The 55,026-nt window shown below is 67.1% G+C and carries 44 protein-coding genes; 20 read left to right on the plus strand and 24 right to left on the minus strand.

The window, feature by feature from the left end; genetic code table 11:
• The 8 genes from NP4_RS36570 to NP4_RS36605 all read left to right on the plus strand — a co-directional run.
• Positions 1 to 1,792: alpha/beta hydrolase-fold protein (locus NP4_RS36570; RefSeq protein WP_068008123.1), on the plus strand; the 1,792-nt coding region annotated here is incomplete at its 5' end.
• Positions 1,793 to 1,938: 146 nt separating this feature from the next.
• Positions 1,939 to 2,430 carry a DUF732 domain-containing protein gene (locus NP4_RS36575; protein WP_245998633.1) on the plus strand — a complete coding sequence of 164 codons (492 nt, stop codon included), beginning with the start codon at positions 1,939 to 1,941 and terminating at the stop codon, positions 2,428 to 2,430.
• Positions 2,427 to 3,422 carry a cutinase family protein gene (locus NP4_RS36580; protein WP_082876543.1) on the plus strand — a complete coding sequence of 332 codons (996 nt, stop codon included), beginning with the start codon at positions 2,427 to 2,429 and terminating at the stop codon, positions 3,420 to 3,422. The genes NP4_RS36575 and NP4_RS36580 overlap by 4 nt, the downstream gene beginning before the upstream one ends.
• Before the next feature lie 137 nt (positions 3,423 to 3,559).
• A complete protein-coding gene (locus tag NP4_RS36585) occupies positions 3,560 to 4,579 on the plus strand; it encodes an LLM class F420-dependent oxidoreductase (protein WP_068008131.1) in 1,020 nt (339 codons plus the stop codon).
• Between the two features lie 291 nt (positions 4,580 to 4,870).
• Positions 4,871 to 6,790 (plus strand): long-chain-fatty-acid--AMP ligase FadD32, encoded by a 1,920-nt coding sequence (fadD32, locus tag NP4_RS36590; RefSeq protein WP_068008136.1) that lies wholly within the window; start codon positions 4,871 to 4,873, stop codon positions 6,788 to 6,790.
• A gap of 66 nt (positions 6,791 to 6,856) precedes the next feature.
• Positions 6,857 to 11,968 carry a polyketide synthase Pks13 gene (gene pks13 / locus NP4_RS36595; RefSeq protein WP_068008139.1) on the plus strand — a complete coding sequence of 1,704 codons (5,112 nt, stop codon included), beginning with the start codon at positions 6,857 to 6,859 and terminating at the stop codon, positions 11,966 to 11,968.
• Positions 11,965 to 13,509, plus strand: a complete 1,545-nt coding sequence (locus NP4_RS36600) for an acyl-CoA carboxylase subunit beta (RefSeq protein ID WP_068008143.1) — start codon at positions 11,965 to 11,967, stop codon at positions 13,507 to 13,509. Before pks13 ends, NP4_RS36600 begins: the two co-directional genes overlap by 4 nt.
• Positions 13,510 to 13,567: 58 nt before the next feature.
• Positions 13,568 to 13,768, plus strand: coding sequence for a DUF5988 family protein (locus NP4_RS36605; protein ID WP_062503241.1), 201 nt, complete (start codon positions 13,568 to 13,570; stop codon positions 13,766 to 13,768).
• Between the two features lie 13 nt (positions 13,769 to 13,781).
• On the opposite strand, the gene NP4_RS36610 is transcribed toward NP4_RS36605, so the two are convergent.
• The 5 genes from NP4_RS36610 to NP4_RS36630 all read right to left on the minus strand — a co-directional run bounded on the left by NP4_RS36610 (position 13,782) and on the right by NP4_RS36630 (position 25,321).
• Positions 13,782 to 14,540, minus strand: coding sequence for an alpha/beta fold hydrolase (locus NP4_RS36610; protein ID WP_068008219.1), 759 nt, complete (start codon positions 14,538 to 14,540; stop codon positions 13,782 to 13,784).
• A 21-nt stretch (positions 14,541 to 14,561) separates the two neighbouring features.
• The gene (locus tag NP4_RS36615) at positions 14,562 to 17,873 is read right to left on the minus strand and encodes an arabinosyltransferase domain-containing protein (protein ID WP_068008146.1); all 3,312 of its coding nucleotides are present in this window, start codon (positions 17,871 to 17,873) and stop codon (positions 14,562 to 14,564) included.
• Positions 17,874 to 18,060: 187 nt separating this feature from the next.
• Positions 18,061 to 21,324, minus strand: coding sequence for an arabinosyltransferase domain-containing protein (locus tag NP4_RS36620; RefSeq protein ID WP_068008149.1), 3,264 nt, complete (start codon positions 21,322 to 21,324; stop codon positions 18,061 to 18,063).
• A gap of 36 nt (positions 21,325 to 21,360) precedes the next feature.
• Complete coding sequence (locus tag NP4_RS36625) at positions 21,361 to 23,205, minus strand: glycosyl transferase (protein WP_068008152.1); 1,845 nt, start codon at positions 23,203 to 23,205, stop codon at positions 21,361 to 21,363.
• Positions 23,206 to 23,359: 154 nt separating this feature from the next.
• Positions 23,360 to 25,321, minus strand: a complete 1,962-nt coding sequence (locus NP4_RS36630) for an arabinofuranosyltransferase (protein ID WP_068008155.1) — start codon at positions 25,319 to 25,321, stop codon at positions 23,360 to 23,362.
• Between the two features lie 136 nt (positions 25,322 to 25,457).
• Here NP4_RS36630 and NP4_RS36635 point away from each other — a divergent pair, with 136 nt between their 5' ends.
• Positions 25,458 to 25,700: a hypothetical protein gene (locus NP4_RS36635; RefSeq protein WP_068008158.1), complete on the plus strand. Its 243-nt coding sequence runs from the start codon at positions 25,458 to 25,460 to the stop codon at positions 25,698 to 25,700.
• 47 nt (positions 25,701 to 25,747) lie between these two features.
• Complete coding sequence (locus tag NP4_RS36640) at positions 25,748 to 26,014, plus strand: hypothetical protein (protein ID WP_068008161.1); 267 nt, start codon at positions 25,748 to 25,750, stop codon at positions 26,012 to 26,014.
• Between the two features lie 41 nt (positions 26,015 to 26,055).
• On the opposite strand, the gene dprE2 is transcribed toward NP4_RS36640, so the two are convergent.
• On the minus strand, positions 26,056 to 26,817 hold the full coding sequence (gene dprE2 / locus NP4_RS36645) for a decaprenylphospho-beta-D-erythro-pentofuranosid-2-ulose 2-reductase (protein WP_068008165.1): 762 nt from the start codon (positions 26,815 to 26,817) through the stop codon (positions 26,056 to 26,058).
• On the minus strand, positions 26,817 to 28,277 hold the full coding sequence (gene dprE1, locus NP4_RS36650; protein ID WP_373863897.1) for a decaprenylphosphoryl-beta-D-ribose oxidase: 1,461 nt from the start codon (positions 28,275 to 28,277) through the stop codon (positions 26,817 to 26,819). The genes dprE2 and dprE1 overlap by 1 nt, the downstream gene beginning before the upstream one ends.
• 90 nt (positions 28,278 to 28,367) lie before the next feature.
• Here dprE1 and NP4_RS36655 point away from each other — a divergent pair, with 90 nt between their 5' ends.
• The gene (locus NP4_RS36655; protein WP_114755888.1) at positions 28,368 to 28,829 is read left to right on the plus strand and encodes a GtrA family protein; all 462 of its coding nucleotides are present in this window, start codon (positions 28,368 to 28,370) and stop codon (positions 28,827 to 28,829) included.
• On the opposite strand, the gene NP4_RS36660 is transcribed toward NP4_RS36655, so the two are convergent.
• From NP4_RS36660 to NP4_RS36670, 3 genes are all read right to left on the minus strand, one after another.
• Entirely contained in the window at positions 28,816 to 29,430 is a 615-nt protein-coding gene (locus NP4_RS36660; RefSeq protein ID WP_068008168.1) for a pyridoxamine 5'-phosphate oxidase family protein, read from the minus strand. The genes NP4_RS36655 and NP4_RS36660 overlap by 14 nt on opposite strands.
• 444 nt (positions 29,431 to 29,874) lie before the next feature.
• Positions 29,875 to 32,061: a molybdopterin-dependent oxidoreductase gene (locus NP4_RS36665; RefSeq protein WP_068008225.1), complete on the minus strand. Its 2,187-nt coding sequence runs from the start codon at positions 32,059 to 32,061 to the stop codon at positions 29,875 to 29,877.
• Positions 32,062 to 32,183: 122 nt separating this feature from the next.
• On the minus strand, positions 32,184 to 32,678 hold the full coding sequence (locus NP4_RS36670; RefSeq protein WP_174556218.1) for a hypothetical protein: 495 nt from the start codon (positions 32,676 to 32,678) through the stop codon (positions 32,184 to 32,186).
• Between the two features lie 301 nt (positions 32,679 to 32,979).
• Here NP4_RS36670 and NP4_RS36675 point away from each other — a divergent pair, with 301 nt between their 5' ends.
• Positions 32,980 to 33,549 (plus strand): DUF4282 domain-containing protein, encoded by a 570-nt coding sequence (locus NP4_RS36675; RefSeq protein WP_068008170.1) that lies wholly within the window; start codon positions 32,980 to 32,982, stop codon positions 33,547 to 33,549.
• A gap of 218 nt (positions 33,550 to 33,767) precedes the next feature.
• Positions 33,768 to 34,607 carry a helix-turn-helix domain-containing protein gene (locus NP4_RS36680; RefSeq protein ID WP_245998635.1) on the plus strand — a complete coding sequence of 280 codons (840 nt, stop codon included), beginning with the start codon at positions 33,768 to 33,770 and terminating at the stop codon, positions 34,605 to 34,607.
• Positions 34,608 to 34,611: 4 nt separating this feature from the next.
• On the opposite strand, the gene NP4_RS36685 is transcribed toward NP4_RS36680, so the two are convergent.
• On the minus strand, positions 34,612 to 35,031 hold the full coding sequence (locus NP4_RS36685) for a MarR family winged helix-turn-helix transcriptional regulator (RefSeq protein WP_068008173.1): 420 nt from the start codon (positions 35,029 to 35,031) through the stop codon (positions 34,612 to 34,614).
• Positions 35,032 to 35,117: 86 nt separating this feature from the next.
• Here NP4_RS36685 and NP4_RS36690 point away from each other — a divergent pair, with 86 nt between their 5' ends.
• The gene (locus NP4_RS36690) at positions 35,118 to 36,584 is read left to right on the plus strand and encodes an MFS transporter (RefSeq protein WP_245998636.1); all 1,467 of its coding nucleotides are present in this window, start codon (positions 35,118 to 35,120) and stop codon (positions 36,582 to 36,584) included.
• Between the two features lie 49 nt (positions 36,585 to 36,633).
• Here the strand turns inward: NP4_RS36690 and NP4_RS36695 are convergent, their stop codons facing one another.
• Together NP4_RS36695 and rfbA are read right to left on the minus strand one after the other, a co-directional pair.
• On the minus strand, positions 36,634 to 37,194 hold the full coding sequence (locus NP4_RS36695) for a dTDP-4-dehydrorhamnose 3,5-epimerase family protein (RefSeq protein ID WP_062503268.1): 561 nt from the start codon (positions 37,192 to 37,194) through the stop codon (positions 36,634 to 36,636).
• 2 nt (positions 37,195 to 37,196) lie between these two features.
• Positions 37,197 to 38,069 carry a glucose-1-phosphate thymidylyltransferase RfbA gene (gene rfbA, locus NP4_RS36700; protein ID WP_068008237.1) on the minus strand — a complete coding sequence of 291 codons (873 nt, stop codon included), beginning with the start codon at positions 38,067 to 38,069 and terminating at the stop codon, positions 37,197 to 37,199.
• 179 nt (positions 38,070 to 38,248) lie between these two features.
• On the opposite strand from rfbA, the gene NP4_RS36705 reads away from it, so the two are divergent.
• Entirely contained in the window at positions 38,249 to 39,259 is a 1,011-nt protein-coding gene (locus tag NP4_RS36705; RefSeq protein ID WP_082876544.1) for an alpha/beta hydrolase, read from the plus strand.
• A 157-nt stretch (positions 39,260 to 39,416) separates the two neighbouring features.
• Here the strand turns inward: NP4_RS36705 and NP4_RS36710 are convergent, their stop codons facing one another.
• The gene (locus tag NP4_RS36710) at positions 39,417 to 40,121 is read right to left on the minus strand and encodes a DUF8020 domain-containing protein (protein ID WP_068008176.1); all 705 of its coding nucleotides are present in this window, start codon (positions 40,119 to 40,121) and stop codon (positions 39,417 to 39,419) included.
• A gap of 268 nt (positions 40,122 to 40,389) precedes the next feature.
• Here NP4_RS36710 and rfbB point away from each other — a divergent pair, with 268 nt between their 5' ends.
• Positions 40,390 to 41,391: a dTDP-glucose 4,6-dehydratase gene (gene rfbB / locus NP4_RS36715; RefSeq protein ID WP_068008179.1), complete on the plus strand. Its 1,002-nt coding sequence runs from the start codon at positions 40,390 to 40,392 to the stop codon at positions 41,389 to 41,391.
• Here rfbB and NP4_RS36720 read toward each other — a convergent pair.
• Complete coding sequence (locus NP4_RS36720) at positions 41,388 to 42,923, minus strand: DUF2142 domain-containing protein (RefSeq protein ID WP_068008182.1); 1,536 nt, start codon at positions 42,921 to 42,923, stop codon at positions 41,388 to 41,390. The two genes, rfbB and NP4_RS36720, sit on opposite strands and share 4 nt — an antisense overlap.
• On the minus strand, positions 42,923 to 43,888 hold the full coding sequence (locus tag NP4_RS36725; protein WP_068008185.1) for a glycosyltransferase: 966 nt from the start codon (positions 43,886 to 43,888) through the stop codon (positions 42,923 to 42,925). The genes NP4_RS36720 and NP4_RS36725 overlap by 1 nt, the downstream gene beginning before the upstream one ends.
• 169 nt (positions 43,889 to 44,057) lie before the next feature.
• Between NP4_RS36725 and NP4_RS36730 the strand changes: the two genes are divergently transcribed.
• Positions 44,058 to 44,561 carry a GtrA family protein gene (locus tag NP4_RS36730; RefSeq protein ID WP_245998638.1) on the plus strand — a complete coding sequence of 168 codons (504 nt, stop codon included), beginning with the start codon at positions 44,058 to 44,060 and terminating at the stop codon, positions 44,559 to 44,561.
• An 87-nt stretch (positions 44,562 to 44,648) separates the two neighbouring features.
• Complete coding sequence (locus NP4_RS36735) at positions 44,649 to 46,553, plus strand: glycosyltransferase (protein WP_068008190.1); 1,905 nt, start codon at positions 44,649 to 44,651, stop codon at positions 46,551 to 46,553.
• A 2-nt stretch (positions 46,554 to 46,555) separates the two neighbouring features.
• On the opposite strand, the gene NP4_RS36740 is transcribed toward NP4_RS36735, so the two are convergent.
• Positions 46,556 to 47,146 carry a TetR/AcrR family transcriptional regulator gene (locus NP4_RS36740; protein ID WP_068008192.1) on the minus strand — a complete coding sequence of 197 codons (591 nt, stop codon included), beginning with the start codon at positions 47,144 to 47,146 and terminating at the stop codon, positions 46,556 to 46,558.
• 21 nt (positions 47,147 to 47,167) lie between these two features.
• Here NP4_RS36740 and NP4_RS36745 point away from each other — a divergent pair, with 21 nt between their 5' ends.
• Positions 47,168 to 47,530, plus strand: coding sequence for a hypothetical protein (locus NP4_RS36745; protein WP_068008195.1), 363 nt, complete (start codon positions 47,168 to 47,170; stop codon positions 47,528 to 47,530).
• Positions 47,531 to 47,540: 10 nt separating this feature from the next.
• Here NP4_RS36745 and NP4_RS36750 read toward each other — a convergent pair whose 3' ends face one another.
• From NP4_RS36750 to NP4_RS36780, 7 genes are all read right to left on the minus strand, one after another.
• Complete coding sequence (locus NP4_RS36750; protein WP_147288086.1) at positions 47,541 to 48,017, minus strand: hypothetical protein; 477 nt, start codon at positions 48,015 to 48,017, stop codon at positions 47,541 to 47,543.
• 73 nt (positions 48,018 to 48,090) lie between these two features.
• Positions 48,091 to 48,939, minus strand: coding sequence for an SDR family oxidoreductase (locus tag NP4_RS36755; RefSeq protein ID WP_068008202.1), 849 nt, complete (start codon positions 48,937 to 48,939; stop codon positions 48,091 to 48,093).
• A 94-nt stretch (positions 48,940 to 49,033) separates the two neighbouring features.
• Complete coding sequence (gene rsgA / locus NP4_RS36760; protein ID WP_068008207.1) at positions 49,034 to 50,083, minus strand: ribosome small subunit-dependent GTPase A; 1,050 nt, start codon at positions 50,081 to 50,083, stop codon at positions 49,034 to 49,036.
• 241 nt (positions 50,084 to 50,324) lie between these two features.
• Positions 50,325 to 51,239 (minus strand): galactofuranosyltransferase GlfT1, encoded by a 915-nt coding sequence (gene glfT1 / locus NP4_RS36765; protein ID WP_068008210.1) that lies wholly within the window; start codon positions 51,237 to 51,239, stop codon positions 50,325 to 50,327.
• Positions 51,236 to 52,057 (minus strand): galactan export ABC transporter ATP-binding subunit Wzt/RfbE, encoded by an 822-nt coding sequence (gene wzt / locus NP4_RS36770; protein ID WP_062503306.1) that lies wholly within the window; start codon positions 52,055 to 52,057, stop codon positions 51,236 to 51,238. Before wzt ends, glfT1 begins: the two co-directional genes overlap by 4 nt.
• Positions 52,058 to 52,064: 7 nt before the next feature.
• Complete coding sequence (wzm, locus tag NP4_RS36775) at positions 52,065 to 52,931, minus strand: galactan export ABC transporter permease subunit Wzm/RfbD (RefSeq protein ID WP_245998643.1); 867 nt, start codon at positions 52,929 to 52,931, stop codon at positions 52,065 to 52,067.
• Between the two features lie 50 nt (positions 52,932 to 52,981).
• Complete coding sequence (locus NP4_RS36780; RefSeq protein ID WP_245998644.1) at positions 52,982 to 53,458, minus strand: bacterial proteasome activator family protein; 477 nt, start codon at positions 53,456 to 53,458, stop codon at positions 52,982 to 52,984.
• A gap of 364 nt (positions 53,459 to 53,822) precedes the next feature.
• Here NP4_RS36780 and NP4_RS36785 point away from each other — a divergent pair, with 364 nt between their 5' ends.
• On the plus strand, positions 53,823 to 55,025 hold the full coding sequence (locus NP4_RS36785; protein ID WP_068008213.1) for a cysteine desulfurase-like protein: 1,203 nt from the start codon (positions 53,823 to 53,825) through the stop codon (positions 55,023 to 55,025).
• Position 55,026: the final 1 nt, after the last annotated feature.

Genomic DNA, 55,026 nt, shown 5'->3' on the forward strand with positions numbered 1-55,026 from the left:
GGCCCCGGCGGCCCCGCCCGCGAGCGCTCCCGCTCCGGCGGCGAACGCCCCCGCTCCCGCCCCCGCCGCCACTCCGGACGGCGGCGCGACCGTGCAGAAGGTCGTCTGGCTGACCGATCGCCGCGTCGCGGTCTGGGTCAACTCGCCCAGTATGGCCACGCCGATCCAGGTGCAACTGCTGCTGGCCCGGGACTGGAACCTGCATCCGGAGGCCCGTTTTCCGGTGCTGTTCATGCTCGACGGCCTGCGCGCCCAGGACGATGAGAGCGGCTGGACCAAGGATGCGGGCGCGGTGGACTTCTACGCCGACAAGAATGTGACCGTGGTGCTGCCGATCGGCGGCCAGTCCAGCTTCTACTCCGACTGGTTGCAGCCCGACAACGGCAAGACCTACAAGTGGGAGACCTTCCTCACCAAGGAGCTGCCGCCGCTGCTGGAGAATCAGTGGCGCGCCACCAACAACCGTGGCGTCGAGGGACTTTCGATGGGCGGGACGGCCGCGATGTTCCTGGCGGGGCGCAATCCCGGCTGGGTGAAGCACGCCGCCTCGTATTCGGGCGTGCTCACGACCACGACACTGGGCATGCCGCAGGCCATCACGTACGCGATGCGCGATGCGGGCGGCTTCGACGCCAATCTCATGTGGGGCCCGCCGACCAGTCCCGAATGGGCGGCGCACGATCCCTATGCCCTGGCCGACAAGCTCAAGGGGATGAGCCTGTACGTCTCGGCGGGCAGCGGCACCACCGGCACGTTCGACAAACCCTCCGACATCCCCGGTATCAGTACCAATTACGCCGGTATGGGCCTGGAGATACTGGCCCGGCTGACCAGTCAGAACTTCGTCGACAAGTTGAACAAGCTGGCCATTCCGGCCACGGTGAACTTCCGCCCGTCCGGCACGCACTCCTGGCCGTACTGGGATTTCGAGATGCGCCAGTCCTGGGCGCAGGCCGCGAGTTCGCTCGGCGTCGATCCGCAGGCGCCGCAGTGCCAGGCGGGCGGCGCGATCGGGGCCGTCGCACAGGGTAATTCGTGGCTCGGCGGCTGTGTGACCCCGGAATATCCGGTAACCGGCGGCACCGCACAGGATTTCCACGGCGGGCGGGTGCTCTGGTCGGCGACGACCGGCGCGCACGCGATCGGCGGCATGATCGGCGGCAGCTACACCGGCACGATGGGCTCGGGCGGGCCGCTGGGCCTGCCGACCGGCGACGAGCAGCTGCTGCCCGACGGTCGCGGTCGCTTCCAGACCTTCCAGGGCGGCGCGGTGTACTGGACCGCGCAGACCGGCGCCCAGGTACTGCGCGGCGCGATCCTGGATGCCTGGGGCCGTGAGGGTTACGAGCGCGGGCCCGCGGGCTATCCGACCGGGCCCGAGCTGAAGACGCCCCAGCGTGACGGCGTGGTCCAGGGTTTCGAGAACGGGCCGATGTACTTCAGCGCCAAGACCGGCGCGCATCGGGTGCAGGGTCTGATCCTCGGCAAGTACGCGCAATTGGGTTTCGAGAACAGTCCGCTGGGCTTCCCGGCCGGTGACGAGACGCCCGCGCGCGACGCGGGCCGGTACTCGAAGTTCGAGGGCGGCACGATCTATTGGAGTCCGCTGTCGGGCGCGTGGGCGGTGCGCAACGGCCCGATCATGGACGCCTGGGCCCAACAGGGTTATGAGAACGGCAAGCTCGGCTATCCGATCAGCGACGAGTTCCCGGTGCCCGGCGGCGTGCAGCAGAACTTCCAGACCGGCTTCATCGTCATCCGCGACGGCAAGCCCGAGGTGCACGGCATGTGAAGGCCCACCTTGAGAAGTACATGAGGTTTCCGGCGGCCATGCCCCACGATCCCGGGCAGCCGTTAGCCTGGACGGCGACCGCTGACCCTTGTGAACGAGATCGAGGAAACGAATACATGCTTCGGACCCGTGGAAAGGTGGCCGGTGTGCTTGTTACGTTCGCGGCCGCCGGTTTGCTCGCCGCCTGCGGAAACAACGACTCGACCGCGTCGAGCACGCCCACGCTGAAGACCTCGACCAGCGCCGCGGCCCCGACCCAGACGCTTCCGCCGGTCCAGGTCCCCACCGGCGAGGCGACCTCGCCGCAGCCCGCACCCGAGACCGGCGCGCCCGAGCGGCCCGAGCCGGTGACCCCGTCGCCCGGTCCGTCCGACACCACCCCGGTGACCGGTAAGGATCAGGTGTTCCTGGACGCGCTGCGCAAGAAGGGCATCACGCCGTCCAGCCCGGATATCGCGCTGACCGCGGCCAACTATGTCTGCCAGGGTAAGGCGAGCGGCGCCTCCGATCAGGAGATCGCGACCTACGTCAACGCCATGGCCGGATCCGATCCGGCGTTCGATCCGCAGAAGATGTCGGTCGAACAGGCCGGGAAAATCTACATCGACGTCGCGTCGACGACCTACTGCAACAAGTGATTCGGCGACGGGCGGGATATTCGGGAGGCGCCGGCGGCCGTCGGCGCCGGCCCGGCTGTCTGCTGTTCCTGGCGATCGTCGCGGGCATCGTGGTCGTGGTGATCCTGCTGTGGTACCTGCTGGCCGGATTGCTGCATCTGCCCAAACCCCGCCCGCCCGCGGGTCCGCGCGAACCCACCTCGCAGCCCGCCGACTGTCCGGACGTGCAGCTGCTGTCGATTCCGGGCACCTGGGAGTCCAGTAGCACCGACGATCCGCACAATCCCACGGCCAATCCGAACTCGCTGATGCTGGGCGTGAGCAATCCGCTGCGCGAGCAGTTCCCCGAGGGCCGCCTCGACGTCTACACCGTCCCGTATGTCGCGCAGTTCTCCAATCCGATCGCGATCCCGCCGGACGGCCAGCAGTCCTACAACAATTCGCGCTCCGAGGGCACCAGGAACGCCACCGACGAGCTGGCGGCGCTGCATCAGAAATGCCCCTTGACGACCTATGTCATCGCGGGCTTCTCGCAGGGTGCGGTGATCGCCGGGGATATCGCGGCCCAGATCGGCGCTGGCAAGGGTCCCGTACCCGCGGACAAGGTGCTCGGCGTGACCCTGCTCGCCGACGGCCGTCGCGACCACGGCCCGGGTCAGGGCATCGAAATCGGTAAGGCCCCACCGGGAGTCGGCGCCGAGGTGGCGCTGCGCGGGCTGACCGTGCCGGGCATCACCATGACCGGACCGCGGCCGGGCGGCTTCGGGGCGCTGGCCGATCGCACCAACACCATCTGTGCGCCCGGCGATCTCATCTGCGACGCACCGGTTCAGGCGCTGAATCCGCTCAACATCATTCCCAGCCTGAACACCCTGGTCCGCGCGGTCGGCAATCCCGTGCACGCCCTCTACGCCAGCTTCCGGGTGGACGCGGACGGTGTCACCTCGACCGCCTGGACCGTGAATTGGGCCGCCGGACTGATCAATAACGCTCCACACCCTGCGCACTCCTGAGAAAGGGGCGGTCGCCCGACCAAGAGGACCGAGAGGTCCGCAGGCTGTAAAGTGCTGCGATGATCGCGACGCCGGAGCCGGTCCCCCGGACCGCCCCGGCGTCGCAGTAATTTCCGCACAGCCAGGAGCAGGAGTTCATGACGGGAGCCGCCGCACCAGCGCTTTCGGCGCTGGGAACGCCGCTGCGGCCGTTCCGTTTCGCTGCCGCCGGGGAGGGCAGTCAGGCCGAGGGCGGTGCGCGCAAGTTCGTCAAGCTCGCCCAGCGGGCCGAGGAGTACGGCTACGACTGTTTCGCCGTACCCGATCATCTGGGCCCGCAGGTCGGTCCGATCGCCGCGCTCGGCGCGCTGGCCGTGGCGACCGAGCGGATCCGACTCGCAACCTCGGTGCTGGCCAACGGCTTTCGGCATCCGGTGGTGCTGGCCAAGGATGCCGCCACCATCGATGTGCTGTCCCGGGGCCGGCTGGAACTGGGCGTGGGCGCGGGCTGGATCAAAAGGGAGTTCGAGGCGGCCGGTATCGCCTACGAATCACCCGGCGTGCGGTTGGAACGACTCGACGAGGCGCTGACCATCCTGGACGTGCTGCTGCGCGGCCAGGAATGCCACTTCGAGGGCAAGCACTATCAGGTTCGCGGCGTCAAGGGGACGCCACGCCCGCGTCAAGGCCCGCGACCGCCGTTGGTGACCGGCGGCGGTGGTCCGAGGATGCTGCGCCTGGCCGCCAAACACGCCGACATCATCTCCGTGGTTCCGCAGACGACCGAGTACGGCAAGGGTCTGCTGTCCGGGATCACACTCGACAAGACCATCCAGAAGGTACATCTGATCAAGGAGGCGGCCGGTGATCGTTTCACCGACATCGAGCTGAACTGGACCATTACCGCGATCCTCGTCACCGACGATCGCGAGCGGACCGCGCAGATGGCGTTGAACGCGATCGAGAAGGGACTGCATCCCGATCTCGAGGTCGACGTCCAACTGACCGTCGAGGACATTCTGACGTCGCCGTATGTGGCGATCGGCACATTCGAGGAGATCGCCGAGCAGATCCGTAACGTGCGCGCGCTGACCTCGATGTCCTATGTCGGAGTGTTTCCGACCCAGATGGACGCGTTCGCGCCGGTGATCCCGCTGCTGCGGGAGGTGCGGCCGTAGCGACGGGACCGGAGGCGGCAGCTTGCGTAACCACGGAGGGACCCGCGGAGGCCGCCATCGAGATTGCGCTAGGACGTGTTCGCCGCGCTCCGGGGACTGCTCCGGGGACTGCTCTGTAACATGTCTCTGGTTTGAGTACATCTAGCCGATAGGCGGTCACCGCGCAGACCGCCGGTAAAGCTGCAGGCATGCTCTCGCACCACAGAGCGCCCGCAGGCGATAGCGAGTCGGGGCCTCACAGGTAACAGCGGCCATGTCGCGCCGTGCTGCGTGTGCCTCGGAGGAGAAGGAATGACGGACGAGACTTTCGACGACTACCTGGACGAAACCGGGAACATCAGAATTCCCGAGGGTCGCACCCTGGTCGACTACGTCGAGAAGCACACTCGCAACGACGCGAACACCCTCGCGTACCGCTATATCGACTACTCCCGGGAGCGCGACGGCGAGTACCAGGACCTGACCTGGAAGGAGTTCGGGATCCGGCTGCGCGCGGTGGCCGCTCGCCTGCAGCAGGTGACCAAGCCCGGGGACCGGGTGGCGATTCTCGCGCCGCAGGGCCTGGACTACGTGATCTCCTTCTTCGCCGCCATCTACGCCGGGACCATCGCGGTGCCGCTGTTCGATCCGGACGAGCCGGGTCACACCGATCGCCTGCACGCAGTCCTCGGCGACTGCACCCCCTCGGCCATTCTCACGGCGAGCTCCTCCGCCGCGGGCGTGCGCCAGTTCTTCCGCCCGCTTCCCGCCGCGCAGCGCCCCCGCATCATCGCCGTCGACGCCGTACCGGACACCCTGGGCGAGGCCTGGGTTCGCCCGGAGCTGACGGTCGACGACATCGCCTACCTGCAGTACACCTCCGGCTCGACCCGCACCCCCGCCGGTGTGGAGATCACCCACCGCGCGGTCGGCACCAATCTGCTGCAGATGGTCAATGCCATCAACCTGGACTGGAACTCGCGCGGGGTCACCTGGCTGCCGCTGTTCCACGATATGGGCCTGCTGTGCGTGATCCTGCCCGCGATCGGCGGCAAATACATCACCATCATGTCGCCGAGTGCGTTCGTGCGCCGCCCGGGCCGCTGGATCAAGGAGCTGGCCGCGGTCTCCGACGGCGCCGGAACCTTCGCCGCCGCACCGAATTTCGCCTTCGAGCACGCGGCCGCGCGCGGTCTGCCCAAGAACGGCGAGAGCCTGGACCTGTCCAATGTCATCGGTCTGATCAACGGCTCCGAGCCGGTGACCACCTCGTCGATGAAGAAGTTCAACGAGGCGTTCGCCCCGTACGGCCTGCCCAAGACGGCCATCAAGCCGTGCTACGGCATGGCCGAGGCGACGCTGTTCGTCTCCGCGACCCGCCACGAGGACGAGGCCAAGGTCATCTACGTCGACCGCAACGAGCTCAACGCCGGCCGGGTGCTCAAGGTCGAACAGGGCACCCCGAATTCGATCGCCCAGGTCAGCTGCGGTTATGTCGCGCTGTCGCAGTGGGCCGCGATCGTCGATCCCGACACCATCGACAATCCGGGCGGCGCGCAGGAACTGCCCGACGGCCGGGTCGGCGAGATCTGGTTGCACGGCAACAACATCGGCATCGGCTACTGGGGTCGCGACGAGGAAACCCGCAAGACCTTCAAGAATGTGCTGACCCAGCGCCTGCCCGAGGACAGCAAGGCCGAGGGCACCCCCGCCGACGCGATCTGGATGCGCACCGGCGACTACGGCGTCTACATCGACGGCGAGCTCTACATCACCGGCCGCGTCAAGGATCTGGTGATCGTCGACGGCCGCAATCACTACCCGCAGGATCTCGAGTACTCGGCGCAGGAGGCCAGCAAGCTGCTACGCCCCGGCTTCGTCGCCGCGTTCTCGGTTCCGGCCAATCAGCTGCCGCCCGAGGTGTTCTCCGAGGGGCAGTCGGGTCTGAAGTTCGACCCGGACGACGCCTCCGAACAGCTGGTGATCGTCGCCGAGCGCGGACCCGGCGCGCACAAGGCCGATCCCGGTCCGATCGCCGACGCCGTGCGCGCGGCGCTGTCGCAGCGGCACGGTGTCACAGCGCGCGATGTGCTGCTGGTGCCGGCCGGTTCGATTCCGCGGACCTCCAGCGGCAAGATCGCCCGCCGCGCCTGCAAGGCCGAATACCTGGAAGGCACGCTGCGCGGTGGTCATCAGCAGCAGGCCTTCCCCGATGCACCCGACGAAGAGTGAGCACGGGAGACACTGGCTGTCAATCCCCGTCGCTCGACACCCGTACCCAGGTAGCTTGAGGAATTGATGGCTGACAACGAGGGCACCCAGACGAACGAGACCGCCGACGCTGTCGAGGCGGTCGCCGACAAACCGGGCACCGATATGTCCGTGGCCGAACTGCGGGAGTGGCTGCGCCGCTGGGTCGCCGAGGCGACCGGTCAGCCGATCGAGCAGATCACGGTGGACCGGCCGATGGAGGAGTTCGGACTGGCCTCGCGAGATGCCCTCGCGCTGGGTGGCGACATCGAGGATCTGACCGGTGTGGTGCTCAATGCCACCGTGGTTTACCAGCATCCGACGATCGCGTCGCTGTCCGAGCGAATCATCAACGGGGAACCCGAGATTGCCGAGGAATCGTCCGACGACGAGTTCTACACCGCCGGATACCGGCCGGGCGAGGCGCACGATGTGGCGATCGTGGGTCTGTCGACCCGACTGCCGGGTGCGGGTGATACGCCGGAGTCGACGTGGGAATTCCTGATCAATCGCGGTGACGGAATCCGGGAGCGGCCCGAGGGCCGCTGGTCGGAGTTCACCGCGGACCCGCAGGTGGCCGAGGTCGTCGACAAGGCCAACACCAAGGGCGGCTACCTCGATCAGGAGGTGCTGAAGAACTTCGACGCGGAGTTCTTCGCGATGTCCCCGATCGAGGTGGAGCGGATCGACCCGCAGCAGCGGCTCGTGCTGGAGCTCACCTGGGAGGCGTTGGAGCACGCCCGAATTCCCGCCAGCAGCCTGAAGGGCGAGCCGGTCGGCGTCTTCATCGGCTCGTCGACCAACGACTTCATGTTCCTCACCGCCATGGCGGCGGGCGCGCAGTCCGCCGATGCGAACATTCCGGCGACGGCCGCCGCCTACGGGATCATGGGCAGCGCCTCCTCCATCATCCCCGCCCGGGTGTCCTACTTCTTCGACTTCCGCGGCCCGTCGGTCTCGGTCGACAGCGCATGTTCCTCGACTCAGGTCGCGGTGCACGGCGCGGTGCAGGCGCTGCGCAACGGTGAGGCGGATCTGGCCCTCGCCGGTGGTGTCAACATGCTGCTGGCGCCGTTCACGACGCTCGGATTCGACGGCGGCGGCGGTGTCGCGAAGGACGGCCACATCAAGGCGTTCTCCTCCGACGCCGACGGTATGGTCCGCTCCGAGGGCGGCGGCATGGTGGTGCTCAAGCGCCTGGCCGACGCCGAACGCGACGGCGACAAGATCTATGCGGTGATCAAGGGCACCGCCGTCAACAACGACGGCCGCTCCAACGGCCTGCTCGCGCCCAATCCGGACGCGCAGGCCGATGTGCTGCGCCGCGCCTACCGCGATGCCGGAATCGCTCCCTCCACAGTCGATTACATCGAGGCGCACGGCACCGGCACCCCCATCGGCGACCCGATCGAGGCGGACGCCCTGCGCCGCGTGGTCGGCCGCGGTCGCGATGCGGACAAACCCGCACTGCTGGGTTCGGTCAAGACCAACTTCGGACATCTGGAATCCGCCGCGGGCGCGGCCAGCCTCGCCAAGATCGTGATGGCGTTGCAGCACAACGTCATTCCGCCGAATATCAACTTCGCACTGCCCAGCCCGTACATTCCCTGGGATCAGGCGCATCTGAAGGTGGTCGAGGAGCCGACCGAATTCCCGCGCTACAGCGGCACCGCCACCATCGGCATCTCCGGCTTCGGCTTCGGCGGTACCAACGCGCATCTGGTCATCCAGGAGTACGTGCCGTCCGGCGCGTCCGTGCCCTCGAGCTCCGCCGACACATTGCGCGCGTATCTGGACGACGAGACCACCGATGTGATCTCCGAGGCCGAGCGCATCACCGAAGTCGCCGCGCCGGAACCGGAATGGACGCGCGAGGAGCCGCTGCCGGTGATCCTGCCGGTCTCGGCGTATCTGCCGTCGCGGCGCAAGCGCGCCGCCAAGGATCTGGCCGACTGGCTGGAATCCGAAGCGGGACAGGCGACTCCGCTCGCCGATGTGGCCCGTGCGCTGGCCAAGCGCAATCACAATCGTTCGCGCGGCGTGGTCATCGCCAAGGATCACGCGGAGGCCGTCGCGGGCCTGCGCGCCATCGCCGAGGGTAAGCCGGGTAACGGCGTGTTCACCGCCGACGCCCCGGCCGCACGCGGTCCGATGTGGGTGTTCGGCGGCTTCGGCTCGCATCACCGCAAGATGGGTAAGCAGCTCTACCAGGAGAATTCGATCTTCGCCCGGGCCGTCGACGAGGTCGACGAGCTGGTTCAGGACGAGGCGGGCTACTCGGTCAAGGAGATGATCCTCGACGACGCCCAGGACTGGGATGTGGGCACCTCGCAGGTCGGCGTGTTCACCACTCAGGTCGCCCTGGCCGCACTGCTGCGCGCGCACGGCGCGGAACCCGAAGCGGTGGTGGGACATTCGCAGGGCGAGGCAGCGGGCTCCTACGTCTCCGGCGGTATGAACCTCGAGGACGCCGTGCGCGTCATCTGCGCGCGCTCGCGGCTGATGGGCGAGGGTGAGGCGATGATCACCGACGCCGATGTCCGCAATATGGCGCTGGTCGAATACAGCGCCGAGGATATCGAGCAGGTCATCGCCGACTATCCGAGCCTCGAGGTCGCGGTGTACGCCGCGCCCACCAATACCGTGATCGGTGGCCTGCCGGACGAGGTGCAGGCCGTGGTGGCTCGCGCGGAATCCGAGGGCAAATTCGCCCGGGTGCTCCAGACCCGCGGCGCGGGGCACACCTCCCAGATGGATCCGCTGCTCGGCGAATTGGCCGCGGAGCTGGCCGGTATCGAGCCGAGCAGCCCGAAGGTCGATCTGTACTCGACCGTGCGCAAGTCGCAGGTGTTCCGCGCGGGTTCCGAGCCGGTGCACGATGTGGACTACTGGGTCGCGAATATGCGTCAGCCGGTGTGCTTCAGCTATGCGATCCGCGCGGCTGTGGACAGTGGCATCACGACCTATCTCGAGATCGCCCCGCATTCCGTGGCGCTGATGCAGGTGCTCGGGACCACCTTCGCCGCCGGTGTGCACAATGCCGCGCTGATCCCGACGCTCAAGCGCAAGGAGGACGACTCCGCGAACATCATCTCCGCGCTGGCGCAGCTGTATGTGCAGGGTCATCCGGTGGACCTGACATCGCTGCTGTCCGCCGGGGATTACGCCGATATTCCGCGAACCGCGTTCCTGCGCAAGGAGTACTGGCCCAAGGTCGGCCTCGGGCTGGGCGTGCTCGGTTCCGGAACCGGCGGCCAGCTGCCCGGATCGCATGTCGCTCTGCCCGACGGCCGCCATGCCTGGGAGGTCTCGGCGGCCGCCGTCACCGACCTTGCCGCATTGGTGAACGCCGCTGCGGCCCAAGTGCTTTCGGATGTCTCGCTCGGCGCGTCCATCGCGCATTCGCCGCTGCCCGCCTCCGGCGCGCTGACCACCACGCTCACCCCGCATCCGGGTGGTGCGTCGGTGCAGGTGCATGTCAAGGAGGGCAATGCCTTCCGGTTGTTGTTCGATGCCGTGGTCACCTCCGGCGCACCGCTGCCGGAAACCGCTCTCGCGCAACCGGTCCCGGCCGCCCAGCCCGTCGCGGAGTCGACGGCCGAGGTCGCGGTCGTCGAATCCTTCGGCGAGCGTTGGGATCCCGATGGCGCCCAGTCCGTCGAGGATCGCCTGTCGCTGATCGTCGCCGAATCCATGGGCTACGCCGTCGAGGATCTGCCGATGGAGATCCCGCTCATGGAGCTGGGCCTCGACTCGCTGATGGCCATGCGCATCAAGAACCGCGTCGAGTACGAGTTCGACATCCCGCAGCTGCAGATCCAAGCCGTGCGCGATGCCAGCCTGCACGAGGTCGCCAAGGTACTGCGCTACGCCATCGAACATCGCGACGAGATTCGCGAGATGGCGGAAAAGCAAGCGGCCGAGGGCGGTTCGCTGACCGTGGACGACAATTTCGTCGAGGCGGCGCGTGCGGCCATGGAGGCCGGGGAGGATCCGGCGGCGGCGGTCAAGGCGAAGGTCGCTGAACAGGCCGCGCCCGAACCGGAAGCGGCTCCAGTGGAAACCGCTTCCGTGGAGGACAATGTGCCGCCGCGTGATGCCGCCGAGCGACTCACCTTTGGCACCTGGGCCATGGTGACCGGAAAGTCGGCAGGCGGCATTTTCAATACGCTCGCGATTCTCGACGACGCGACCGCGCAGAAGTTGGCGGAGCGGCTGTCGGAGCGCGTGGGTGCGCAGATCGACGTCGAAGACGTGCGCGACTGCGAAACGATCGAGCAGATCTCGAATGTCGTGCGTGAGCATCAGGACGAGAGCGGCGACGTCGACGGATTTGTACGTACGCTGCGGGCGCGGCCTGAGGGCTCGAAGGCCGTGCCAGTCTTCGTGTTCCACCCTTCGGGCGGCAATACGCTGGTGTACGAGCCGCTGCTTCGCCGCTTGCCCGCTGACACCCCGATGTACGGCTTCGAGCGGGTCGACGGCTCGATCGAGGAGCGTGCGCGCCAGTACGTTCCGGAGATCCGCAAGCTCCAGCCCGAGGGCCCGTACGTCTTCTACGGCTGGTCGCTGGGGGCGGTTTTGTCCCTTCAGGTCGCCCAGCTCATGCGTGCCGAGGGCTCCGATGTTCGCCTGGTCGGCCTGATCGACCTCGCTCTGCCGACTCAACTCGAGGACAACAGCCCCGAGGAACGATTGCGTCGGATGAAGCGTTATCAGGACTTCGCGAAGAAGACCTACAACGTGCCGGGCGAACTGGATGAGGAACAGCTCCAGGAGCTTGCGGATGCTGACGACGAGCAGCAGGCCGAGATCGTGATGGAGCTGATCAAATTTGCCGGTGCGCAGATTCCGGGTGGCGTGCTGGAACATCAGCGCACCTCGTGGGTGGAAAGCCGTGAGTTGCAGAAGGTTCAGCCCTCGCATTACGACGGCGACACCGTGCTGTATCTCGCAGATCGCTACCACGACGGCATGATCGAACTCGAACCCCGTTACGCCGACCGTCGCCCCAACGGCGGCTGGGACGAGTACATCCCCAACCTGGAAGTCATCCACATCCCCGGTGACCACCTCCAGATCGTCGACGAGCCACGCATCGCCACGATCGGTGCCGACCTCACTCGGAAACTTGCCGAGATCGCGAAGGGAGCCAAGTGAGTACGACCGCCGAGAAACTCGCCGACCTGCGGAAGAAATTAGAATTAGCGCAGGAACCGGCGGGTGAAGCGGGGGTGGCCAAGCGGGCCCGCAAGGGAATCCCCTCGGCCCGTGAGCGGATCGGCATGCTGCTCGATCCCGGCACCTTCGTGGAAATCGGTGCGCTCGTGCGCAATCCGGGCGACCGCAACGCGCTCTACGGCGACGGTGTGGTCGCCGGGCACGGCCTGGTCGACGGCCGCCCGGTCGCGGTCTTCTCGCACGATCAGACCGTCTACGGCGGTTCGGTCGGTGAGATGTTCGGCCGAAAGGTGGCCGCGGTCATGGACTTCGCGGCCAAGGTCGGCTGTCCGGTGGTGGGTATCAACGACTCCGGCGGCGCGCGCGTGCAGGAGGCGGTGACCTCGCTGGCCTGGTACGCGCAGATGGGTCGGCGGCAGGAGCCGCTGTCGGGTCTGGTGCCGCAGATCTCGATGATCCTGGGCAGCTGCGCCGGTGGCGCGGTGTACGCCCCGATCAATACCGACGTCGTGGTCGCCACCGAAGAGGCGTACATGTTCGTCACCGGGCCCAAGGTGATTCGCGAGGTCACCGGCGAGGACGTCTCGCTCGAGGAGCTCGGCGGCGCGCACAGCCAGGCCGAGTACGGCAATATCCACCACGTCGCCAAGGATGAGCGGGCGGCCTTCGACTGGGTGCGGCAGTATCTGAGCTATCTGCCGTCCAGCTGTCAGGAGCTGCCGCCGATCGTGAATCCGGGCCTCGAACCCGGGATCACCGACAGCGATCTGGAACTCAATTCCCTTGTACCGGACTCCGACAACGCGGCCTACGATATGCACGAGGTGCTGCTGCGGATCTTCGACGACGGTGATTTCCACGAGATCGGCGCATCGGCCGGGATGAACGTCATCACCGGTTTCGCCCGCGTCGACGGTCGCAGCGTGGGCGTGGTCGCCAATCAGCCGATGGTGTACGCGGGCGCGCTCGACGCGCGGGCCTCGGACAAGGCCGCGCATTTCGTGCGGATGTGCGACGCCTTCGAGATTCCGCTGGTGTTCGTCGTCGATACGCCCGGCTTCCTGCCCGGTGTCGAGCAGGAGAAGATCGGCGTCATCAAGCGCGGCGGCCGATTCCTGTTCTCCTTCGTCGAGGCGACCGTGCCCAAGGTGACCGTGGTGATTCGCAAGTCCTACGGCGGCGGTTACGCGGTGATGGGTTCCAAACAGCTCGGCGCCGACGTCAACCTGGCCTGGCCCACGGCCCGCATCGCGGTCATGGGCGCCGAGAGCGCGGTGAGTGTGGTGGGCCGCAAGCAGATCGAGGCCGCGCCGGAGGAGCAGCGCGCCGCGATCCGCCAGCAGATGATCGACTTCTACAACACCACCGTGGCCACCCCGTGGATCGCCGCCGAACGCGGCTACATCGACGGCGTCATCGAGCCCGCCACCACCCGCCTGGAAATCCGCAAGGCCCTACAACTCCTGCGGGACAAGCAGGTCTACCGGAATCCGAGAAAGCACCACCTGCTGCCGCTGTAGCCGCGTGTCTTTCTCGGATTCGCATGGTCGATCCGTCCGGGTATGAGAGCCTTCAGCTATGGGTAGCTCACCGAAGGCCGTACTAGAGGGCGGGCCCGCCGACCTGCCGCAACGGATCGTGCCGATCACGCCACCGGGAATCGAACTGCGCGTGCAGTTCAACGGTGGCTACGAGCGCTTCAAGGTGACACCGCGCTGGCAGGATACGGCCGAGGGCAGCCTCCCGGTCTACGAGTGGTGTGAGCGCATCGAACGCTGAGCCGCGGCGGTCCTCACCGCGCCCGCCGGACGGGCACCCTGGTCGGCACCGGGTCGGAGGTCAGGAAGTCGATGATCGTCCCGTACGCCTGCTTCGGCTTTTCGAACAGCAGCGTATGGGAGGTACCCGGTACGATCGCGAGCTCGGAATCGGGAATCGCGCGATAGAGCTCGACGGTGTGCTCGAGGGTCATCATGTCGTCGTCGGAGGCCAATACCAGCGTGCGCGCGGTAATGGCCCCGAGCTCATCCGCGTCGAGTTCCGGTTGAGTGGTGGCCATTTCGAGGCCCTTGCGGAACACCACGGGGAAGTGGTCCTCGCCGTCGGGTGACACCGCGCCGTAGTTCGGGGCGAAGTGCGAGATGACCTCGTCGCCGAAGTCGAGGGTGCCCGGAATCAGGCCGTCGTGGTGGAAGTTACCGCTGACCGACACCAGCTTGCGCACCAGATCCGGCCGCCGAAGCGCTACCAGCAGTGCGGTATTGGCGCCGTCGCTGTAGCCGACCAGATGCGCCGGGCCCCCGACGACCTGCTCGAGAAAGGCGATGGTCTCCTCGGCCATCGCCTCGTAGCTGAACGGCGCGTCGGAATCGGCCGTGCGGCCGTGCCCCCGGCGGTCCACCGTGTACACCCGGAACTGCTTGGTGAACAAGGGAACCGCCGGTTCGAACGTGCGCGAGTCGGTGAATCCGCCGTGCAGCAGGAGCAGCGGCTCACCCTCGCCCTGCACGTCGTACCACGTATCCACCGCACCCACTCGCACATGACTCATGGGCACCATCCTGCCGCAGGATCACACTCGCATGCGCCCCGGCGACCAGAAGCCGGACCGGGTGGTCGAACCCGTCTGGACCTCGGCCGGTTTCGCATCGGTGTAGTACCGGTCGTAGCGCTCCAGCGACCCCCAGTCCCGGGCCCAGTTGTCCTTCAGATAGGTCGGGACGGTGGTCGCACCGGCGAGCATGTTCGCGAAGCCCAGCGGACCACCGAACTCCTGCGCCTGCCAGGTGTCGGTGGAGCTGACCGCCAGTGGCCGATCCGGCTTGATGCGGTAGTTCGGCATGGTCGCCACGCCCGCGTAGTGCAGGAACGGCTGCTGGCACGGGAACTGCAGGCCCACCGCCCAGTCCTCGAGCACCTGCTGCTCGGAGCCGAGGAAGCTGTTGAGCGTCACCAGCTTCGGCACCCGGGGCGGGGTGAAGGCCAGCCACTGATCGCCGATCAGCACATTGCGATTGGCTACGATGCGCACGGCGTCGGCGTCGGGGGAGAGCTCAGCCAGCGGCACCCGCAGATTGCGCCACGAGGGAGCCGGGCCGATATCGCGCGGCACGTACCTGCCCTGCGCGGTCACACTGCCGTCGGGCTGGCGCTTACCGTACTCCAACTGCAGATCCTGGCCGTACTGCAGCGATCCGGTCTGATCGAAGGACAGGATGCGCCCGGCGGCCGAGATCACCACCAGCGGTGAGTCATCCGAGCGCGCGGGCAGTTCGTACCAGCTCGAGGTCAGATGCGCGGGCTGCTGGATACCCTGCTGGTAGCTGCCCATGACCGGGGTGGTCTTCGGGTCCAGGCCGTAGGGCAGGGCCACGGTGCTGCCGTTGACGCCCGGTTCGGCGATCCGGCCGCCGCCCGTGCCCGCGTTCTGACCCTCGGCGAAGTTGGCGCCCACCGATTGGTTGGAGGTATTGCCGGTGCCCGGCTTCACCTCGACCGAATCGGCCTTCAGATCGGTCGGCACGCCATTGGGATCGAAGCCGGTCGGATCGGCGCCGGCCAGCGGATCACCGTCCTTGGGAGGATTGGCCGGATCGATGATCGGGTTCAGGCGGCCACCGTTCGGATTCGATTCGACCAGAACGTCATCGGCCAGGCCGCACGATTTGCCCTGCACCGCATCGAGATTCGAGCGGGCCAGCGAATACGCCGGATACTGCGTGGTCGCGCCCTTGATCAGCGACAGCACCTCGAATGCCACCATCAGCGCCGCCACCACGGTCAGCGGTATGGCGGCGAACCGGCGAATCCGCCTGCCGCGCGCGGTCTTCGGACTCGCGGGCGGTGCGGTGTAGTCCTCGCGCAGCGCCTGCCAGGCCACCAGCGCCAGCGCCAGGCCGAACAGGATCAGCACCAGCGTATTGGACTGATTGCCGTGCAGGGAGACGGTCTTGTCGAACCACGGCACGCCGTAGCTGGACACGTACCAGTAGCCGTTGATGCCCGAGAAGGTCAGCGCCAGCATGAACAGCAGCGCGGCGAGAAAGACCGTGCGGTTCTTGCGCGATCGCAGCGCCGAGGCCGAAACCGCGACCGCCGTCACCGCGGCCAGCGAACCCGCGATGCCCGCGTACGCGCCGAAGTGATGGGTCCACTTCGTCGGGTTGAACATCATGAAGAAGATCGTCCCGAACACCACGCCGATCAACCGCCAGGTCGGACCGGCCGAGATGCCCGGCACCCGGCGTCGGCGCAGCAGCACCAGCGCGGTGGTCACCAGGCACAGGATCATCACCAGGAAGGCGAACCGGCGCGACAGCGAGCCGTCGACGGTCTGCACGAACAGGTAGTAGTACCGCAGATAGTCCTCGTACCAGGCCAGATTCGGCCCGGTGATCTTCCGGACCCGGTCGGCCTCCTGGATTCCGGCGAAGGTCTGATCGCTATAGACCACCGTGAGCACCAGGAACCCGGCCGCGGCGATCGGGGCCAGCAGCGGTAGTGAGGAACCCCAGAGCGTGGCGAAGAAGCCCGTGCCCGCCCGCGCGGCCGCCTCGCGATGGCGGCGCACCGCGATGCGCACCAGCGGCCGGATACCGGCCAGCAGGGCGGCCACACACATCAATCCGGTCGGCGCGGCGGCCAGGGTGAAGGCCGCGAACAGCACCGCGACGCCCGCGGGCAGCAGGCGCCCGGTGGCGATGGCCCGTTCGATCGACACCCAGGTCAGCAGCGCGCCCAGAGCGACGATCGGCTCGGAGCGCAGGCCGTTGTCATAGGGCAGCCAGAACGCCAGGAACACCAGGCCGCCGGTCCACAGCGCGACCTTCGAATTGCGCACCGAGCGCCCGAGCCGCGGCACCACCTCGCGGCTGATCACCATCCAGCACAGAATTCCGCAGAGCAGCGCCGGAATTCGCACCCACGCGCTGGCCGTGGAGATCTCGGCGAAGGCCTGGATGACGTAGTAGTACCAGCCGAAGGGCGCCTCGGGGACGCCGTACCAGCGGAAGTAGTTGGCCAGATAGCCCGCGTGCGGCGCGACCCGGACCATGGACAGGATGTAACCGTCGTCGGAGGTGTTGGCGCCGACGAAATGCCAGACCAGCAGCGTGCCGACGATCGCGCCGTCGGCCCAGGTCGGCTTCAGCCAGTGGGCGGGCAGGATGCGCCGATGACCGCGGCCGTCGCTGGTGTCCAGACGACCCAGCGCGGCCAGTGCGATCAGCGTGCACAGCACGGCCGCGATCATCGCGACGAATTTGATCCAGGTCGGCGTCGAGGTGAAGCGGGTGTCGACGGTCATGTGGAACGACAGTCCGGCCGGGGCGGGTCCGCGCAGATCGGAGAAGACGCCGACCACCTGCGGGCGCAGATCACCATTGAGGGTGCCCTGGATTCCGGTGCCCACGAATTCGGCCCGGGTGCTGTTGATATCGGAGCTGATGGTGATCGCCGAACAGCCGTCGAGCTGGGATCGCTTCGCCGACGCCACGATGGCGTTGCGATCCATCACATCCACCGTCTCGGGCGTGACCCGAACGAACATCGCCTCCAGCGCCGCCCGATCACCCTGCTGCGGTGCGGTGTTGAGCGCGATGCCCTGCGGCAACTGTGCGATCAGCGAGCACGGGATGCTCGCGGTCAGATCGATCGGAACCTGCGACATCAGCGGCGCCTCGACATTGCCGATGGCCCCGCCCTGCGGCCAGTTCACCTCCGCCGTGGTCTGCTGCACGGGCAGAAACGGCGTGGCGATCGCGAACAGCGCACCCAGCAATCCGGCCACCAGCGCGATCAGGCGCGCGGTGCGGAAATCACCGGGCGTCGCCGCGGCCGCGGCGGGCTTCGGTTCGGTCAAGACGGCAGTTGCGGCGTCGGGCACGGTTGGTGATGTTAGCTGTGTTGGTTGTGCCTCCGCTCCGCTCCGGCATGTTCGCGGCTGTGTGTGGCGTCTCCGCTTCGCTCCGACGCGTGTTCGCGGCCCTGAGGGCCGCGAACGGTCGGTCGTCAGGCTCCCTTCGTTGTGGGCGCGTGAGGCGCGGGCCGAGCGTGATGGGTGGGCATTGTTGTCAGCGGGCCTTGATCGGGACGTCTTTTGCCCAACCCCAGCGGTTTTCGACACGGACGCCGATGGTGGCGGGCTGGGCCGAGGGGGCGTAGGGGGTGAAGCGTTCCAGCGAACCCCAGTCCCGGGCCCAGTCGTGGTCGAGGTAGGCGGGGACGGTGTGGGCCGCCAGCAGGAGGCCGGTCCAGCCGAGCGGGCCGCCGCCGATATCGTCCTGCCAGGCATTGGAGGCGTCCGAGCCGACGCGGTCGGGCAGGATGCGCCAGCGCGGAACCTCGGCCACGCCGTCGCGGTGATCGAACGGACGTTGGCAGGGGAAGGCCAGGCCGACGTGCCAGTCCTCGAGCACCGGCGCGCTGCGGCCGACCAACGAATCGAGGGTGGCCAGTTTCGGCAGGCGCGGCGGCGTGACCGCGAGCCACTGCTTCGGGGTCAGATCGTTGGCCACGGCCACGATGCGAACGGCATTGGTCCGATCCGGAATTCGATCCAGCGGCACCCGCATATTGCGCCACGAGGGCCCGCCGCCGATATCCAGCGGCACGAACGATCCCAGCGCCTCGACCGCGCCGTCGGCCGCGCGGTCACCGAATTCGACGCGCAGATCCTGGCCGTAGTGGACCACGCCGTCCTTGTCGACCGACTTGATCTGGCCCGCGGCCGTCACCACGAGCAGTTTGCGGGCCGCGTCGCCGCGGGCGCCGGCCAGATCCAGGCGATACCACTGCGAGGTGAGATGGGCCTGCTGCTTGTCCTTGGCCGTATAGCTGCCGAGCACGGGCGTGCGGGCCGGATCCAGGCCGAACGGCAGCGCCACGGTGCTGCCGTTGACACCCGCCTCGGCGGTGCTGCCGCCGCCGGTTCCGGCCTGGGTGGTGTTGGTGGTCTTGTTCTCCGATTTGGAATCGATGGAATTGGCTCCGCCGGCGACGGTTTCCTCCGCATCGGCGGTCAGATCGCTCGCGACGCCGTTGGGGGTGAATCCGACGTTGTCCGCGGCCAATCCGTCGGCGGGCGAACCGGTGTAGGGCTGCAGCAGCGAATCGGGGGTGTCGGTCTCGGCCAGTACGTCGTCGGCGAGTCCGCACGAATCACCGCCCAGGGCGCGCAGATTCGATTTCGCGACCGAATAGGCCGGGTACTGCGTGACGGCCGCCTTGCCGAGCGAGGCCACCTCGAACAGCACCATGGCCGCGGCCGCGACGGTGAGCGGTTCGATCGCGAACCGGTCGAATCGCCTGCGCGGCTGATCCTTTCGATACGGCTCCCGGTAGTACCGCCACGCCGCGAGCAGCAGGCACAGCACCGCCAGGCCCAAGAACAGCGTCGAGAAACCCTTACCGGCCAGCAGCGGCGCCTTGTCCCACCACGGCACGCCGTAACTGGATACGTACCACCAGCCGTTGGATCCGGTGAAGGTCATCGCGAGCAGGAAGAACACCGCCGCCGCGAACAGCGACCGGTTGTACGGGGCCCGAATGCCGTTGACTCCCACCGCGATCGCGGTGAGCGCCGCCAGCGAACCCGCGAGTCCGGCGTAGACGCCGAAGTGGTGGGTCCACTTGGTCGGGGTGAACATCATCAGCAGCAGCGACATGAACACGATGCCCTGAATACGCGCCGAGGGTCCGCGCGAGGTCCCGGGCACCCGGCCGCCCTTGCGCAGCATCACCAGGACGCAGACGCCCAGGCACAGCAGCATGCCGAGAATTCCGAACCGCCGCGCCAGCGATCCGTCCGGCGACAGCATCAGCAGCGAATCCCAGCGGGTGCGTTCGTCGAACCAGGCCACATCGGGCCCGATGATCTTGCGTACCCGGGTGGCCTCCAGCACCGAGGCCAATGTCTGATCCGCGAATACCACGACCAGGACCAGGGTTCCGGCGGCGATACCCGGAGCGAGCAGCGAGCCGTACCGCAGGATCGGGGAATCTCGGCTGAAAACGCGCCGGGACGACGAGATGGTGGAGGCATTCGGGCGCGCCCGTTTGATGATGTGCCGCAACACCGGTCGCGATCCCGCGATCAACGCCGCGATACAGATCAGCCCGGTCGGCCCGGCGGCCAGCGAGAACGCCGCGATGAGCACTCCGAGCGCCGCGGGCAGCAGTCGCCCGGTGGCGATCGACCGCTCGACGGCACACCAGGTGAGCAGCGCGCCCAGGGCGATCAGTGGTTCGGGCCGCAGCCCGTTGTCATAGGGCAGCCAGGCCACCAGGAACACCAGCCCGGCGGTCCAGCGCGCGATGGCATTGCGGCGCACCCGAGCGCCCAGGCGCGGCAACACCTCCCGGCTGATCACCAACCAGCAGGCCAGCCCGGCCAGCAGCGCGGGCAGCCGCATCCACGGGCTCGAATCGCTGACCCGGGTCATCCAGGCCAGCACCTCGTACGGCCAGCCGAACGGCGCCTCGGCCACGCCGAACCAGCGGTAGTAATTGGACATGTAGCCCGAATGTTTCGATGCTCGGGCCATATTCAGGATGTAGCCGTCATCGGAGGTATTCGCCCCGATGATGTGCCACAGCAGCAGTGTGCCCAGCACCGCGGCATCGGTGAGGGTGAATCGCCACCAGCGCGCGGGCAGTACCCGGCGGGGGCGGCGACCATCGGCGGTATCGATCAGATGCAGGCAGATCAGCGCGATGATCGTGCACAGCACCGCGCCGATGATCGCGGCCAGCTTCAGCGCCGACGGGCTCGAGGAGAAGCGCGAGTCGATATCGGCGTGCAGTGTCGCGTCGGTCAGTTGCGCGCGGTCCAGATCGGTGAACACGCCGACGATCTGGGGTCGCACATCGCCGCCGACGGTCGAGACGTACGGCGTGCCGTCCTTGCGCTGTACCCCGGTCAGCTCGGCGGTGGTCGCGGTCGAGGTGGAGACCACGGTGAAGTTCGTACAGCCGCCGATCTCGGCGATCGACGCGGACAGCAGCGGAATATCGCGCAGCAGCACCGACAGCGTCCGCCCGGAACCGGATTCGTCGACGACCTTGGCCACCAGGCCCTTCGAGGTCGCACCCGGCGCACCGGCGGGCACGGTCGAGATCAGCGTGCCGCCGGGCAGATCGCGAATCGCCGCACACGGCAGCGACAGTCGCACCTCCAGCGGCACATAGGACACCAGTGGGGCGTCGACATTCACCGCCTGCGGTTGTGGCCAGTCCAGCGTGGCGCGGTCCTGTCGCACCGGCAGCAGCGGCGCGAGCACCGCGAGCAGCATCCCGAGCGCCCCCGACAGGAGGGCGATCAGGCGGACACGGGACATCGCGGAAGAGTCAGCGCGCACGATCGACGATGCTAGCTACCTCCGCGATACATCCCAGACCCACATCCCGTCGACGTATTCGCCGGGAAACAACAGCTGATCGAGGGTGACGTGCAGGACACCGGCGCGTTCGGTCGGCGGCAGCACGATCACATCGGCCTGCCAGTAGCGCAGATCCTCCCGCGCCCGGGCGCGCGTGTCGTCGTCGACGACCGGGATCCGGCCCGTCTCCTGCGCCCGCATCAGCAGCGTGGCCGTCGGGCGGTCGTCGGCGCCGTAGCGTCCCTTGCGATCGGCCGTCGGACCGACGAAATAGCCGCCCGCCAGCGAGAATTCGAAGCCGGAGTCGATCTGCCAGCGCAGCGGGCGGGCGTCGAGGCGGGTCGGCGGCGGGGCGATCACGACCGAGCCGCCGTGCACGTATCTACGCACGGTCCCGTCGGTGAAGAAGGCGGGGGTCGCATCGCGCTGCACCACCGGCAGGACCGTGGGCGTCAGCGGCGCCAGGGCAAGGGCCAGGGCGGTGAACCAGGCCAGCGGCCGCCGATCGGTCAGCGAGAACCGCGAATACTCCAGTGCGCGTTCGGTGGCCAGCGCCAGGACGGCCGCGATGGCCGGAATCGCGGCGAAGGTGAATCGGGTCTCGAGGACCGTGTTCAGCAGCGGCAGATGTTCCGCCCACTTCCACGGCAGACTCATTCCCGTCGGCATCTTGCCCACGGTCGCCTCGGAGCCCAGCGACAGCACCCCGAACACCACGATCACCACCGCGGCCGCGCGCACCACTCGCTGGGCGAGGCGATCGCGCCACAGCAGCGCGACCGTCACGGTCACCAGAATCAGCAGCGGCCAGCCGAAGTAGGCGTTCTGCTCGGTGGGATTGATGGCCACGTTCTGGCCCGGTGTGAACAGCCCGCCCAGCGATTCGGAGGGGAACTGCACCAGCGCCTTCAGATCGTTGCCCATCGGGCCGTGATCGATCGAGTGGTAGCTCTGCGGTCCGAAGAACTGCCACCACAGCGGAATTTCGGTGAGCGCCACCGTGAGTATTGCGCCGAGCCCGAGCGTCGGCGCGATACCGCGCAGCACGCGCAGTCCGGCACGCGGCCGCGGCAGGTAGTAGACGACGGCGAAGACGGCGAAGGCCAGCGCGAAGATCAGCAGCGGCTCCTCGCCCATCGCGATCTGCAGCGATACCAGCAGACCCAGCAGGACACCGTCGCGCACGCGTCGGCGGAAGGTGGCGGGCTCGCCGTCCAGCGCCCGGCGCGCCATCCGGATCAACAGTCCGGCGATCACCGGCAGCGCGGCCAGCAGTACGAAATTCGGATGCGCGTTGGCGTGGGAGATCATCGCCGGGGCGAAGCCGCAGAACAGCCCGCCCACGGCCGCCGCGAGGCGCGAGCGCACGAGTTCGCGGGAAAACAGCCAGTACCAGGCGTATCCGGTCGCGGCCAGGCCGAGGGTGAGGACCAGGACGTAGGTGACCGTGGGGCCGAACAGCAGGGTGACCGGGGTCAGCGGCACTCCGACGCCGAACATGGCCGTATTGGCCATCATGTTGACCCCGTCGGGGGCGTTCTGCAGCCGCGTGCCGAGCGGATTGTGCAGGGTGGCCACCGCATGCGCGGTCTCGGCGAAGAACCATTCCCACATGGTCTGGTCCTGGCCGCTCTTGATCAGATAGCCGTGCCCGGTGTCGCGCCACTGGCCCGACAATACGAATACCGCCAGGCTCAGATAGGCGGCGGCGACCAGCAGATCGGCCCGCAGGCCGCGCGGTGGCCGCTCGATCCGTTCCGGTGCGTCGTCCCGTTCCAGCAGGGCGGTCGAACCCGCCCGTCCCGAATCGACTCGTTCCGTTTCCCGCCCCGATACCACAGGTGAAACTCCTCTTGCCGACGATCAGCGGCCCACGCTACCCAATCCGGCGGGCGCGCGACTGGCCGAACGCTGAGTTATCCACAAGAAAAGCCCCAATTCCACAGTGTTATGCACAGACCGAATTGTGTGTGCACAACGCCACAGCGGGCGTTCAGCGCCGCACGACGAGGGTGAACGGGCCGATGTCGGTGACCTGGAAGTGCGGATCCTCGAACAGGGTCTTCGGGAACGCCACGGTGTAGCGGCGCACATTGGGATCGTTGGGGTAGACGTCCTCGGCCAGGCGCAGCGTGTACTCGTCGCCGCTGCGCCGGAACAGGAAGGCGTCCGGGGCGCGCCACGGGCAGTGGTTCAGGGCCTCCTGCAGTTCGCCCGCCGACTTCAGCCCGCTCCACCGCTTGATCTCCGCGGCCCGGCCCGCGAAATCGGCGAGCGGATTGGCGTAGTGGGAGGTGAGCGCCTGGAAGCCGTAGTAGGGGTAGTAGGCGAGGAAGCTGGTGTCCGCGGTGAGCACCACCGAGCGATCGCGCGGGCGGCCGGTCTGCTCGAGCAGCGCCGCATCGATCGCGCGATAGTGCTGTACCGCCGAGGGATTGCGCTTGTCGGCGCGTTCGCCGTTGCCGTCGGTATCGGTGTAGGCGGTCGTGATCTCGGTGCCGAGTACGGCCGGGATGCCCTGGGTGAAGGCCAGCGCGCCCAGTACCGCGACCGCGGCGGTCGCGGTGCGCATCCGGGCGGGCTCGTCGATGGCCTGATAGATCGCCCGCGCGCCCTCGACGAATCCGAACACCCCGGCCGCGGCGAACAGCACCTGCAGGATCGGCTCGAGTCGGAAGGCCAGCAGGGTGGCGCCGCCCGCGGTCACCGCCATCGAGGCCAACGACCACAGATACAGCGCCACGATCGAGATCCCCAGCGCCTGCGCCCGGCGGGAACTGCCCGCGCGCAGCACCAGCCACACGGTGCCGAGCAGGCACAGCGCGGCGAGCAGCGGATGGGAGAAGTCGAACATCGGGAAGGCCAGATGTGAGCCGGACTCCGGCAGATAGTGCAGGGCCGATCCGCCCGAACTACTCGGCCCGCCACCGGCCGCCCGCAACAGCCAGGGGCCCCAGGTGATCAGGGTGAGACCGGCCGCGATGACGCCGATCACGATGAGTCGCAGCAGGATCGGCCACAGCAGCGCGAACGCGCCCGGCCCGGTCGAGGTCTGCGGTCGATGAACGGCAACGGCCCGCCGCTGCCACAGCACCGCCAGCCAGGCCACCAGCGCCATCAACGCGACGGTGAAGGCGGCGACGGCGAAGAACAGCGTGTAGAACATGCCCGACAGGCCGACGAACAGTCCGGTCCCGACCACCGCGCCCCAACCGCGCGCCGTGACGGCGGAAGACTTTTCGAGCCATTCCGCCGGACGATGCAGCGCGCCCCAGGCCAGCACCATACTCGGTGCGAACAGGATCACCAGGACCGCGCTGTAGGCCTCCGGCGAGGCGAACGCCACCATCACCGCCGTGGTCGCCGCGCCCACCGCCACCGCCCAGTCGGCGCGAATCAGCTTGGACCACAACACCGTAGCCAGCACGGAGGCCACGGCCAGCGAGACGATCGCATACGGCTTGAAGGTCTCCCACCCGGCCAGCCCGAACAGATTCGCCACCCGCCCGCCGATCCAGAACCACCCCGCCGGATACAGCGGCGGCAGCTCGGCGTAGGTCATATCGTGCAGCCCCGCACGGTCGGTCAGCCGCGTCAGATATTCGGTTCGGAATTCCTGATCCACCGAAATCCCGAGCAGATACAACTTGGTAGCCGCCAACGGCATCCCGAGCGTAACCGTCACGAACCCCGAAATCCCCACCCAGGAAAGCAGTTTCGCCATCCAGGCCCATCGCCGCATCCGAATCAGCACCACCGACCCGACCAACGCCACCGCCGCCCCCGCCTGCCCCACGGTCGTCAGCGCCCGAGTCACATTCGACGAATCGAACGCGGGCCAATGCACAGTGGAAAACGCATAAAGCCCCACCGCCCCCACCACCACGGCGACGACGGTCGCGAGCACCGCCTCGCCGAGACCGCTGCCGACCTGTCGGACGAGTACTCGCACCATGCCTCCGGGTTCGCCTGATCCTGCACTGGGTCGTGAGCCGTGGGTCAGCCTACAAGCGCGGGGGTGGCGCTCCCGATCCACGCGAAGCAACCCGATACGCACCGCGATCGGTAATGCGATCGGTAACCTTATCGGTATGACCCAGCAGCTGTCGGTGAAGATTCCGGACGAACTCGACGCGCAACTACGGTCCGCGGCAGGCGGGAATGTCTCGCAGTGGGTGGTGGAGGCCATCCAGGACCGCCTCGATCGTGAGATGTGGGAGCAATCCAAGCAGGTCGACGCGGCACTCGGGATTACCGAGGAGTGGATGTACGAGCAACTGCGCGCACGCGATGCGGTCCGTTCGGAGGCGCTGCGCAGCCGGGGTGACGCTTGAGGCAGGGGGAGATTCGGAGGCTTCGCGCATCGCCCTCGCCGACCCCGGTGCACGTACTCGTGCTCTCGGGTCCGCGCTATCTGGCGGCCGGGAAGGGGCGGGTCGTGGTCTGTCAGGTTGTGCCGGGCGCGGTTCCGGACGATTTCACCTCGGTGTGCCGGGTGTCCTACCGAGACGCCGACGGCGTCGACACCATCGGGCTGGCGGTGCCGGACCTGATCGACTGGTATCCGATGTCGGCGCTGGGCGACCGAGTCGGGATGGTCAGTGACACGACCGCATTGATTCGATTGGTGGAAGCGCTCTTTCGCTGAACGAGCGGCGGCCGTGACTGCCGCCGCTCATCCGGCGGATATCAGACGGGCAGTTTACGGAAGATCGGGCGGGGGATGTGCCGCAGGATCGCCATGACCCAGCGGATGTTGCCCGGGACCCAGACGATCTCCTTGCCCTTCTCCGAGGCCGCGACCGCGAGGGTGGCCACGTCCTCCTTGTCCACGGTCAGGGCGTTCTCCTTGGCGTGGGCGGAGAGCTTGGTGCGGACCTGGCCGGGGCGGATCACCGTGACGCGGGGGCCGAAGGGGGCCAAGGCCTCGCCGAGGCCGAGGTAGAAGCCGTCGAGGCCGGCCTTGGTGGAGCCGTAGACGAAGTTGAAGCGGCGGACCCGTTCGCCCGCGACCGAGGACATCACCAGGATGCGGCCGAAGCCCTGGGCCTTCATCTTCTCGGCGAGCAGCACGCCGACGGAAACCCCGGCGGTGTAGTTGATTCCGGCCATGGCCACGGCCTTGCGCTGGTCCTGCCAGAACACCTCGCCGTCACCGTCGATGCCGAACGCGACGATCGCCACATCCACATCGCCGTCGGCCCACGCCGATTCGACGACCTTGGGATGGCTTTCGGTATCGAGCGCGTCGAAGTCGATCACCTCGACCTTCGACGCACCGGCGGCCTCGACCTGCGCCACCGACTGCGCGCGCAGGGGATCGTTCGGCAGCGCCGCGAGTACGACGCGCGCCGGTCCCTTCTTCAGATACTCGGTGACGATCGCGAGACCGATCTCCGAGGTTCCACCCAGGAGCAGAATCGCCTGCGGGTTCCCTACCGCGTTGATCACTATCGCAGCTCCAGCCTTCTCGCCATATCGGACATGAAAACGCCTGTGGGATCGACACTTCGACGGACCTTGATCCAGTCGTCGATCTTGGGATACATCTTGTGGAAGGTCTCCGCGGTGGTGCGGGAGTCCTTGCCGGTGTACAGCCGACCGCCGAATTCCAGTACGCGCCGGTCCAATTCGGAGACGAACTCGTTCAGCCCCGCCTTGATCGGGAAGTCCACGCAGATATTCCAGCCGGGCATCGGGAAGCTCAGCGGCGCTTGGTTTCCCGGTCCGAACAGTTTGAACACATTGAGGAACGAGTAGAAACCGGACCGCTGGATGTCGCGGATGATGTTCTTGAACTCGTCGACCGCCTCGGGCGGAACCACGAACTGGTACTGCAGGAATCCGTTGGAGCCGTAGCCCCGGTTCCACTCGCCCAGCATGTCCAGCGGGTGATAGAACTGCGTCAGATTCTGGACCTTACCGCGGTAGGTGCCCGACTTGCGGTACCAGAGCTCACCGATCGGGGTGAAGGTGTACTTGTTGGCCAGCCCGTTCGGGAAGACGTCCGGCAGCGTGAAGAACGTCTTGCCGTTGAACTTCAGCGGATCGGCCTGCAACTTCTTCGGCAGCTGATCCAGCTTCGCCAGATTGCCGCGCGAGATCGCCGCCCGGCCCAGTTTCGGTTCCGGGCTGATCGCGTCGAACCAGGCCGAGCTGTATTCGTAGCGGTCCTCGGAGCCGTCGCTGTGGAAGGCGATGGTGTCGTCGAGCGTCTCGGTGACGTCGCCGTCGGCGATGAAGTACGCCGTCTCGGTCGGGGTCATCTCGATGGTCGCCCGCAGGATGATGCCCGTGAGCCCGCAGCCGCCGATGGTGGCCCAGAACAGCTTGGCATTGCGCTTGGGGGTGATGTGGTGGACCGTGCCGTCGGCGGTGAGCAGATCCATCGAGCGCACATGGTTGCCGAAGCTGCCCGCGCTGTGATGGTTCTTACCGTGGATATCGGAGCCGATCGCCCCGCCGACGGTGACCTGCCGGGTGCCCGGCAGCACCGGCACCCACAGGCCGAACGGCAGCGCGGCCTTCATCAGCTGGTCCAGGTTCACGCCCGCGTCCACATCGACCAGCCGACTGTCGCGGTCGATCTTGTGGATGTTGTTCAGCGCGGTCATGTCGACGACGAGGCCGCCGGCATTCTGGGCGTTGTCGCCGTAGGAGCGGCCGAGTCCGCGCGCGATGACACCGCGGCGCAGGTGATCCGGCTTGGATTCGTTGTCCTCCGCGACCATGGAAACGGCTTTGACGATCAGCTCCGGATCGCTGGTCGAAAGCACTTCGGCGGAGGTTGGTGCGGTGCGACCCCATCCGGTCAGCCTGCGGGTGCGCGTCGGAAGCGCGTACACGCCGTCGCTCGCCGTATCGGCAGAACCCGCGGCGGTGGAGGTCTGAGCTTTCGTGGACATCGGCATAGAGGCTACAGGTATGGCCGAATTCTGGTCCCTTTGTCGCAACCGTCCCGGCGTTCGCGGGAAACAGAAGGGACTGGGGCGGCTACAGTCGTGCGCGTGACCGCGGAACCCCATCTGCCTCTGCCGCCCGAACTACCCCTGGTCGACGAGCCGGGCGGGACGGACGTGGATCTGAAGACGCAGATGATCCGGTTCGTGCTGTCGGGCGGATTCTCGGCGATCATCGACTTCGGCCTGTACATGCTGCTGCTCGAGGCCGTGGGCCTGCCGGTCGCGGTAGCCAAGTCGATCAGCTTCATCGCGGGTACGACCACCGCGTATCTGATCAACCGGCGCTGGACCTTCCAGGCCGAACCCAGTCGCAAACGCTTCGCGGCCGTGGTCGCGCTCTACGCGGTGACCTTCGCGGTTCAGGTCGGCATCAACCAGATCATGTTCTACGCACTGCCCGACGACTGGTGGCGTAAGCCGCTGGCCTTCGTGGTCGCCCAGGGCACAGCGACCGTGATCAACTTCATCGTCCAGCGCGCGGTGATCTTCAAGATCCGCTAGCCAGGGCCGCCCCCTTCGCGGCGAAATAGTCCCCGCCCTTGGCGCGGACATTGTCGGTACCCCACTGCCGGGCCTCGCGCGCGGCCGGGACCAGATGGGGAATGTGCTTGCGGCAGTGGATATAAGCCTCCTCCACATCCACCACCACCCAGCGGTCCGCGGCGCGACCGCGCTCGGGCGGCGGCAGATCCGACACGCTGCCGCGCAACGCCGCGTCCTCGACGATGCGGGCGGTTCCGTTGATGTGCAATCCGATCAGATCACGCACGAAATCGATGAGCAGTATGCCGATGTGCGGGTTCTCCAGGATGTTGCCGAGACTCGCCATCACGCCGTTGCCGCGATATTCGGGATAGGTCAGGGTGCGGTTGTCGACGATATGGAGGAAGCCTGGTTTGCCGGCTCGGAAGCTCGTATCGCATTCGCCGTACCGGTCGGAGGTGGCGATGAAGGCCATGTCCATCCGCCGCACGAAGTCGATCATCGGTTGGTTCAACCGGTCCAGTACCTGGTCGGAATAGAATCGCTCGGCCCGACCCTCGGTACCGAACCGCTCCTGTAGTTCTCGTTCACCGTCGCTGCCGCTTCGCGTACCGGGCATGATCGCGCCCCCTCGGGTAGCCGGAATCAGCGCCTGCCGAGCTCGGCGGAAGTTCCTGCGCCCGCGGCGAATTGCTGTAGTGAGGATCCATCGCCGCGGATGCCGCGGCAAGGGCGCTATTTGCGGGTTGCTGCCTGGATGCCAATCCTCCGGCTCGACCGATGTCCCGAGTTCGATTGGAACAAAAGATATTTCGCAATATTGCATTGTCGCCCTTGCACAATTTGCCCGATCTTGTCCAGGCCGACCAGTACGCCATCCCCCTTGCATATCCCGACCGGTCTCCCGGCGAAAAGCATGCCGGGAGAAAATAAGTGGGGCGCGGCCGGGGAAACAGGGCGGTGCGGTCGGGAGCAACAAGACGGCGCGGCCGGAGGAAGGCAAGGTGGGGCGGTCGGGGAAACGGGTGGCGTGGCCGGGAGGGCATGCGGGCGAGGGGAAACCCTATGCGGGCGACAAGGTTACCGGTACCCCGTTGAACACCGCGTTTCCCGATGGGATGTCGATCATCGAATCGTCGGTCAGGACATTGGCATTGACGCCCGCGTGTTCTCGGGCGACGGATTGGGGCGTGTCGGCGTGGCCCCAGCCATGGGGGAGGCTTACGACGCCGGGCATGATTTCCTCGGTCGGTTCGAGGGGGACCGTCAGGGAGCCCGCGGCGGATTTGATCACCGCTCGGTCGTCGAGGCCGAGGCGGGCCATATCGTCGGGGTGGATGTGCAGGGTGCAGGTGTTGGAGCCGCCGATCAGGGCGGAGACATTGTGCATCCAGCTGTTGTTGGAACGCAGTTGGCGGCGGCCGATGAGCACCACGTCAGGGGCTGTCTCGTCGAGTTTGGCGCGCAGTCGGTCCACGTCGGCCAGTAGTTCCGGCGGGGCGAGCTCCACCGTTCCGGACGCCGTGAGCAGCGCTTCCGGCAGTCGCGGGCGCAGCGGGCCGAGGTCGAGTCCGTGCGGATTGTCCAGCAGCGTACGCAGATTCAGCGAACCCCCGCGCCATTCGCCGTAGGGCCCGAGCCGCAGCATCATGTCGATGCGCTGCTCGGTGCTGTTGTCGCCCTGCAGTTCACCGCGCCGCTCGAGCATTCCGGCCCGGTGCAGCGTTCCCGCGATGACCAGTTCGTCGACGGTTTCGACCGGATCGCGGCCGGGTTCGGCCGACTGTCCGGAGATCGCGAGCGCCAATCGCGCCAGAATCTCCGGTTCCGAGGGCCGATCGCCCAGCGGTACCAGCGGCCGCGAATACCGGGCGTAGTTGTGCACCGCGAACTGCAGCAATGCGAAATCGTAGTGTGCCGCCTGCAGACTCCCGGGCGGCGGCAGGATGACATCGGCATGCCGGGTTGTCTCGTTGCGATAGTGATCCACGCTGACCATGAACTCGAGGTTGCCCAGCGCCGCGTCCAGGCGAGCGCCGCTAGGCGCCGACAGCACCGGATTGCCCGCGACGGTGATGAGCGCCCGCACCTGCCCCTCGCCGGGCGTGCGGATCTCCTCGGCCAGCGTCGCGACCGGGAATTCGCCCATGGCCTCGGGCAATTCGCGCACCCGGCTGGTCCAGCGGCCGGTGCGGAACGGGCGGGTGCGGACGATGCCCTGCGCGGCCGCGGTGGCGAACATCGCGCCGCCGGGCCGATCGAGATTGCCGGTGAGCACATTGATCACATCGACCAGCCACTGCGTCAGCGTGCCGAATTCGGCCGTGCACGTGCCGATTCGGGCATAGACGGCGGCCGTCGGCGCGGCGGCGAGTTCGCGGGCCAGCCGTACGACGGTCTCGGCCGCGATACCGGTGCGCTCGGCCACCGCCTCGGGCGGGAACGCGGCCGCGGCCGCGCGCACCTCCTCGATCCCGCTCGCCTCGACCGCGACCGCGGTCAGGCCCTCGGCGAACAGCGTGTGCACGATGCCGAACAGCAGATAGGCATCGCTGCCGGGCCGAATGAACAGATGTTCGTCGGCGAGTTTGGCGGTCCGGGTGCGCCGCGGATCCACCACCACGAATCGCCCGCCCCGCTTGCGGAGGGCCTTCAGCCGGCCCGGGAAATCCGGCGCGGTGCACAGCGACCCATTGGATTCCAGCGGATTGGCCCCGAGCATCAGCAGATAGTCGGTGCGGTTCAGATCCGGCACCGCCACGGTCAACGGATCGCCGAACATCAGCCCGGAGGCCACCTGCTTGGGCATCTGATCGGCGGTACTGGCCGAATAGAGATTGCGCGTACTGAGCGCGCGGATCAGCACCGGCGCGTAGAGCATGCCGGCGATGGTGTGCGCATTGGGATTGCCCAGATACAGCGCCGCGGACTGGCGGCCGTACTCGGCGACCACGGCCGGGAAGCGCTCGCCGATCAGATCGAAGGCCTCCTCCCAGGAGGCCGCCCGCCAAATGTCGGTGGCCCGATCCCGGATCATCGGCGTGCGCAGCCGGTCCGGATCCTCGTCGGCCCGCCCCAGACTCGCACCCTTCGGGCACAGGAAGCCGCGGCTGAGCGGATCCTCCCGATCACCCCGCACACCCACCACCCGATCGCGGTCGTCGAGGGTGATCTCCAGTCCGCACACCGCCTCGCACAGCGGGCAGGTTCGCAACAGTTTCCGATGGCCGTCGGTCGTGACGCTCGTCATATCCACATCATCACCTGGATGCGCGCAATGTGAAACGGAACCTCCCGAAACCGTCCGGGACGAACAAATCCGCGAGAGCCGGACCCGGCCCTCGCGGATGTCGGTACTTGTCGACTACTCGATCAGCTGGCGATACGGGCGAGCTGCGGCTTGCGGCCGGAGATCGCGGCGCGGACGGCGGCGGCGACGGCCACCACCGGCGGAACCCAGCGGGCCTCGTTCGGGGCCACGCCCCAGCAGGCCGAACCCGCCGACAGCTGGGTCGGCGGCAGCGGGATGCCGTCGCCGTCGGTGTACACGGTGACGCCGGCCTCACGCAGCGCGGCCAGAGCCATTTCGGCCTTGCGGACGCCGGTCACGAGGTGGATCTCGCGACGCTCGGCTCCCGGAATCTCGATCACCGGACCGGACAGGTTGTTCGCCCGCAGGAAGCGGCGCACGGTCGCGGCGATTTCGCCGGTGACCTCGATGCCCGCAACGTCCTCGTCGGTGATGAGGCAGATGCCGTTGGCCGTTTCGGCGACCGTCCAACCGCGCTGGATGTAGTCCTGCGCAGCAGCGGCCATGGTCGCCGCCGTGACGGAAGTCGGAAACGTCGTACGCACTGTCTTCTCCATTCCCCGGATAGATCAGGTCCTGCTCGGGTGTTCATGGGACTAATCGGGCCTGGCCATCGGTGGTGTTACAGCTTCACGAAACTTTCTTGCTCAACGTCGCATTCGTCACAAGATCGCCAAATTTATTCCTACCGGCTATCACTCGCGACTTCGCGGCCTGTGCATTCTGCACGATGACCACATTCGTCTTCGGAGCTGGGAACCAAATGCGTTGTCGCTGAAAGTTTCCCAACAGGCTCTCGAGGACATGCGGGGAGGGGGTCGCATTGCCGGTCCGGAACTTCCGGGAGAGGATTCGACTATGAGCGATGAGCCCGTCGGCGAACTGCCCGACGCGGACGACTACGAGGCCGAACCACGCTGGATCGCCTGGCGCGACTCCGCGACCAGGCGGTTGTCGCGGCATGTCGGCGAGGTCGAGGACGAGGAGCAGGCGCCCGAGCCGTTCCGCAGCCCGGGCGCGTTCGGTGCGTGGGCGCTGGCGGCCGCGCGGGGGCTGTTCGATCTACAGTTCCGCCGGCAGGCCACCCGCACCCTGCTGCCGCTGGCCTACCTGCTCGGTCTGGCCTTCGCCTTCGGCGTCCCGATTGTGCTGATTGTCGTAATCTGGCAGATCTCGGCGGTACTAGGGGTGCTGTTCGCGGTTCTGGTGGCGGTGCCCCTCGGGCTGACCATCGCCGCGTCGGTGCGACTGGCACTGGAATTTCTGGTCAACGCCTCGCGGTTGGCCAGCCGGGTGGAGCACATCAACGCGCTGGCCGACGACCTGTTCCAGGCGCTGTCGGATGTGGCCGAACCCGTCAACCAGCTGTCCGAGGATGTCCGGGCCGTACAGTTCTGGCGGTTTCGCCGGCGCTCGCCGCGCAGGTGACCGGTCGGCGCGGCCGCGCTGGTGCATTCGCTCAATGGATGCGTGTTTCGGGTGTGCATTGTGTTGTGCAACAATCCGTTCGAGTATTCATCCGATCGAATTCGGATAGGGCGTAACGGTTTTGCCGTTCCGTGGGCCGCACCGACGAGTACGATCGGCGCCACAGAACGCAGGGGGAGATAGAGATGGTTTTACCGCAGGGGATCACTGGATCGACGATGCCGCGACGCCAATTGGGCCGCAGGCTACGCGATCTGCGCAATCGCGCGCGGATGACCACCCGGGTCGCGGCGCAGCGACTGGAGTGGTCGGAGGCGAAGATCTGGCGCATCGAAACCGGCCAGACCTCATTGCGTGGCCTGGACGTCGAGGCCATGTGCAAGATCTACGGCGCGCCCGCCGAACTCGTCGCACCGCTGACCGCCCTGGCCCGCGAGACCAAGGCGCGCGGCTGGTGGACCGAGTACGGCGATGTGATCGCCGAGGGTTTCGAGGTGTACATCGGTCTCGAGGAGGCCGCGCACCGGCTGTCGACCTACGAGAGCGAATTGGTGCCCGGCCTGCTGCAGACCGAGGCCTACACCCGCGCGATACTCACGGCCGCGCGCCCGGATATGCCCGCCGCCGAGGTGGATCGCCGGGTCGCGGTCCGGGTCGCCCGGCAGGCGCTGCTCAGCCGGGACGCGGAACCGGTGCGACTGGACGCGGTGATCGGGGAGTCACTGCTGCATCGCGAGATCGGCGGCCGTGAGGTGACCAGGGGCCAGCTCGAACATCTGCTCACCGTGTGTGACCGCCCCAATATCGAACTGCGCCTGGTGCCCCACGGCTCCGGCTACCACGACGGGCTGGAGTCCGGCCGCTTCGTCTTGCTCGAATTCGATTCGGGCACCGGCGATCTTCCCGAGCCCCCGGTGGTCTACGTCGAAACCTTCACCGGCTCCGCCTATTACGACAAAGACGCCGAGATCGACCGCTACCGCTCGGCTTTCGCCAGCATCAAGGGTGTGGCGATCGACGCCCGCGACGCCATAGAGGCGGCACTCGCTCGAAGCTGACTGCTCAGCGCAGCGTCTGCCCCAGTACCTCGCGGTGAGTGGGTGCGGCGGTCGCGTGCACGGCGCGGCCCTTGTCGGTGAGGCAGACGAAGATCGAGCGCCGGTCGTCGGTGCACATACTGCGGCTGACCAGGCCCTCGCGTTCGAGACGGGCCACCGCGCGCGACAGCGCGCTCTGACTCAAGTGGCTCTCGCAGGCCAGATCGCTCATGCGGAAGGTTTCGCGCGCCGCGTCCACCAGTCGGTCCAGCGTCTCGAATTCGCTGAGGCCGATCTGGTGTCGATTCTGCAGCTCCTTCTCGAGCGCGCAGGTAACCGTGGCGTGCTTGGCCAGTAGGTCGCGCCACTCACTCACCAGTCCGGTCGGCGCTGTGTGCTGCTCGAGACCGGGCCGGTCGACGGACGCTGTCGACGGCTTGGGCATGCGGCCATCTTAGTGGGCGGGGCACTCGCATGCAACCGCATTAAATGTTTGCACATTTAATGCACGTGCATGTAATGTTCCGGCTCGTGACTTCCACGGCAACACTTCAGGCCTCCGCGGCCGAGACTCGGTGGCCGGCCCGACTCTGGGGCCTGTTGATCACCCTGTGCATCGTTCTGTTCCTCGACGGCCTCGACGTGTCGATGGTCGGTGTCGCCCTGCCGTCCATCGGCACCGAACTCGGCCTGAACACCTCCACCCTGCAGTGGCTGGTCAGCGGTTACGTGCTGGGTTATGGCGGCCTGCTGCTGCTCGGCGGGCGCACGGCCGATCTGCTCGGTCGCCGCAAGGTCTTCCTGATCGCGCTCGCGGTCTTCGCGGTCGCCTCGCTGGCCGGTGGTCTGGTCAGTTCCGGTCCGCTGCTGATCCTGACCCGTTTCATCAAGGGCCTGGCCGCGGCCTTCACCGCGCCGACCGGCCTGTCGATCATCACCACCAACTTCGCCGAGGGCCCGGCCCGCAACAAGGCGCTGTCCATCTACACCGTGTTCGGTGCGGGCGGCTACTCCATGGGCCTGGTGTTCGGCGGTCTGATGACCGGATTCGGCTGGCGCTGGACCTTCCTGCTGCCCGTGCCGATCGCCCTGGCGGCCTTGGCCGCCGCCGCGATTCTCGTGCCGAGGGATAAGCCCGCCGAGGAGGGCGGACACGATCTGCTCGGCGCGCTGTTCTCCACCGCGGCCATGCTGCTGCTCGTCTACACCGTGGTCTCCGCACCGGAGGCCGGCTGGGCCTCGGCCCGCACGATCGGTTCGTTCGCCGCGGTGATCGCGCTGTTCACGGCCTTCGTCGCGGTCGAGAAGCGGGTGCGGCACCCGCTGGTTCCGCTGGCCATCCTGCGCAAGGTGTCGCTGGTGCGGGCCAGTCTGGTGATCGTCGCGGTCGCCGGTTCCTACTTCAGCTGGCAGTTCATCGTGACCCTGTTCATGCAGGACACCCTGGGCTGGTCGGCGCTGAAGCTGGCCATGGCGCTGCTGCCGGTGGGTCTGCTGGTCGCGCTGTCGTCGGTGTTCTCCGACAAGCTGGTCGACCGGTTCGGCACCGGCCCGATCATCGCGGTCACCACGGTGATCATGAGCATCGGCTACCTGCTGTTCCTGCGGCTGAACACCGATCCGTCCTATCTGACGGTCATCCTGCCCGCGGTGCTGCTGATCGGTATCGGCTGGATCGGCTTCCCCGCCATCAACATCCAGGCCACCAATGGCATCGAGGATGAGGAGCAGGGTCTGGCCGCGGGTGTGCTGCAGACCTCGATGCAGGTCGGCGCGGCCATCGTGCTGGCGATCAATACCGCGATCGTCACCTCCGGCGGGCACGGCGCGGACCATTCGCCCGCGGCGATGCTCGACACCTACAAGCCGGGCCTGCTGTTCGCCGGGGTGGTCAGCATCATCGGCGCCCTGGTCGCGCTGACCCACTTCCTGCCCAAGCGCAAGGCGCCCGAGCCCGTGCTCGACGCCGATGGCGAGCGGGAGCTGGCGGCGGCCTGACGATTCGGAAACCGCGGTGTGCGATGGGGATTCGCATACCGCGGTTTCGTCATATCCGCAGCGTGTGCAGGGCCGGGGCGGCGGCGTCCTTGGGGGAGCGCAGGAACTTCATCGGCCGACCGGCCCGATCCGTGGTCGGCCAGACGATTCCGATCGCCGGATCGAAGGCATCGAGATCGTGATCGAACTCGGGGGAGTACTCGAGCGAGCACAGGTAGACCACGGTCGAATCGTCCTCGAGCGACAGCAGGGCATGTCCGAGGCCCTCCGACAGGAACACCGAGCGCCGATCGACATCGTCGATGAGCACGCTGTCCCAGTTCCCGAAGGTCGGTGAGCCGGGCCGCAGATCCACCACGACATCCACGAACGCCCCCCGCACGCAGGTCACATACTTCGCCTGACCCGGCGGATCGTCGGTGTAATGGATGCCGCGCAGTACGCCCGCGGCCGAGGTGGAGGTGTTGACCTGCAGCAGGTCGAACGATCGCCCGACCGCCTTCTCGAATTCCGAGGCCTTGAACGTCTCGGCGAACACGCCACGCTCGTCACCGCGCAGGGTGGGAGTGAACTCCCACGCGCCCGGTACCGCCAGCTCCCGAATCCGCATGCTCACCAATCCCGTCCGCGATCCAGCAATCCGAGCAGGTATTTACCGTAGCCGGAACGCACCAGCGGTTCGGCGAGCCGCGACAGCTGCTCGTCGTCGATGAAGCCCATCCGCCAGGCGACCTCCTCGGGCACGCCGATCTTCAGACCCTGCCGTTCCTCGATCGTGCGCACGTAGTTGGCGGCGTCGAGCAGTGAGTCGAAGGTTCCGGTGTCCAGCCAGGCGGTACCCCGGGCGAGCACATCCACCTGCAATCGGCCCTGCTCCAGATAGGTCCGGTTGATATCGGAGATCTCGTATTCGCCCCGCGCCGAGGGCCGCAGCCCGCGCGCGATCTCGACCACGTCGTTGTCGTAGAAATACAGCCCCGGCACCGCGTAGTTCGAGCGCGGCAGTTTGGGCTTCTCCTCGATGGAAACGGCCTTACCGCCGGAGAATTCGATGACGCCGTAGGCCGAGGGATCCGAGACCCAGTACGCGAATACCGCACCGCCGTCCAAACCCTGGAACCGGCGCAGGCGCGTACCCAGTCCGGGCCCGTGAAAGATATTGTCGCCCAGCACGAGCGCCGCCGAATCGTCGCCGATGTGATCGGCTCCGAGAATGAACGCCCGGGCCAGCCCGTCGGGCTCCGGCTGCACCACATAGCTGATGTTCAGTCCGTATTGCGAACCGTCGCCGAGCAACCGGGTGAACGCCTCGGCATCCTCGGGCGTGGTGATCACCAGGATATCCCGGATATCGGCCAGCATCAGGGTCGACAGCGGGTAGTAGACCATGGGCTTGTCGTACACCGGGACCAGCTGTTTGCTCACCCCGCGCGTGATCGGATGCAACCGCGAACCGGTGCCCCCGGCCAGGATGATTCCGCGCATGTCGCCCAAGTCTGCCAGCTGGCCCCCCGCGGGGCGCGGCGAGGTTCCGAAACCATCACAACAGGTTTGGCGGGACCCGATTCGACCGATTCTGTTGTGTAGGTCACAGATGTCAGCGCCGACATCACCGCGGGATTTTTCGGTCGTGGTCGGCGCGCCGGGAGTGAGGCAGGTGCGCGATGGTGGCGATCCCGATCGATGAGGCGGTCTACGAGCCCGATCCCGGTGTGGTGGTGAATCCCGATCGACGCAGCCTGCACTCCCAGGCCCTGCTGCTGGCCTGCCGCGGCGTGGTCGGCCCGGTCATCCGGCGCTATCCGATCCATCCGCAGACCATGCCGCTGGCCCGCCATGTCGTCGACGGCCTCGCGTCGCTGCGCCCGCGGCCGCACGGTGTCGAGCGAGAGCAGGTGCGACTGAGCGGATTTCGGATGGAGATCATCCGCCCGGCCGGGGCCTCCCGTGCGTTGCGGCACGGCGTGGTGATGTACATGCACGGCGGCGGGTTCTTCCTGTGCGGTCTGGATTCGCACCGCCCGGTGGCGGCGAGCCTGGCGCGGCGCACCGGCCTGCCGGTGGTGAATGTCGAATACCGCCAGATGCCCGGCACTTCCATCGCCGGATCGATCGAGGACTGCCTGACCGCGTATCGCTGGCTGCTGCGCCGGGGCGCGGATCCGGCGCGGATCGTCTTCGCCGGTGATTCGGCCGGGGGCTATTTGACCTTCGCGACCGCGCTGCGCGCGATCGAGGCCGGACTGCCCGCACCCGCGGGCCTGGTCGGACTGTCGCCGCTGCTGGATCTGGACCACAAGGCCAAGCGCGGCTATGTGAATGTCGCTCGGGACGCCTACATTCCGATGTCGGCGGTCCGGCAGATGGTGCGCTACGGGGCCGAGCTCGACGGCAATGTCGATCCGATGTTGTCACCGGTCAACGGTGCGCTCGCCGGGCTGCCCCCGGCGCTGCTGATCGTGGGCGAGGACGAATTACTGCGCTACGACTGCGAATTGATGTCGCGCCGCCTGGCCGCCGCCGGTGTGCCGCATTCCCTGGAACTGTGGCGCGGTCAGGTGCACGCGTTCATGAGCATCATGCCGAGCCTGCCCGAATCCCGTGCGGCCCTCGCCCGGGTCGCCCGATTCGTCCGTGCCCGGGTCGAGCCCGAAATCATCGCTCGCACAGCTTGATTCGAAGCACCCCCGCCCAGTCCGCTGGACGGGGGTGCTGCTCTGTCCGATGAATTTCGAAATGCGGCAAATGGGACGCTATCGATGAAACGACCGAACCCGCCCGGTCGTGCCTTCCGGGCGGGTTCGATTTCGAAAGCCGTTGGCCGCGTGGGACTTACTTGGCGGGGGTGAACGGCTGGTTGATCGTGGTGAAGTACTGGGCGGCGGCCAGGATCGCCACCGGAGCGGTGATCAGCAGCTGACCGGCCAGGGTGCCCAGCGCGCCGATCGCGATGATGCCACCGAGGCAGCCGATGACCGCGGCCGGAACGAACGGACCGAACAGGCCGATGATCGTGGCCGAGGCCACGGTCGCGCCCGCGATGCCGCCCAGGATGCAGCCGACGGCGCCGCCGCCGATACCACCGACCAGGGTGCCGATGGTGGCGCCGGTGGAGATGGTGTCCTTCATACGGTTGAAAGCGGCCTGCTCACGGTCGTACGGGGTCTTCCACGGCGCGACATCCTCGTAGGGCAGCGCGACGGGCTTGTAGACCGCGTGCTCCATATCCAGCTGCGGGCTCAGGGTGGCCGTGTGGCCCGCGATGTCCGCGGCGATCGGGAACTCGAAGTCGTCGACACGGAACTTCAGATCCGTACCGGCGAGGGTGGCGCCGTTGGCGGCCTTGATCTTGAACACACCGTCTTCGACGACCATGGAACCGGCATCGGTGGAGATGATGGTCGACTCGGGGGTGGTGGTCGCCTTGTAGTTGACGACGCCGTCATCGGCGGCCGGGGCCGCGTTCACGGTGCCGGCGGTCACGCCGAGCGCGGCGATCAGCAGTGCCGACGTCGCGGCGAATTTCCTCATCAGCATTTTGGTGGAACCTCGGTAGAAGTGGTTCGGGGGGACAAGAGGAATCGAAATGGAACTCCGCTAACGCCTGGTGAACCTGTTGTGTCCGCTTATTCAAATTTTGTTCACCATTCGGTCGGAGGTGATTTGAGGCACGTGTCATCCAGTTATTACTGAATGGAAATAAATTCGTTCCAGGCAATGAATTTGTCTATTGGTATTGATCCGTTTTGTCCGGAATCGATCCGTTCGAGCCGTCCGCGAGCGGTGACCGCTAGGCTGAGCGATCGTGCGACTGCTCGTAACCGGGGGCGCGGGGTTCATCGGCGCCAACTTCGTCCATCAGACCGTCACCGAACGACCCGACGCCCGGGTCGTGGTGTTGGACGCGCTCACCTACGCGGGCAATCGGGCCTCCCTGGACCCGATCGCGGACCGCATCGAATTCGTCGAGGGCGATGTCGCGGATCTGGAACTGGTCGACCGGCTGGTCTCCGGCGTCGACGCGGTGGTGCACTTCGCCGCCGAATCGCACAACGACAACTCGCTGGCCCGGCCGTGGCCGTTCGTGCAGACCAATATCGTCGGCACCTACGCGCTGCTCGAGGCCGTGCGCCGCCATGATGTGCGCTATCACCACATCTCGACCGACGAGGTGTACGGCGATCTCGAGGCGGACGATCCGCCCTTCACCGAGGCCACCCCGTACAACCCGTCGAGTCCGTACTCGTCGACCAAAGCCTCCAGCGATCTGCTGGTGCGGGCGTGGGTGCGCTCGTTCGGGGTGCGCGCGACGATCTCCAACTGCAGTAACAACTACGGGCCGTATCAGCATGTGGAGAAGTTCATTCCACGTCAGATCACCAATCTCATCGACGGCGTGCGGCCCCGGCTCTACGGCGCCGGACATCAGGTGCGCGACTGGATCCACGTCGACGATCACAACCGCGCGGTGTGGACCATCCTGGAGCGCGGCGCGATCGGGCGGACCTATCTGATCGGCGCGAACGGCGAACTCGACAACAAGTCCGTGGTGCGGCTGATCCTGGCCGAATTCGGCCGCGATCCGGACGATTTCGATCACGTCACCGATCGCCCGGGTCACGATCAGCGCTACGCCATCGACGCGACGCCGCTGCGCACCGAACTGGGCTGGACGCCGCGCTACTCCGATTTCCGCGCGGGCCTCGCGGCCACCGTCCGCTGGTATCGCGAGCACGAAACCTGGTGGCGCCCACAGAAGGAAGCCACCGAACAGGCCTACGCGGCCGCGGGCGAACGGGTCCTCTAACCCCAGACCAGGAAGTGGTACTTCAGCACCGCGGCCGCCAGCGCGACCACCGTCGCCGCCACCACGGTGATCGCCGGACCCCGTGACGGGGTCGCCCCGCGAACATCGGTGAGTCGCAACGGCATCCACCGCAGCACCACCGCGAGGCCGACCACGGCCAATGGCACGAAGTACCGGCCCTGGACGCCATCGATCAGGTAGTAGTCCACCGGTGTGAACGACATGTACAGCGTCACGTAGATCATCGCGACGCTGGCCAGCAGCGTCAGCGCCACGATCGCCGTGCGCGGTCGCGACGCCGAGAACCGTTCGGCGATACCGCTGCTCACCGCGAAGGCGAGCAGGCACGCCAGAATGGTCAGCGCGGGCACATCGATATAGGAGAAGCCGAGCTCACCGAAGAACTGGGTGAACCAGCGCTGATCGCGATACCAGATGCTGTCGGTGAAGATCGTGAGGAAATGCGCCGGGCTGCCGAGGATTTCGTGCAGCTGATCGCCCGGCCGCACCGAATGCCACTGCGCCTGCGGACGCATCAGGCCCATCCCGTCGCCGGTCGGCGCGGCGATCTTCATCCAGGCCGCGAACAGTCCCGCGCCCACCGCCGCGAAAATCCACGGCAGCCAGCGCAACCACTGCCCGAATCGGTACTGCCGCGCGGGAATCAGCACCACGAGCATTGCCAGCAGCACATAGGTCGGCTTGCTCAGCGGCAGCGCGATCGCCGCGGTCAGGGCCGCCGCGGTCTCCAGCCGGGACAGTTCCGCGCCCAGGAACAGACCCTTCACCAGCAGACACGACACCAGGATCGCCAGCGCGTTGGTCATGGTGTCGGCGGTGATGGTCCCGGCCTGGAACAGCGCGATCGGCAGCACCGCCACCGTGAAGGCCAGCCACTGCACCCGATAGGCGCGCAGCGCCCGCAGCGCGAAGCCGACGATCAGCAGATAGGCCAGCAGACCCGCGAGCCGGGTGAGCTCCAGCGTCGCGCCGACCTTCAGATCCAGTGCCTGCGCCAGCCGAATGCCCACGGCCGCGGGCACATACGGCACCGGCGAGTAGGCGGCGGTATTGGTGAACCACACCTGCCTGGTCACCGAGGTCACCGGCGCCGCGCCGAGCAGGTCGTAGGCGGCCGGATTGGCCACCATCGGCTCGGGCTCGCCCGGATTGTCGCGGTAGTCGTCGAAGGCGTAATTCATCAGCCCGTCGATACTCGCCGGGACATCGCCGCCGTAGGCGACGCCGCGATCGTCGGCGATCTTGTGCGGGGTGAATCCGCCGTGCGCCACCTGATAGGCCCGGCCGAACTGGGTGATCTCGTCATGTCCCCAGAATGCCGGGGTGAGCACCGAGAAGATCGCGCCGAATACGGTCGCGACCATCAGGAACGCGAGGGCGCCCAGGCCGAGGCGGCGCTGGATCCAACCCACCGCCCGGCCGAGAACGGCCGTGGCGGAGGCGGATTCGGCCGACTGTTCGGGGAGAGCGGGCGGCTGATCGGTCGTCGTCCGCTCGGCCTGGGTCGTCATCAGTTGACCTGTCCCACCCGCTCGGGCGATTGCGCGCCCACCGCGGAGTAGCGCAGATACATCAGTCGCGCGGCCTCGTGCCGGGAGCGGCGGATGCCGTCCAGGATCAGGCCCGCGGTCCAGGCGAGACTGCCCAGCAGTAACAGCGTGAAGGCGAGGAACAGCGTCGGGAAGCGCGGCACCTGGTGGGTCTCGTAGAACTCGATCACGATCGGAATGGTCAGAATCACCGAGACCAGCCACGACAGCGTGCCGAACAGGCCGTAGAACGCGACGGGCCGTTCGTGCCGGGCCAGATTCGTGATCAGGAACAGGATCTTGAAACCGTCGTGATAGGTGCGCAACTTGCTCTCGCTGCCCGCGGGACGATCGCGGAACCCGACGGGCACCTGCGTGCGCGGCACCCGCAGATGCAGCGAATGCACGGTCAGCTCGGTCTCGATCTCGAATTCGCGCGAGACGGCCGGGAAGCTCTTGACGAACCGCCGGGAGAACACCCGGTAGCCCGACAGCATGTCCTCGACGTTCTCGCCGAACACCTTGCCGACCACGCCGTTGAGCACGCGGTTGCCGGTCTCGTGGCCCGCACGATAGGCCTGTGCGCCCGCGTCCTGTTTGCGCACGCCCAGGACGTGGTCGTACGGACCGTCCAGCAGGGTCTTGATCATCAGCGGTGCGGCGAAGGCATCGTAGGTGTCGTCGCCGTCGATCATCAGATAGACGTCGGCCTCGATGTCGGCGAAGGCGCGGCGCACCACATTGCCCTTGCCCTTGGTGGTTTCGGCACGCACGATCGCCCCGGCCTCGCGGGCCCGCTCGGCGGTCGCGTCGGTGCTGAGGTTGTCGTAGACGTAGACGACGATGCCCGGCACGGCGGCCTTGAGGTCCGTGACGACCTTGGCGACCGCGGCCTCCTCGTTGTGGCAGGGCACCACTGCGGCGATACGAAGCTCGGTGGGGTCCACCCCGTCAATCCCTCATTTATTTAGAACCGGACGGTGAAATTACGAACACCGGGAGGGTACAGGGGAGTGCGGCCGGGCCGCCGGGTAACCCTCGCTCTGTTGGTATACCCACCAGGTTCCCTTCCCCCTCATGTACCCGGCGCGCACTTCGCCGGGTACCGTCGGCCGGGTGTCCAGCAGCGAGATCGTGATCGAGCCGGGGTCGCCCGCGCAGGCGTCGCTGTTCAGCAAGGTCGTGGCCGCGGTCCGCAAGGGTGGGGCGTTCCTCGTGGTCGGCGCGATCGGATTTCTCGTCGACGCCGGGACCTACAACCTGCTGGTTTTCGCGGGCGGCGAGGGTCCGCTGTACCACGCGCCGCTGCCCGCCAAGATCATCGCGATCGGCGTGGCCACCGTCGTCACCTACTTCGGCAACAAATGGTGGACCTTCGCGGACAAGAAGGGCGGCAGCGCGGCCCGCGAATATCTGCTCTACGCGGTGTTCAATGTGGCCGCCATCGGACTGCAGCTGGGCTGTCTCGGCTTCTCCCGATACGTCCTGCATCTGTCGACGCCGCTGTCGGACAACATCTCCGGCACACTGATCGGTCAGATGGTGGCCGTGGCGTTCCGGTACTGGGCCTACGGCAAATTCGTGTTCACGGGTGCGACCTCTCCCGATGCCCGCGCCTGAGCGCATTGATATTCTCAGCCGGCCGCGCATAGCGGACCATCCCGTTCGCCGGCTTTCGATCATCGAGGGATTACGAGGGAATCCGATATGGACCAGTCGGCTGGCCAGGCCGTGACCGCATCCGAGAACGACCGGCGAATCGCCGACCCCGCACCCGCCACGCTGCGCTCCGATCATCAGGCCCCCGAGCGGCTGGTGCTGGCGCGCGGTGTGTTCACCGGGCCGTCTCCGAAGATCAGTGACGAGCTCTACGCGGTGGTCAAGGGCAAGGCGCATCGCGAGCGGCTGAGCATCCGGTTGGACAAGGGCGCCCGCGCCGACACCAACACCTACTTCGGCCGGTTCGCCGCCAGCTACTGGCAGCGCTGGACCACGGTCACCGAGGTCGAGGTCGCCATGACCCTCGAACTGACCGGCCTCGCGCGAATTCGGTTGGCCGCCTCCGATATCGCCGGACACCGCCGCATCATCGACAGCACCGATGTGCGCGCCGACGGCCGGGTGGTGCTGCGGGCGGCGCTGGATCAGTACGTCGACGGCGGCGCGCTGTGGCTCGAATTCGATGCCGTCGGTGGCGATCTCACGATCAGCGAACTGACCTGGACGGCGCTCGCGCCGGATCATGTTCGGCCCGTTGCCATCGCGATCTGCACCTTCAACCGCGCCGAGGACTGCGCGCACACCGTCGCCGCGCTGGCCTCGGATCCGACCGTACTGGCCGCGATCGATGCGGTGTACGTCGTGGATCAGGGCACCGATCTGGTGCAGGATCGGCCGCTGTTCCAGGAGACGCTACCCCGCTTCGGCGACAAGCTGCGGTATCTGCGCCAGCCGAATCTCGGTGGGGCGGGCGGTTTCACGCGCGGGCTCTACGAGGTCTCCGCGGCCAATGAGCACGCCGACGTCATCCTGATGGACGACGACATCCTGTGCGAGCCCGAAACGGTCATCCGGCTCAACGCCTTCGCCAATATGACCGTGGAACCGACGCTGGTCGGCGCGCAGATGCTGTTCCTGCTCAATCCCGACTACCTGAACGTCGGCGCCGAGGAGACCAACCTCGGAATTCTGCGGCACGGGCAGAAGGTGTCCAAGGCGCTGCGCAACACCAGCATGCTCAAAAAACATCAAGAACGCCGTGTCGACGCGGGTTACAACGCCTGGTGGACCTGCCTGATCCCCGCCGAGGTGGTCACCCGCATCGGCCTGCCGATCCCCATCTTCTTCCAGTGGGACGACGTCGAATACGGTCTGCGCGCCCGCGAACACGGCTTCGTGACCGTGACGCTGCCCGGCGCCGCGGTCTGGCACGCGGACTTCTACTGGAAGGACTACGACGACTGGGCGCGCTACTTCTCCTCGCGCAACTCCCTGATCGTCTCCTCGCTGCACACCGATCTGGATCCGAAGAAGATCACCCGCCAGCTGTTCCGTGAGATCGCCGAGATGCTGGTGGCCATGCAGTACGGCCTGGCACACACCACACTGCAGGGCATCGAGGATTATCTGAAGGGTCCGAAGGGTCTGCAGGACGGCGGCATTGCCGCGCTGGCGGCCGCCCGCGGCACCCGCGGCGACTACACCGAAACGCTGAAACATCCGGCCGCGACCGCACCGATTCGCAACGCGGACATCCGAATCCGCCGCGCCAACGGCGAGCCGAGCCGGCCCCTGTTGGTGCTCGTCAAGCGCGCGATCCAGCAGTGGACCGGCCGCGTCCAGCCCGGTCTGGTCGGCGTCACCCGCGAGGACGCCTACTGGTGGCACGTGTCGCTGTTCGACCACGTCATGGTCACCGACGCCTCCCAATCCGGCGTCCGCATCCGCCGCCGCGACAAGGCCCGCGCCCGTGCCCTGCTGCTGCGCACCTGGCGAGTCCTGCGTCGTCTGCGCGGTGAACTGCCCGCCCTCACCCGCCAATACCGCGCTGCCATGCCGGAACTCACCAGCCGCGAGAACTGGGAGCGGCTGTACGGCATCGGTCCGAAGTAGTGTCAGCGGGCCGCGGTGAGCAGGGTTCTGGTCGCCGCGGCCACCTCGTCCACCAGCCACGCCGGTAGCGTCCCCGCGCGGGCGTGGCGGCGCAGCGCCGCATAGGGCAGATCGACCACGGCCAGCACCACGCGAGCGACCGTCAACTCGTCGTCCGCGCCGAAGAGTTGATCGGTCAGCACGTGCAGTCGCTCGATCAGCGGCGCGTTCATCCGATCCAGGCGTTCGCGCAGTTCGGTATCGGGCTCGCCGTCGAGCAGATCGCCGGGCCGCAGCCGCAGCAGCAGTTGAGCGTCCTCGGGCAGGTCGCGGCCGAATTCGATGGTGGCAGCGGCCATCCGGACCGCCGCCTCCAGCGGATCGGACGCATCGGCGGCGGTCAGCGCATGCCGCTGAAACCGATCCAACGCGCGAATCCATGTCTCGACCAGCACGCCATTGCGACTACCGAACCGGTGATACAGCGTCCCGACCGGCGCGCCGCTGGCCGCCGCGATGGCCGAGACGCTGGCCGCGCGCGGACCCTCGCGCAGTACCAACGCCCGGGCCGCGTCGAGAATCACATCCGTATCGTGCTTGCGAGGTGGAGCCATCTACTAGTACGTTCCTTCTATATGGAGCGCTTGTCCTATATCGACCAACATTCGAGGATAGTCGCCGCGAATCGGGAACGACTATGGGACGCGCTGTGCGATCGCATGGGTGGTGAGAGCCGCGGGTTCACGGTTGCCGAGCGCCTCGCACCGCGGCGTCTCGCGCTGGCGGGCAGTCACTGGTTCTCGCGGTACGAGCTCGCCTTCACACTCGACGAAACGGCCGCGGAGCGCACCCGAATCACCGCCGAGTCGCGGGCGGAATTCCCGGGCGTCGCCGGGCGGATCTATCGGGCGCTGGTCATCGGCAGTGGTGGGCATTCGCTGGTGGTTCGCGCTCTGCTGAGCCGCATTGCCGCCACCGCCGAGCGCGGCGGCCACTGACGCACGCGAATCAGCTTCCGGCCGAACCGGATCGGGGGCGCGGCGGGTCGTTGTCCACCACCGCGGCGCGGTAGTCGATCCGCCGGGGCGACTGCGGAATCGTCCGTCCGGGCTGGTGGCGCGGCGCGGGGTGATCCCAGGTGCCGTCCGGACGCATGGTCGGCGGGTCCTGCTCGGTGGTGCCCGGCTCGGTGATCGGCGCGCAGCCGAGGTCGTCGAAATAGCGGGTGCTGTGCGCGGCGATATAGCGGATCTCGGTGAATACGCCGTTCCAGCAGGACACCTCGATCTCGAGGCGATACATATCGGCGGTGTCGTTGCGACAGGTGATCCGCTCGCAATCGACTCCCGGCGTCAGTTCCCGGGCGGCGGCCTGCGGTGCGAGCACACCGGCCGCCGCCACCAACAGCGAGGCGATGCCGAATCCGACCATCGACCGCTGACCCATGTAGACCACTCCCCAATCGGTAACCCCGACCCGAAACACGTTGTATCCCTAGGTCGTTCCGACCGGTAGGTCGCGTTACGGGCCGATGGTCCACCGATTGCCGGGGCTTGACTCAGAGGAACAGATCGGTAGTCAGCGGCTCGTCGCCGGGCGTCACCCGGTACTTGTCCAGATCCGTGATGCCGTGCGCGGCAAGGACATCCTCATCGATGAAGAAGTTGCCGGTGGTGTCCTTGGCGGGCGAGGTGAGCACCAGATAGGCGGCATCGGCGTAGATGTCGGGGGTGCGCGAGGTCGAGACCATCTCCTCGCCGCCGAGCAGATTGCGCACGGCCGCGGTCGCGATGGTGGTGCGCGGCCACAGTGAGTTCACACCGATGCCGTACTTGCGCAGCTCCTCGGCCAAACCCAGGGTGGTCAGCGACATTCCGTACTTGGCGATGGTGTAGCCCAGCGACTGCCCGGCCCATTTCGGATCCAGGTTCAGCGGCGGGGACAGGGTGAGAATGTGCGGATCGCGCCCGGCCTGCGCGGATTCCCTCAGCGCGGGAATGCTCAGTTTGGACAGCAGGAAGCTGCCGCGGCAGTTGATGTCCTGCATCAGGTCGTACTTCTTCATCGGCAGCAGCTCGGTGGGCGAGAGATCGATCGCCGAGGCGTTGTTGACGACCATATCGATACCGCCGAACCGCTCGACGGTCTCGCGCACCGCGGTCGCGACCGCCTCGTCGTCGCGGACATCGCCGACGAACTTGTGCACGGAACCGCCGGCCTGTTCCAGTTCGGCCGCCGCGGTATGGATGGTGCCGGGCAGTTTCGGATGCGGAGTGTCGGTCTTGGCGATCAGGGTGATGTTCGCCCCGTCCGCCGCGGCCCGCTTCGCGATCTCGAGCCCGATCCCGCGGCTACCTCCCGACATGATCATGGTCCGTCCGGCCAGCGGCTTCCGTGCTTCGGTCATAGCGCTACTCCCGTCTGTGGGTGACCACCCCTGACATGCAGGTTAGGCGACGCGCTCTATCTTATGCAATCAGTTGCATAGTGTGTCCGCCGCGCTACCTCCGGCGGGTGTTCCGCGCCCGATAGACCGACCGCTGAGACCGCTCGATGTTCTTCCACGCCCGCAGCCGCTCGGCCCGCAGCCGGGCGTCGGTGCGGGTGGCCAGCCATTCGTTCTCCCGCTGGAGTTTGCGATAGCTGTCCAGGCGGCGCTGCGGCAGTTCACCGGATTCGATCGCGGCCAGCACCGCGCAGCCGGGCTCGGTACGGTGCGCGCAATCGTCGAAACGGCAAGCGGCGGCCAAGGATTCGATATCGCTGAAGGTGCGCTCCAAACCCTCGGCGGCCTCCCAGAGGCCGACCGAGCGCAGCCCCGGCGTATCGATGAGCGTGCCGCCGCCGGGCAGCGGCCGCAGTTCGCGATGCACGGTGGTGTGCCGCCCGCGTTTGTCGCCGGCGCGAACCTCGTCGGTGGCGAACACCTCCGCGCCCAGCAGCGCGTTGGCCAGCGTCGACTTGCCCGCGCCCGAGGGGCCGAGCAGCGCGACCGTACCGTCGAGCACCGCGGCGAGCACATCCATACCCTGTCCGGTGTTCGCGCTCACCGCGAGCGTGGTCGCGCCCGGTGCGACCGCGCGCACGATATCGAGCGGAACATCAACGGCCAGATCGACTTTCGTCAGCACGACCACCGGCTGCGCGCCGGATTCCCAGGCCAGCGCCAACATTCGCTCGATGCGGCCCAGATCGACGTCACCGTCGGCGGCACTACACACCAGCACCGTATCGACATTGCTGGCCAGCATCTGCGCCTCGGACCGTCCGGATACCGCCGCGCGCACGATCGCGGTGCGCCGCGGCAGCAGTCGCCGCACGGTGAGTTCGGCGTCGAGTGCCACCCAATCGCCGGTACACAGGCCGATGACGTTGGTATCCGCCCGCGGGCAGCGAGCGCGTCCGACGCCCGAGGGTGTGGCGACGTCGCATTCGCTGCGATCCATTCGGATGACGCGGGCCGGGACCCAGCCGGTGTCGAGCAGTCCTGCGTACTCAGCGGAAACGGCTGCGGACCAGCCGTAGGGAATGAGTCGGTCGAATTCGACCATGATGGGGAGCCGTCTTTCGTCGGGCACGGAGCCCGGACGCGGGCTCAGTGCTTCGGTGCGAAGGTGGATATGCATGCGGCGGCGCGACTTTCATCACCAAGTCGCTGCCAGGCCACGACAACCCGAACGATCGTTTGCACGTACTCCACCTCCTTCGACCTCTCGACGCTTACCGTCTGTGTGAGCACAACGATGACAGCCCGCAGCGCGGACCGCAATCTATTTTCCGGGGGATCGACGCCTAGTCCGGCTTGTGGAACTGCTCGCGCCGGCCCAGCCGCCGCAGTCGCAGCCATTCGGCCAGTCCGGCCGGATCCTTCTGCTGCACAAGGAAGAACCAGGAGAACCGCGCCCATTCCTGCGGCAGCAGTTTGCGCATACCCGGCTGGGACATCAGATAGCCGCGGTTGCGGTAGGTGAAGTAGCGCTTGACCGGGTCGTCCGGGTACTGGGTGTGCATGCGGCCGCCCAGGATCGGCTTGAATTCCGCCGAGCCGTTGGGATGCAGGTACGCCGTCTGCAGACAGGTGCCGAACGGCAGGCCGGAGCGGACCAGTCGCCGGTGCACCTCCACCTCGTCACCGCGCACGAACAGCCGCAGATCGGGGACGCCGATCACGTCGATCGCCTGGGCCGACAGCAGCGCGCCGTTGAACAGCGAGGCGATGCCGGGCAGGAAATCCTCGTCGCCGAGTTCCGAGCGCAGTCGTCGCCACACCACACCGCGGCGCAGCGGGAAGGCCAGCCGGTCCGGATCGTCGATATCGGCCACTACGGGAGAGACCTCGACCAGGCTGTACCGTTTCGCGCAATCGAGCAGTGTCGCAAGGACTTCCGGCCCTTCGGGGCGGCCGTCGTCATCGGCCAGCCACACCCAGTCCGCGCCCAGGGTCAGCGCGTGCAGGATGCCCAGCGCGAAACCGCCCGCACCACCGAGATTGTGCTCCGAACCCAGATAGGTCGATTCCATCGGTTGCTGCGCCACCAGCTCGCCCACCTCGGGCTCGTTGGCGTTGTCGATCACGATCAGGTGATCGATCGGTCGGGTCTGGGCGGCGAGCACCTTCAGGGATTCGGCCAGTAGTTCGCGGCGCTTGTGGGTGACCACGACGGCCACGATGCGTGCCGAATCGGGTTGGGGGACTCCAGGATTCATGCCGGATTCTGCTCCAGTTCCCGTTCTTTCTCCAGCTCTCGGAGGATCTGTGCGACGTGATCGCCGGCCTCGGGACCCTCATAGGCCCGCACGACCTCTTCGATACCGCCCTGCATCCGCATCTGCCCGTGGTCGATCCAGATCGCGGTGTCGCAGAGCTGGGCGAGGAATTCGTTGGAATGGTTGCAGAACACCAGGATTCCGGAGCGGGATACGAGATCGCGCAGGCGCTTGCGGGCCTTCTTCATGAATTCCGCGTCGACCGCGCCGATACCCTCGTCCAGCAGCAGGATCTCCGGATCGATCGAGGTCACCACGCCCATCGCCAGGCGCACCCGCATACCGGTGGAATAGGTGCGCAGCGGCATGTTGAGATATTCGCCCAGCTCGCTGAATTCGGCGATCTCGTCGACCTTGGCCAGCATCTGCTTACGGGTCTGGCCGAGGAACAGCCCGCGAATGATGATGTTCTCGTAGCCGGAGATCTCCGGATCCATGCCGACGCCGAGGTCGAAGACCGGCGCCACCCGCCCGCGCACCTGCGCGCTGCCCCGCGTCGGTTCGTAGATACCCGAAAGCAGCCGCAGCAGAGTCGATTTGCCCGCCCCGTTGTGGCCGACCAGGCCGACGCGGTCGCCCTCCTTCAGGGAGAGGGTGATATCCCGTAGCGCCTCGACGACCACGACGTCGGATTGGTTGCGTCCGATCGAGCCGCCCGCCTTGCCCAGGACGGCCTTCTTCAACGATCGCGATTTCGCGTCGAAGATTGGGAACTCCACCCAGGCGTTGCGGGTTTCGATACTTACGTGATCGGTCATCGAGCCTTCACACCCAGTAGGGGACGCGGGAACGGAATCTCTTCATGGCAAGTATCGCCAATGCCCAGCCCACTACGGTAATGGCCAGCACAACGAGCCAGTGCCGCAGCACGATGGGCTCGCCGAGCATCGGCGCGCGCACGATCTCGAGGTAGTGATAGGTCGGGACGATCTCGATCAGGCGGGCGCGTTCACTCACCGATCCGCCCTGATTGTGCAGGACCTTCGCCGACCACATGACCGGCGTCAGCACGAACAGCATGCGGGTGAGGCTGCCGAGGATCGGGGCGATATCGCGATAGCGCGTGCTGAAGATACCGAAGGCGATCGACACCCACATGGCGTTCAGGAAGATCAGCACGATGGCCGGAATCGCCAGCAGTACGGTCCAGTGCAGATCACGCCAGACGCCGAATGCGACCAGCATCACCGCGTAGATGGCCAGATTGTGCGCGAAGAACAGGAACTGCCGCCACACCAGCCGGTACACGTGCACGCTCAACGCCGAGGGCAGCTGTTTGATCAGGCCCTCGTTCGCGATGAACACGTCCGCGCCCTCGAGGATGCTGGCCTCGATCACATTCCAGACGATGATGCCGACCGTCACGTACGGCAGATATTCGCGCAGCGGCTGGTTGAGCAGCGTCGCGTACAGCAGGCCGATGGCGGCCGCCTGTACCGCCGTCGAGATGGTGATCCAGAACGGGCCGAGCACCGAGCGCCGATACCGCTGCTTGATGTCCTGCCAGCCCAGTGACAACCACAGTTCGCGCTGCGCGAAACCGCTTCGGAAGTCCTTGAACGCACGCGCGAACGACCGGGAGTCGGACACCAGCGGTTCCGAGGCGTCGTCGTGGTGCTGTTCGGTGGTCACCGAATCGGCTGGAGCAGCTGCGGGCACAGTGCTCGACTGTAGCGCAGTGGCTACAGATACTGCCCGCTCCCAGCGCTGCCCGGATGCTGCCCACCCTCGCGTTGTCCTTGGATACCCGGCGGCAGCGCGTGCCGCATCTGCTCGAGTTGCGCCCGCGCGGCCATCTGCTGGGCGAACAGCGCGGTCTGAATTCCGTGGAACAGTCCCTCCAGCCAGCCCACCAGCTGGGCCTGGGCGATACGCAATTCGGCGTCGGAGGGGATCGAGTCGTCGTTGAACGGCAGCGCCAGGCGCTCCAACTCGTCGCGCAGATCCGGGGACAGGCCCTGTTCGAGTTCGTGGATGGAGGTCTTGTGGATCTCCTTGAGCCGGGTGCGGCTGGCATCGTCGAGAGGCGCGGCCCGCACCTCCTCGAGTAGCTGTTTGATCATCGTCCCGATGCGCATCACCTTGGCCGGCTGCTCGACCATATCGGCCAGCGATTCGTCCTTGGTGTCCTTCATCTCGCCGGTTTCCTCATCGATCATCTGTCCGGTCACGGGTGTTTCGCCCTGTGCGCCGGCCGGAATGATCAAGGGGCGGCCTTCGGGCCCGATCACCACGATGGAATCCGGTGCTCCGTCCGAGTGCGTCATGAGCTCCATGATGTCGCGTCCCGGCGTCTCGCGCTAAGCGGGGGCGGGGTGCCCATCGGGGGTATGTACGTTCGTGACCGCAAGTATTCTGTTGCGGTCTTGTCCGCCTCGTGGGTTCGGTTTGCTGAAAGTCGGTCGCCATGCTGCGTGATATCTCGCCCGGTTGCCCGCGCGTTCGGTGCGCAGGCGCCGACAATCGATCGGTTGCCGCTGACACGGTTACGCCGACTCGGCCGCTGCGCTTAGAGTGGCCAACATGACTTACGACGTCGCAAGGGTTCGGGGCCTGATACCGTCCCTGGGCGACGGCTGGATCCACCTCGACCCGCAGGCGGGGATGCTGGTCCCGGATTCGGTATCTCGCGCGGTCTCAACGGGTTTCCGTACCTCGGCCTTTTCACATACCAATCGCCACTCGGCCGCCAAGCGCAGCGCCGCGCTGCTGGAGGCCGCGCGCGAGGCGGTGGCCGATCTGGTCGGCGGCGACCCGGCCGGGGTGGTGCTCGGACCGGATCGCGCGGTGCTGCTGGCGTGGCTGGCCGAGTCGCTGAGTTCGCGACTGGGGCTGGGTACCGGGATCGTGCTGTCGCGCCTGGACGACGAGGCGAATGTGGCGCCGTGGCTGCGCATCGCCAATCGCTATGGGGCCCATGTGCGTTGGGCCGAGGTGGAGATCGAGACCTGTGAGATGCCGGCCTGGCAGTTCGAGGAGTTGATCGGACCCACCGCGCGGCTGGTCGCCCTCACCGCCGCCTCACCGATCGTGGGCTCGGCGCCCGCGGTGCGGGTGGCCGCCGATCGCGTGCACGAGGTGGGCGGCCTGCTGGTCGCCGACTGCTTCGGGGCCGCGCCCTACGCGCTGATCGATATCGATGAGCTCAACGCCGATGTCGTCGCGCTGTCCGCGCCCGCGTGGGGCGGGCCGCAGATCGGCGCGCTGGTGTTCCGGGATCCGGCCTTCCTGGACCGCATTCCGTCGATGTCGCTGAATCCGTATGCCAAGGGCGCGGAACGGTTGGAGGTCGGCGGACATCAGTACGCGCTGCTGGCCGGGCTGACCACCTCGATCGACTATCTGGCCGGGCTCGACGAACAGGCCGGCGGCACCCGCCGCGAGCGCCTGGAGGTGTCCATCACCTCCCTGCAGGACTATCACGACCACCTGTTCGAGCACCTGATGGAGGTGCTGGACCGGATCCCGAATCTCACGGTGATCGGCCGCGCCTCGACCCGGATCCCGACGGTCAGCTTCACCATCGCGGGTATGCAGGCCGAGAAGGTCTCCGCCCGCCTGGCCGACCACCGCATCGGCACCCTGAGCGGCGTCCACGGCGGCAGCCGCCTGCTCGACGCCCTGGGCGTCAACGACGAGGGCGGCGCGGTGACGATCGGTTTGGCGCCGTACACAACCAAATTCGAGATCGACCAGCTCGGCCGCGCCCTCGCCGCCCTGGACTAGC

The organism is Nocardia pseudobrasiliensis NBRC 108224, assembly GCF_001613105.1.
GTDB lineage: Bacteria > Actinomycetota > Actinomycetes > Mycobacteriales > Mycobacteriaceae > Nocardia > Nocardia pseudobrasiliensis.

Coding starts and splice junctions, on each gene's coding strand:
- NP4_RS36710 (WP_068008176.1), bottom strand. CDS start 40,121: ATGCTGATGAGGAAATTCGCCGCGACGTCGGCACTGCTGATCGCCGCG.
- NP4_RS36585 (WP_068008131.1), top strand. CDS start 3,560: ATGACGGGAGCCGCCGCACCAGCGCTTTCGGCGCTGGGAACGCCGCTG.
- NP4_RS36630 (WP_068008155.1), bottom strand. CDS start 25,321: ATGGTGCGAGTACTCGTCCGACAGGTCGGCAGCGGTCTCGGCGAGGCG.
- NP4_RS36620 (WP_068008149.1), bottom strand. CDS start 21,324: ATGTCCCGTGTCCGCCTGATCGCCCTCCTGTCGGGGGCGCTCGGGATG.
- NP4_RS36705 (WP_082876544.1), top strand. CDS start 38,249: ATGGTGGCGATCCCGATCGATGAGGCGGTCTACGAGCCCGATCCCGGT.
- NP4_RS36720 (WP_068008182.1), bottom strand. CDS start 42,923: ATGACGACCCAGGCCGAGCGGACGACGACCGATCAGCCGCCCGCTCTC.
- NP4_RS36695 (WP_062503268.1), bottom strand. CDS start 37,194: ATGCGGATTCGGGAGCTGGCGGTACCGGGCGCGTGGGAGTTCACTCCC.
- NP4_RS36785 (WP_068008213.1), top strand. CDS start 53,823: ATGACTTACGACGTCGCAAGGGTTCGGGGCCTGATACCGTCCCTGGGC.
- NP4_RS36745 (WP_068008195.1), top strand. CDS start 47,168: ATGGAGCGCTTGTCCTATATCGACCAACATTCGAGGATAGTCGCCGCG.
- NP4_RS36670 (WP_174556218.1), bottom strand. CDS start 32,678: ATGGAGAAGACAGTGCGTACGACGTTTCCGACTTCCGTCACGGCGGCG.
- glfT1 (WP_068008210.1), bottom strand. CDS start 51,239: ATGAATCCTGGAGTCCCCCAACCCGATTCGGCACGCATCGTGGCCGTC.
- wzt (WP_062503306.1), bottom strand. CDS start 52,057: ATGACCGATCACGTAAGTATCGAAACCCGCAACGCCTGGGTGGAGTTC.
- NP4_RS36605 (WP_062503241.1), top strand. CDS start 13,568: ATGGGTAGCTCACCGAAGGCCGTACTAGAGGGCGGGCCCGCCGACCTG.
- NP4_RS36635 (WP_068008158.1), top strand. CDS start 25,458: ATGACCCAGCAGCTGTCGGTGAAGATTCCGGACGAACTCGACGCGCAA.
- NP4_RS36740 (WP_068008192.1), bottom strand. CDS start 47,146: ATGGCTCCACCTCGCAAGCACGATACGGATGTGATTCTCGACGCGGCC.
- rfbA (WP_068008237.1), bottom strand. CDS start 38,069: ATGCGCGGAATCATCCTGGCCGGGGGCACCGGTTCGCGGTTGCATCCG.
- NP4_RS36660 (WP_068008168.1), bottom strand. CDS start 29,430: ATGCCCGGTACGCGAAGCGGCAGCGACGGTGAACGAGAACTACAGGAG.
- dprE1 (WP_373863897.1), bottom strand. CDS start 28,277: ATGCCGATGTCCACGAAAGCTCAGACCTCCACCGCCGCGGGTTCTGCC.
- NP4_RS36610 (WP_068008219.1), bottom strand. CDS start 14,540: ATGAGTCATGTGCGAGTGGGTGCGGTGGATACGTGGTACGACGTGCAG.
- NP4_RS36735 (WP_068008190.1), top strand. CDS start 44,649: ATGGACCAGTCGGCTGGCCAGGCCGTGACCGCATCCGAGAACGACCGG.
- NP4_RS36665 (WP_068008225.1), bottom strand. CDS start 32,061: ATGACGAGCGTCACGACCGACGGCCATCGGAAACTGTTGCGAACCTGC.
- NP4_RS36675 (WP_068008170.1), top strand. CDS start 32,980: ATGAGCGATGAGCCCGTCGGCGAACTGCCCGACGCGGACGACTACGAG.
- fadD32 (WP_068008136.1), top strand. CDS start 4,871: ATGACGGACGAGACTTTCGACGACTACCTGGACGAAACCGGGAACATC.
- NP4_RS36680 (WP_245998635.1), top strand. CDS start 33,768: ATGCCGCGACGCCAATTGGGCCGCAGGCTACGCGATCTGCGCAATCGC.
- pks13 (WP_068008139.1), top strand. CDS start 6,857: ATGGCTGACAACGAGGGCACCCAGACGAACGAGACCGCCGACGCTGTC.
- NP4_RS36755 (WP_068008202.1), bottom strand. CDS start 48,939: ATGACCGAAGCACGGAAGCCGCTGGCCGGACGGACCATGATCATGTCG.
- NP4_RS36685 (WP_068008173.1), bottom strand. CDS start 35,031: ATGCCCAAGCCGTCGACAGCGTCCGTCGACCGGCCCGGTCTCGAGCAG.
- rsgA (WP_068008207.1), bottom strand. CDS start 50,083: ATGGTCGAATTCGACCGACTCATTCCCTACGGCTGGTCCGCAGCCGTT.
- NP4_RS36780 (WP_245998644.1), bottom strand. CDS start 53,458: ATGATCGATGAGGAAACCGGCGAGATGAAGGACACCAAGGACGAATCG.